This window comes from Ruegeria sp. CDSB029 (assembly GCF_059611125.1).
In genome coordinates this window covers 1-57,671 of the sequence record NZ_JBXWOX010000008.1, presented here as the reverse complement: position 1 = coordinate 57,671, position 57,671 = coordinate 1, and the positions used below count along the sequence as shown (strand labels likewise).

Here is a 57,671-nt window from a genome sequence, read left to right as displayed (position 1 = left end):
CGCTTGTCGTCGCGGTTTTCAACCTGACGCGAAAGCTGGGACAGGGCGATCACCGGAATTTGCAATTCCTTGGCGATGGCTTTCATGCCCATCGAAATTTCGGCAATTTCGTTGACGCGGTTTTCGGCCATTCCCCTGCACAGCTGCAGGTAGTCGATAACGAGCAGGTCCAAACCATGTGTCCGTTTCAAACGGCGTGCCCGAGCCGCCAACTGCGAAATCGGCAGGGCGGGCGTGTCGTCAATGAAAAGCGGGCAGGCTTCCAGTTCCTTGGCCGCGTCGACAAAGCGGCGGAACTCGGACTCGGTCATGTCACCCTGGCGGATCTTATGGGATGAGATTTCGGAGGCTTCGGCCAGAACCCGGCCGGCCAGCTGTTCCGCACTCATTTCCAATGAGAAAAAGCCAACGACACCGCCGTCAATCGCGCCCTCTGAGCCGTCTGGTTTCAGCCCACGTTTGTACGCCTTGGCCACATTGAATGCCACGTTGGTCGCCAAAGAGGTTTTCCCCATCGACGGACGACCGGCAAGAATGATCAGGTCAGACGGGTGCAATCCACCCAGTTGTTTGTCCAAGTCGGCCAGACCGGTGGAAATCCCTGCCATGCCACCACCGCGCTGGTACGCTTCGTTGGTGACGTTGACGGCTTCTGTGACCGCCTTGAGGAAGGATTGAAATCCCTGTTCGGTCTGGCCCTGCTCGGATAACTGATAAAGCTGTTGCTCGGCCTCGACGATTTGTTCTTTCGGCTCGCTTGAGACATCAACCCGCGCCGCCTTGTCCGAGATATCCCGACCCAGCCGGATCAGCTCGCGCCGGATTGCCAGATCATAAATCATCTGGGCATAGTCATGCACCGCAAAGGCGCTGATCGATGCGCCCGCCAGTTTGACCAGATAGGCCGGGCCACCCAGTTCCTGCAGGCCCTCATCTTCGGCCATGAAGGATTTCAGTGTCACCGGCGAGGCCAGCGCATTCTTGGCTATCCGGGTCGAGGCGACTTCATAAATCCGGGAGTGAACCGGGTCATAGAAATGCTCGGCCCCGATGATCGAGGCGACCCGATCATAAAGATCGTTATTGGTCAGGATCGCACCCAGAAGCTGCTGTTCGGCCTCAATGGAATGCGGCATGGTTTCGGCGTTCTGAATCCGAGCTGCTGCCTGCTCGATGCTACTGATCTCGTTCATTTTGTCCCCGCTGCCCTGCGGCGCTTTCTACACGCTATTTCGGCGTGTCGGCTATCTGGAAATACCTGTGGCTAACTATGGATAAAGCCTTGGGATAACTTTCCTGACAGTTTGGATACCTGTGTATGCGTAGCTTATTATGTAGGATTTGGGGCAAAAGTCACCAGATATCGTGGCCGGTCGACCGATTCTTCCGGGCTTATCCCCAATCTGTCCACAAGAGGTTTACGTGGATTTATTTGCTTCCTGCCAGCCACGCGGGTCTTTCAGGAAGGCTTCGACGCCGTCAAGTGTTTCCTGATCAAAGGCTTTCTGCGCTTTGGCCTCGGCCAGAACATCCCACCATGTGCAAAGGTGATGCAGTTGGATGCCGTGGTCGCCCAACGTTTTTTCAGTCTCGGGAAAGATGCCATAGTAGAAGATGACCGCCGTGTGCCCGCAAGTGGCACCTGTTTCGCGGATCGCATCCACGAAGGACAGCTTGGACCCGCCATCGGTGGTCAGATCCTCGACCAGCAGCACGCGCTCTCCTTCGCTCATCGCGCCTTCGATACGAGCGTTGCGGCCATAACCCTTTGGCTTTTTGCGCACGTAGGTCATCGGCAGCGCCATACGCTCAGCCACCATGGCGGCGAAGGGGATGCCCGCGGTCTCACCGCCGGCGATATTGTCGAATGCCTCAAACCCGGCATCCCGCATCACGGTGACGGTCAGGAAATCCATCAGGGTCGACCGAATGCGCGGGTACGAGATCAGCTTGCGGCAGTCGATATAGGTTGGGCTGGGCAAGCCGCTGGCCAGTGTGAACGGCTCACGCGAATTGAAATGGACGGCTTTGATCTCCAGCAACATCCGTGCGGTAAGGCGAGCGATTTCGGTGCTGTCGGGGAATGAACTGGGGATCATAACGGTACCTCTGGGCTGAATGGCATTGCGGGCTGATAGCCCGTCCCGCGGCCCAGAGTCGAGAGGGTGCAAGCAAAAGAAAAGCGGACCTCAAGAAGAGGCCCGCTTTGGCCCTTGCGGGCAAGAGGCAGCCAAGGTGGGCTTAGCTGCTCATGTCATAGGCACGCTCGCCGTGTACCGAAAGATCGAGCCCGTTTGTCTCGGTTTCTGCATCTACGCGAAGCGGGGTGATCAGCGCAACCACCTTGATCAACACAAATGTGACAACTGCCGTAAAGACACCCACGATGACCAGCCCGCCCAACTGCGCGGTCCAGGCACCCAGGCCGAACACTGCGATCATGATGGTACCAAAGATGCCACCTACGCCGTGTACCGCGAACACGTCCAGAGTGTCGTCGATGTTCAGCTTGTTACGGATGATATTTACGGCCTCCTGACACAGCACACCTGCTACGGCACCGATGATCAGCGCCTGAACCGGATCGACATAGCCTGAGGCCGGAGTGATCGAGGCCAGACCCGCAATGGTACCTGTAACCAGGCCCACCATCGAGGCTTTGCCGTATTTGATGCGTTCATACAGCGCCCACGTCAGCGATGCGGTTGCAGCCGAGATATGCGTAACAGTTATCGCCATTGCGGCACCGCCATCTGCCGCCAATTGTGAACCGCCGTTGAAGCCAAACCAGCCAACCCACAGCATCGCAGCACCGATCATGACATAGCCCGGATTGTGCGGCGGGGTCGTGCGGTTGCGGCGCGGGCCAAGCGCCACGGCGATGATCAGCGCGGCCAGACCTGCGGTTTCGTGCACCACGATGCCACCGGCAAAGTCACGCACGCCGATCTCGCCCAGAATGCCGCCATCGGTCAGAATGCCACCACCCCAGATCCAGTGAACGACGGGTGCGTAGCACAGCAGCATCCACAGGCCTGAGAAGATCATGACAAACCCGTAACCCACACGCTCGACATATGCGCCGATGATCAGGGCGGGGGTGATGATTGCGAATGTCATCTGGAAGGCAAAGAACAGTACCTCGGGCAGGGTGCCCGACAGGCTGTCGACGTCAACTCCGTTCAGGAAGGCTTTGCCGAGACCGCCCCACAGACCCGACCCGCCGTCACCAAATGCGATCGAGTATCCGGCGACCAACCAAAGGATGCTCATCAAACAGGCGATTGAGAAGCAGTGCATGAAAACGCTCAGCACGTTGCGGGCGCGCACGAGGCCGCCATAGAACAGGGCGAGGCCCGGCAATGTCATGAATAGGACCAGTGCAGTTGCAACTATGATCCAGGCGGTATCGGCTCCGTTCATCAGCCGGTCTCCTCTGTGGCGTCTTCAGCTTGCGTGGCTGGCGTTGAAGCGGAGAGAAGGCGGGGAAAAAAGAGGCAGAGGCGGTTTTGGGTGCCTGTTTTAAGGGCCTTTTATCAACCGATGATTAAATGGGCGTCAAAAGGTACAGAGTGCTTTATTTTTGGGCGAACAACGAAACGCCATGCGACAGCAGGTTCAGGGCATGATCGCGGGCCGCAATGCGGACCTTATCACGTCCCAACGGCCCAAATTCGACCGTTTCGGTCTTTGTCTTCTGTCCGTCGGCAGCGAGCCCAAAGCAAACGCGGCCTTCCGGCTTGAATTCTGATCCGCCAGGGCCTGCGATGCCGGTGATCGAAACGGTCAGTTGTGCTTGCGAGTTCTTCAATGCACCTTCTGCCATCTCCAGTGCGACTTCTTCGGACACAGCCCCATGGGTTTCCAGAGTCTGGGCATTTACGCCCAGCATCTGCTGCTTGGCGTCATTGGTGTAGGTGACAAACCCGCGATCCACCACGGCCGAGCTGCCCGGGATATCCGTCAGCGCAGCAGCGACCATGCCGCCGGTACAGCTTTCGGCTGTCGCGATCATCACGCCTTGCGCCTTGGCGCGGTCAAGCAAAGCGGCGACACTCATAGGCCCAGAACACCGTGCGAGATGCCGGCAAGAACCAGAACGCCGATCCCGGCAAAGACGCCGGCGATCACATCGTCCAGCATCACACCCATCGCGTCACCTTTGCGGTCAGCCCAACCCACCGGGCCGAGTTTCGTGATGTCGAACAGGCGAAACAGAAGGAAACCTGCGATCCAGCCGGGCCAAAGGGCTGTGATATCAATTCCATGCGCCCAAGATGGGTAGGAAATTGCCCAAAGCGCGATGAACTGCCCGGCTACTTCGTCGATGACGATTTCGGACGGGTCGTGATCTTCCTGCCCAGCAGTCATCACTTTGGTTGCCCACAGGCCACCGACAAAAACGGCCACAGTGGCGATGACCAACAAGGGAAAACCACCCAACGTATGCAGAACCCAGGCCAGGGGCAGGGCGGCCAGAGATCCCCATGTTCCGGGTGCAGGGCGCAAGTAACCCACGCCGCAAACAGTTCCGATCAAGCGCGCCGCGTTCATGATTTCACCAGACAAGCTGTGGCCAGCGAGGCGATGCCTTCGCTGCGCCCGGTAAAGCCCAGACGTTCAGACGTGGTCGCCTTCACCGAGACCTGATCTGCCCGCAACCCCATGAGCCGGGCCATTTCCGCGCGCATTGCAGGCGCGTGCGGTCCTATTTTGGGAAACTCGCAAACCAGTGTGCAATCCACATTCGAGATGCTGTACCCCATCTGCCCAGCCAGCTCGACCGCGTGGCGCAGGAAGATCTCGCTTGCCGCGCCTTTCCATTGCGGGTCCGTTGGCGGGAAGTGTTGACCGATATCGCCCTGCGCCAGCGCGCCATAGATTGCATCAGTAACCGCGTGCATGCTGACATCCGCATCCGAATGGCCCTGTAGCCCCCGGTCATGGGGAATTTTGACGCCGCACAGGATTACGTGATCCCCGTCGCCAAAGCGATGCACGTCATAGCCGCTGCCCAGTCTCACATCCATGTCTGTCCCCAATACGCGTTCCGCCCGGGCAAAATCCTCGGGTCTTGTGATTTTGATGTTATCGGCATCGCCTGGCACGATCACCACGTTCATGCCAGCGGCACGGGCGACCTCGACATCGTCCGCCGCGCCGCCAGAATGGGCCGCGTGCGCCGCGACAATCGCGTCATAGCGAAAACCCTGTGGGGTCTGCGCCGCAAAAAGACCCGTCCGGTCCTGCGTTCCGGTCACATCGGCTTCGTCACCGGTCCAGAGCGCATCTGTAACGGCCAGACCGGGTGCTGCAGCCTCATGCTTGGTCAGGGCGGTCAGGACGTCCGCAATAGTCTGGCTGCTTAAGCAGGGGCGGGCGACGTCGTGAATCAGGACATGTTCGATCCCCAGCCCATCTAATGCATCCAGCCCGTTCCGTACCGACCCGGCACGATCGCTGCCACCTTTTGCCAGCAGCAGATCAGAGCCTAAAAACTCATCCCAAGCGTTCTGATCATCCTCGGACAGCACCAGAACAATATGATCGACCTGATGGCGAAACCGGTCGATGGTCCAATCCGCAACTCTGCGTCCGGCCAATGGTCGCCATTGCTTGGGAATGCCGCCTCCGGCGCGCAATCCGCGTCCTGCGGCGACGATGATGGCGGCGGTGGTCATTGGGCGAATTCTCCGATGATTTGAGCGCAGTGTTTAAGCTGCGGTGAATGTAGAGGCAATCACCCGCGTCAAGTTGCTTAAAAAATAGGCAAGTGGTGATTTTGCAAGCTTGTTTCCTGCCGTTTTGTTGTTCATATGCGCCGAATTCGATATCTAAGACGCAACTGCCCAAGGATTAAGCACGTTGACCCTGCACCTCGCCGACAAAACCTTAAATCCGCCGGTCATGCTGGCCCCGATGGCCGGGATCACCGATCGACCGTTCCGCGATCTGGTGATGCGCTTTGGCGCGGGCATGGTCGTCAGCGAAATGGTCGCTAGTCAGGAAATGGTGCAGGCCAAACCGGGCGTGCGGGAACGGGCCGAGCTGTCTGCTGACGTTGAAAACACCGCTGTTCAACTTGCCGGGCGCGAGGCGCATTGGATGGCCGAGGCTGCGCGTCAGGTGGCCGATCGTGGCGCGCGGGTGATCGACATCAACATGGGCTGCCCGGCAAAGAAGGTGACGAATGGCTATTCCGGTTCGGCGCTGCTTAAGACGCCGGACCACGCGCTGACGCTGATTGAGGCCGTGGTCGAGGCTGTCGACATTCCGGTCACTCTGAAAACTCGTCTGGGTTGGGACGACAACCTGCTGAACGCACCGGATGTGGCGCGCCGGGCACAAGGTGCGGGCATCCAACTGGTCACAATCCACGGGCGTACGCGGTGCCAGTTCTACAAGGGACGCGCGGACTGGCAAGCGATCCGAGCGGTGAAAGAGTCGGTCTCGATCCCCGTCATCGCGAACGGGGATATCGTGAATTCTGACGCGGCACGCACTGCTTTGGATCAGTCAGGCGCCGACGGTGTGATGGTCGGGCGAGGGGCGCAGGGTAAGCCATGGCTGCTGGCCCAGATGTGCCACGACTTGTATGGCGCGCCGGCGCCGGTCATCCCCGCCAATGGCGACCTGATCGACATGGTGCGCGGTCATTATGAGGCGATGCTGGACTTTTACGGCACCGATCTGGGGCTGCGCGTGGCACGAAAACATCTCGGCTGGTACATGGATGAGGCCGCGACCCCGGCAACCTTGCGACGTGCGGTTTTGACCTCGCGGGATACCACCGAGGTGCTGCGTCTGTTGGGCGATGCCCTGCACAGCGACGCAGAGGCCGCAGCATGACCTCGGACCAAACCATCTGGACCTCGCTGCCGGTTCCGGCTTTCATCATTGATGCCGATGACCGGATCACAGATGTGAATTCCGCCGGGGAGGGGTTCCTGAATGCGTCCCGCAATGCAGTCATCGGTCACCCGGTCTGGGACCAGATCGCCGTGGATGCCCCACTGGAAGAAGCGTTTTTGCGCGCACGCCAACAGGGCACACCGCTTTTCGTGAACGATGTGGATGTGGGGTCAGGCAATCGGGCGCCGCTGCAATGCGCTTTGCAAATTGCGCCGCTGCTTGGGCATCCGGGGTCGATGATCATGACCATGTCCCCACGCGAACTGGCGGGGCGGATGACACGGGGCAACACGGTAAAATCTGCGGCGCAATCGGCGATTGGCATGGCGGAAATGCTGGCACATGAAATCAAGAACCCATTGGCGGGGATCACCGGGGCTGCGCAGCTTCTGAGCATGAATATCAGTCAGCAAGACCTTGAACTTACAGATCTTATCGTTGCTGAAAGCCGCCGAATAGTGAAGCTGTTAGAGCAAGTCGAGCAATTTGGGAACCTGACCCAGCCAGATTTCAAACCAGTCAATATCCACGACGTTCTGGACCGTGCGCGGCGCTCAGCGCTGTTGGGCTTTGGCGCGCATATGACGATTATCGAGGATTACGACCCCTCGTTGCCGCTGGCCTATGGTGACCCGGATCAACTTTTGCAGGTGGTGCTGAACCTGCTCAAAAATGCATCCGAGGCGTCCCCCAAAGGCGGGACAATCCGCCTGCGGACGTATTTCGAACATTCCTTCCGCCTGCGCCGCAGCGACGGTTCGGGGCATTCTTTGCCCCTGCAGATTGAAATCATCGATGACGGCCCGGGGCTACCGGACAAGATCCGCAGCGACATTTTCGATCCGTTTGTGTCGGGCAGGGAAAACGGCACCGGTCTTGGGCTGGCGCTGGTCAGCAAAATCATCTCGGACCACGACGGCTGGATCTTGGCTGAGTCGGTTCCGGGACACACCGTATTCCGACTGTCGCTCAGGCGCGCACCGCGCGACGCGACCTGAGATGGACAACCGGGCAGAGATAGTAAGGAGAGCACCTGATGGATGGCACAGTACTGGTCGCAGATGACGATCGCACAATCCGAACCGTACTGACTCAGGCCCTGACGCGGGCCGGGTGCAAGGTTCATGCGACATCCTCGCTGACCACCCTGATGCGCTGGGTCGGCGAGGGCAAAGGAGACGTTGTAATCTCGGACGTGGTTATGCCGGATGGCAACGGGCTGGAGATGTTGCCAAAAATCGCGCAGGATCGTCCGGGGCTGCCGGTCATCGTGATCTCGGCGCAGAACACGATTATGACCGCCATTCAAGCGGCCGAGGCGGATGCATATGACTATCTGCCCAAACCCTTTGATCTGCCAGACCTGATGAAGCGGACCGCACGGGCCTTGGAGCAAAAGCAACGCGTGCAGGCGGATGCGGTCGTACCTGCCGAAGACCGTCCTGAGGAGCTGCCGCTGGTCGGGCGCACTCCGGGGATGCAGGCGCTGTATCGCCTTGTGGCACGTGTGATGAATACCGATCTTTCTGTCATGATTTCCGGTGAAAGTGGCACCGGCAAGTCCTTGATAGCGCGAGCTATTCATGATTTTTCGGACCGGCGCACGCTGCCCTTCGTCACTGCGACCGCTGGTGATCTGCGTGACCTCGAGGGACCTGCGCGCATTATGGCCAGGGTACGGGGCGGCACCCTGTTGATCGACGAGATCGCTGATATCGAAGATGAGGTCCAGGCACGTATTGTCCGGATGATGGACACGCCCGGCGATCATCTTCCGCGTTTTATGGCGACCAGCCAATCGGACCTGACCGAAGCGATGGAAAGCGGGCGGGTGCGTCAGGATCTGTATTATCGACTGTGCGGTGCGACGATCCACGTGCCAGCGCTGCGCGAGCGGGTGGACGATATCACCCTGCTGGTTGACCACTTCCTTGCCCGCGAAGAACGGGAGCATGGTACAAAGCGCTGGCTCAGCCCAGAGGCCGTAGAACTGGTACGGCGGTATTCCTGGCCCGGTAATGTGCGACAGTTGGAAAACGCGATCCGACGTTTGAGCCTGACCAGCCGGGCCGAAGAAATATCGAAAGCCGAGGTTGAGATGGTTTTGGGCAGTCAGCCCGAAGCGGAACCGATTCTTGGTGACGGCGAAAGGGAGAAACTCTCGGCCTCTGTGGCCCGTCATTTGCGTCGCTATTTCGATCTGCACGGCAATTTGTTGCCACCTCCGGGCCTGTATCAGCGCATCCTGCGCGAGGTTGAGGGCCCCTTGATCGAGCAGGCACTGGACGCAACCGGCGGAAATCAGGCGAAATGTGCGGATTTGCTGGGGATCAACAGGAATACGCTGCGCAAAAAAATCACCGATCTCGATATTCAGGTGACACGCCGACGCAAACTGATGTAATATCGCCACACAAAGCGTGGCATCCGGGTACAAGCCCGGCAACGACCACGAGATATGGCGGTACGTCGCGTAAGCGGCACATCAGGATGAGGGCAGACGGTGGCAACCCGAGCACAGAGCGGGCTGATCCTATCGATTGATCGGTGGCGGAAATCCCGAAAGCTGCGCAATTTTAGCACCTTGGGGCTGGTCCTTCTGGGGCCAATTCTGGCGTTGGCCACGTATCTGGTCATCGGTCCGTTTGATTTGGGTTCGGCAGCGCCTACGCTGCGGCTGATTCTGCTGGCCGATCTGGTCTATGTGCTGGTCGTTGCAGCACTTGTTCTGGGGCAGGTGTTCAGCCTGATCGCTGCACGCCGTGCAAAATCTGCCGGATCTCGTCTGCACCTGCGGCTGATCGGTGCGTTCACCTTGCTGGCCCTGGTGCCGACAGTGACCGTCGCGATCTTTGCCGGCCTGACGGTAAATATCGGGCTTGAGGGATGGTTTTCGGATCGGGTCCGTCAGGTTGTCGGATCATCCCTGTCCGCCGCCGAGGCCTATGAGCTTGAGCACCGCAGCGGCCTGACACAGGACGCTATCGTTCTTTCCCGATTCCTCGACAATGCGCGAACGCTGGACTTCTACATCTCGGACGCAGAACTGCGCGAGGTTCTGGCACAGGGACAATCGCAGATTCAGCGGGGATTGCGCGAGGCCTATGTCATTGATGGCAGTGGAGAAATCAAATCCCGTGGCGACCGGTCCTACCTGTTCAATTATGAGCCGCCGACACCGGAGCAGATGGTTGAAGCAACCGACAGCGGCCTTCTGATCATTGCCGATTGGCAAAACAACGAGTTCCGCGCGCTGGCACCGTTGCAGGCCTATCTGGACCGGTATCTCTATGTTAGCCGCGAGGTGGATGGCGAACTGCTGAAATTACTGGATGACACCAAGGAAACGGTTCAGTTCTACCAACAGCTTGAAAGTGAAAGGGGCCGGGTTCTTTTCGAGTTCGGGCTCCTGTACCTGGGCTTTGCGGTCATCCTGATCCTTGCCGCGATGTCGTTGGGGATGTGGTTCGCTGAACGCCTGTCGCGCCCGGTTGGCCGTCTGACTACAGCCGCACAAAGGGTCGGCGCCGGGGATCTGAGCGTTCAGGTCATCGAAGAGGCCAGCGATGACGAAATCGCCATGTTAGGTCGTTATTTCAATCAGATGACACGGCAACTTAAAGGGCAGCGCGAAACGTTGTTGGAAAACACGCGTCAAATCGAACGCCGCCGCCGCCTGTTTGATTCCGTGCTCAGCTCGGTGACTTCGGGCGTGGTTGGCGTCGACTCGGATGGATGTGTCACTTTCGTAAACCGCTCGGCCGAGCGTCTTCTGGACTGGTCGCGTGGTGAAGAACAATTGGCTATCGGCATCGCGGTTCCCGAATTTCTTCCCTTGTTCGAAAATCTAAAAGCCAGCGGTCAAGAGGCCGTACAGGGTGAGGTTAAGGTCACGCGCAAGGGGCGGTTGGAAAACTTGCTCGTGCGCATGGCGATCCGGCGCGGTGAGGATGGCGGGCTTGAGGGCTACGTGGTGGCCTTTGATGACGTGACCGATCTGGTCAGTGCACAGCGCATGGCAGCCTGGGGCGATGTGGCCCGCCGTATTGCCCATGAGATCAAGAACCCGCTAACACCCATCCAGCTCAGCGCGGAACGGATCAAGCGCAAATTCTCGCGCAAACTGAACGAAGAGGATTGTGACAGCCTTGAATCCATGACCGATGTGATCGTGCGGCAGACCAACGATCTGCGGCGGATCGTGGACGAGTTTTCGAAATTCGCGCGGATGCCCGAACCGGTTCGGCGTGAGGAAGACGTTGTTAACTTGGTGCGCGAAGCCGTGTTGTTGCAGCAAGCCGGACAGCCGGACGTTCAGATCGACGCGACGTTGCCAGACAACCCCATCCTGGCAGATGTCGATGCGACGATGTTGAACCAGGCGTTGACGAACTTGATAAAGAACGCGGGTGAGGCCATTGAAACACTTAAGAAAAAAGGCCCGCCAGAAAATTTGAAGCCACAGATCAAAGTGGACATCTCCAACGATGATACGGGTACGATCATTACAATAGCGGACAATGGCATTGGGTTGCCCGAAGATCGGGCGCGGTTATTTGAACCCTATGTCACCACGCGCGACGAAGGCACGGGGCTGGGCCTGCCCATCGTCAAGAAAATCATAGAAGAACATGGCGGAGCGCTGACTTTGGAAGACGCGCCCGTTTTCGACGGACAGGACCATTTCGGTGCGATGGCCGTGATCCGTTTGCCAGGGGGCAATATTTCCCAGACCGCAGCGCCACAAAAGCAGGCAATTCATACTAACAAACTGAAAGCAGGCCAAAGATGAGCGACATTCTGATCGTAGATGACGAACGCGATATTCGCGAACTGGTGTCCGACATTCTGGAGGACGAAGGCTATTCCACCCGGCTGGCGGCAAACTCGGACGAGTGTATGTCGTCGATCAATTCTGAGCCGCCGGGTCTGTTGATCCTTGATATCTGGCTGAAAGACAGCCGCATGGACGGGATCGATATCCTGAAGTCGGTGAAACGCGACAACCCTGACGTGCCGGTGGTGATCATTTCCGGTCACGGAAATATCGAAATTGCTGTGGCGGCGATCAAGCAGGGCGCTTACGACTTTATCGAAAAGCCGTTCAACATAGACCAGTTGATGGTCGTGATCCGCCGCGCCATGGAGACCTCGCGCCTGCGTCGCGAAAATGCCTCGCTCAAGCGCCGCGAGGTCACAAACTCGGACATGATCGGCAAATCGGCCTCGTTCCGGGCGATGCAGAGCCAGCTGGACAAGGTCACCAAGTCGAACGGCCGCGTGATGTTGAGCGGGCCAGCCGGGTCGGGCAAAGAGATTGCCGCGCGTTATATCCACGCCCATTCCAACCGCGCCAACGCTCCTTTCGTCACCGTTAACTGCGCAGGGGTCGAACCTGAGCGCGTCGAAGAGGTGCTATTCGGGCGCGAGTCAACGGAACGCGGGATCGAATCCGGCTTGCTGGAAGAGGCCCACGGAGGCGTGATCTACTTTGACGAAGTGGCCGACATGCCCTTAGGGACGCAATCCAAGATTCTGCGGGTTCTGGTCGACCAGCAATTCCAGCGGGTAGGCGGGTCTGACAAGGTGCGAGTGGATCTGAGGGTCATCTCGTCGACAAATCGCGATCTTGATGCCGAAATCGAAGCTGACCGGTTCCGCGAAGAGCTGTATCACCGCCTGAACGTTGTGCCGATCGCCGTGCCTTCGATGGAGGACCGTCGCGAGGATATTCCGGTTCTGGCGCAGCATTTCATCGAAATGTGTAACGAAACCCAAGGCTTACCGATTCGCGAAATCTCGGAAGAGGCGGTGGCATTGTTGCAGACCATGACCTGGCCCGGCAATGTGCGTCAGCTGAAGAACCTGATCGAGCGTGTCCTGATCCTGGGCGATGGAACAGGCCCGATCGAAGCCCGCGAATTGCCAACCGAAGAAGAGAAGACCGACGACTCGGGCCGCGTGGTTTTGTCCGGTGCGCTGGCAACGCTGCCGCTGCGGGAAGCGCGCGAGGCGTTCGAACGTGAGTACCTGCTGACCCAGATCAACCGTTTCGGTGGCAATATCAGCCGAACTGCCAGCTTTGTGGGCATGGAACGCAGCGCGCTGCACCGCAAGCTGAAATCGCTTGGTGTTGTGACCTCGAACAAATCCGGGGCGCGGGTGGCGCAGATCGACGAACCAGAACCGGCGGAGTAATCCGCCGGGGCTTTACCCTGCCTGACCCGGGGTGATGATCTGAAACGAGCCGTCGTCGAATTTCACATAGCAGGATTGGGTTCCCAGCGGCGGCAGTTTCGTTGTGCGCGCAGGTGGAACCTGAGACTTTACGCTCTGTTTGCAGGGTGGCAGGCTGATCGGACGAAAGCCTTTTTTGGCCATGCATTGGGCCTCGACCTGATTGCGCAGACCGGCATTCACGTCGACCGTATACACGCGCCCGGGTTCCCACCAACCAGGCGAGCGATAGCAGTGCCCCCGGTTGTCGCAATAAGTGCGTCCCGGCCAGTATGTGGGCGGGCTTTGCCGCACCTGATTAGCCACGGGAACGTCATTTACCGCCTTAACCTGACATTGCGTGGTCTCGGACTGCGCGCGCGACACGCTTTCACCTTCGCGGTAGTACAGCGAAAGTGGGCCGCTGCATGCGGACAGGACGGTCAGAGGAATTAGTAAGTGAAGCACTGATTTCATAGAGTTATCTTGCCCCAGCTTCGCCCGAATGACAATTCAATTGACCGCTTTGGGGGCATCTGTCATTCAAGGATTTCAGGCAGAAGGGCCAGAAACATGAAGGTCATCATATGCGGTGCCGGTCAGGTCGGCTGGCAGATCGCACGGCACTTGTCGGGCGAACTGAATGACGTAACGGTGGTGGACAACAATCCCGATCTGGTGCGCCGGGCGACGGAAACGCTGGATGTTCAGGGGATTGCCGGATTTGCCAGCTATCCTGACGTGCTGGAACGCGCAGGCGCGCGGGATGCCGATATGATCATCGCGGCGACCCATTCGGACGAGGTGAATATGGTCACCTGCCAGATGGCGCATTCGATCTTTTCCATCCAGCGCAAGATCGCGCGGTTGCGGGCTAAATCGTATTTGCAGGCGATCCATTCGGATCTGTTCCGTCGTGACCACTTGCCCATCGACGTCGTGATCAGCCCTGAACGCGAAGTCGCAGCTGCTGCCATGCGCCGCCTTTCGGCCCCGTCCGCCTTTGATACTGAGATGTTCATGGATGGGCAGGCGCAGCTGTTGGGCATCCGTATTGACGAAGATTGCCCCATCGTGAACACGCCATTGCGGCAGCTCACGGACCTGTTTTCGACGCTCAGCTCAATCGTTGTCGGTGTTCGGCGGGATGGAACGCTGTTTGCGCCTGAATCCGAAGATCAGCTATTTGTCGGCGACGAATGCTATGTCTTTACCAATGTCAAAGACGTGGACCGCACAATGGAGGTTTTCGGCAAGACCCACAAAAAGCAGGACCGCGTCGTGATCGTTGGTGGCGGCAATGTCGGGTTGGAAGTGGCCCGGACGTTGGAAGAGCGTGAAAGCCGCGTGCGCGCCAAGGTGATCGAGCGTGATCGCCAAAGCGCTGAAATAGCCGCCGAAACACTGGAACGGACGATTGTCCTGAATGGCGACGGGCTGGATGCCGCTTTGTTGCGCGAGGCCGGGATCGAGCGCGCCGACGCGATGTTGGCGGTCACCGATGACGACCGTGCCAACATGCTGGCTGCGGTGCGGGCCAAGGCCGAAGGTTGTGCCTTGGCAATTGCCTTGATCAATGATCCCAGCATGGTTGCCCTGATGGGCCCACTGGGGATCGACGCCTATATCAACCCGCGTGCAACCACTGTCAGCTCGATCCTGCGCCATATTCGCCACGGGCGGGTGCGGCAGGTGTATTCTATCGGGGATGCCGAGGCGGAAGTGATCGAGGCCGAGGTGCTGTCGACCTCGCCCATGGCAGGACAGAAGCTGCGGGATATCGATTTTCCCGAAGGCGTTCTGGTGGGTGCTGTACGAAAAGGCGATGAGCTTTTGCGCCCGACAGGCAGCCTGCGGATCGACGAAAAGGACGTGGTGGCAATCTTTGCGATGGCCAAGGACGTGCCCGAGGTCGAGCGCCTGATGCAGGTTTCAATTGATTTCTTCTGATGGCGCGCGCTCTGAGACAACAGATCACTTTGATACAGCGATTGCCGCTGTTTCTGTTGATCTCGGGAATCGCTGCGTTGTCGATGTGGATTCCAGCGATTTACGCGCTGGCCTTGGATGATCACGACACGTCGCGATCCTTTTTCTATTCCGGCCTTCTGGGACTGTTCGTGGTATCCACGATCGCTGTGGCAGCATCAAATCGGGTGCCGCGACGTGGGACGCTTGGGCAACTGGCCGTGTTGCTGGGGTGTTTTACTGTTCTGCCGCTGTTTCTGGCGATTCCGCTGCATGATGCCTTGGGCAACACCACCTTTTTGAATGCGTATTTTGATATGGTCAGTGCTGTGACCACCACCGGTGCAGATCTGTTTCCGGACCCGGATCGCCTGACCGCACCTCTACACCTGTGGCGTGCTTTGGTCGGCTGGATGGGCGGCTTGCTGATGTGGATTGCTGCCGCTGCAATTCTGGCGCCCTTGTCGCTGGGCGGGTTCGAGATTACGGCGCGCGGCCAGCCCGGTCGCCCGGTGTCGGGCGTCGCACAAAGCGAAGAGGTCGACCCCCGCGGCCGTCTGATCCGTGTGACCCGGACCTTGACACCAGTCTATACCGGTCTGACCTCAACCATTTGGATATTGCTACTGATCGCTGGCGAAAACGGTTTGACTGCCGTGTGTCACGCCATGTCAACCATGGCCACGTCGGGGATATCTCCGGTCGGCGGGCTGGAGGGGGCGCAGGCAGGCATAACGGGCGAGGCGATCCTGTTTCTGTTCCTGTTCTTCGCTTTGTCGCGGCTGACGTTTTCGACCGATACGGCGACCACAGGTTATTCCCGGCTGGACCAAGACCCCGAATTCCGGATTGGCTTGATGATTGTGGTTGTCGTCGCGGCACTGTTGTTCGCGCGCGTCTGGGCCGGCGTTCTGGAAATCGGCAATCAGCTGGAACCGCTTCAGGCACTCAGCGTGATTTGGGGCATGATCTTTACGGCGTTGTCTTTCCTGACCACAGCCGGTTTCGAAAGCGCAAACTGGAATGATGCCCAGCAATTGTCCGGCCTTGGCACCCCCGGACTGATCCTGATGGGTCTCGCCCTGATCGGAGGTGGGGTGGCCACAACGGCGGGTGGGGTCAAACTGTTGCGGGTCTTTGCCCTGTACCTCAATGGTGCGCGCGAGATTGATCGGTTGATCTATCCCTCATCCGTTAGTGGCATTGGCGGCGGTAACCGTCGCATTCAAAGCGACGGAGCTTTTATCGCCTGGATATTCCTGATGATGTTCGCCTTGACCGCAGCACTGTTCAATCTGCTGCTGGCCGCGATGGGGTCGGGGTTTGAACAGGCGATGGTCCTCAGCGTTGCGGCACTCAGCACCACCGGGCCGCTGATCGAACTGGCCACCGATGTTCCCATCCGTCTGGTCGATTTGCCCTGGGGCGCAAAGCTGACCATGTGTGCGGCGATGGTGATCGGGCGATTGGAAACTTTGGCGATCATTGCGCTGATTACGCCAACCCTCTGGCGAGACTAAGAATCCTCACCTTTGCCGACACCTTATTTTTCATCTGGAATATCGGTTAACGACACTCCATACTCTGCCAGAGGGAGCGCGTTGGTCCGCAGCGCGTAGCAAGAACAATGGCGAGATTATAATAATATGGCTTCGGACAGACAGAATCTGCAGGACGCGTTCCTGAATAATGTACGGAAAGCAAAGGTCCCGGTCACAATTTTCCTGATCAACGGTGTGAAATTGCAGGGTGTCATCACCTGGTTCGACAATTTCTGCGTATTGTTGCGCCGCGACGGACAGTCGCAGCTGGTCTACAAACACGCAATTTCTACGATCATGCCGTCGCAGCCGATCAACCTTTATGAGGGCGAAGACGCCTCTTGATGGAACATGACAGGACGCGCACCCGGGCTTGGGTGCTGCATCCGGAAATCAAATCAGATGAACAGCGCCGTGTTCCTGGACCGGCGCTGGAAGAGGCGGTGGCACTGGCTGCCGCTTTGCCCGATCTGGATGTGATCGGGTCCGATATTGTGCGTCTGCCACGTGCCCAGCCAGGCCTGTTGTTCGGGACCGGCAAGATCGAGGAGCTGGGCGAACGGTTTCATGACGCCGAGGTCGTGCTGGTTCTGATCGATGGTCCCGTGACTCCAGTTCAGCAGCGCAATCTGGAAAAGGCTTGGGAGGTTAAAATCCTCGATCGGACCGGGTTGATTTTGGAGATTTTCAGCGACCGCGCTCGTACCCGTGAAGGTGTGCTGCAAGTCGAGATGGCCGCGCTCAGCTATCAGCGTACGCGTCTGGTTCGCGCCTGGACCCACCTTGAACGTCAGCGGGGTGGATTGGGGTTTGTCGGTGGTCCCGGTGAAACCCAGATCGAGGCTGATCGAAGGGCGATCGACGATCAGCTTGTGCGCCTGCGCCGTCAATTGCAGAAGGTAATCAAGACCCGGACCTTGCACCGTGCTGCTCGGGCAAAGGTGCCGTATCCGATTGTTGCGCTGGTGGGCTATACGAACGCCGGTAAATCAACTTTGTTCAATCGCCTCACCGGGGCCGAGGTAATGGCAAAGGACATGCTGTTTGCCACGCTGGATCCGACCATGCGGCGGGTTGAACTGCCCGATGGTCCCGAGGTGATTCTGTCGGACACGGTGGGGTTCATTTCGAACTTGCCGACCGAACTGGTCGCGGCCTTCCGCGCCACACTTGAAGAGGTTTTGGGCGCAGATATCGTCGTGCATGTGCGCGACATCAGCCATGAAGACACCGAGGCACAAGCCCGGGATGTCGAGACCATTTTGACCTCGTTGGGCGTAGATGACGAACGCCCCCGGCTTGAGGTCTGGAACAAGATCGACCTGTTGAACGAAGATGAGCGCGAGGCCACGTTTGCTCGGGCCGACCGCGACCCGTCGATCTTTGCCATTTCTGCCGTGACGGGCGAAGGCATCGAACCTTTGTTGGCCGAGATCGCGGTTAATTTGCAAGGGGTTCGGCACGAAACGGTACTGACGCTGGCATTTGCCGAAGGCAACAAGCGTGCATGGCTGTTCCGTCAGGACGTTGTTCAATCCGAAGAGCAGACGGATGACGGATTTCAGATCACCGTATTGTGGACCGACAAACAGGCGGCGCAGTTCGCCGCGCTTTGATCGATAAGTGAGGTCACGATGGTAGAATCTAAGGTGGTTCTGCATGGTCATATTTCCGTGCCTGTCGACCGGATCACGCAGGTGCGGGAGGCTTTGCCGGACCACATCGCCCAGACGCGGGCCGAGCCGGGGTGCATCTCATTCGATGTGACAGAAGACGCGGATATTCCCGGTCGCTTCAACGTGCGTGAAATTTTTGAGAACCAAGCGGCCTTTGACGCGCATCAGGCGCGCACCAAAGCCTCGATCTGGTTCCCGGTGACAGAAGGCATTTCGCGCGACTATCAGATCACGCGCGTTTAGGCGGGGCGTCCGCTACTGCCCGTCTATCTGGCGCTGATAGTCGTCTGCATCGAACCAGAAAAGCGAAGATTGGACTTCGTTGTCTTCGGTCAGCTCCCATTCTTCCCAACCACGTGTGACCACGTGGTTGCCGGTCTCGGAATGATGACCTTCCAGTGTCCAGACAAAAATGGCGTGTGGCCCGGCCCAACGCAACATGTCGCAACGCACTTCCAGATCAGGGAAGTTGATGTGGAATCCGCGCGCCATGTCTGCGACGGCGGCACGGCCGACAGTTGGTTCACCCCGGTTAATTGTGATCTGTCCGTCGGGCGCAAAAAAGCTGGCAACTGCCTCTGGGTCGCCCGAACTCCATGCGATTGCGTAATCGCGCGCGAGATTGTTCATCATATCCCGAAAACTGGCCATCTTTACCCCCGGTTCCGAATGGTCGGTCAACAGATCGTAGGCGAAAACACCGGTACGCGTCCACGGCGGGGTAGAAAAGGGGCAAGGTCCTGCCGAAGTGGTGGAAGTCAGCGCGGGATCAGATTGGTCACACCGACCGCTGCCGCGCGGGCCAGATCCATGTCCAGTGACATGGGGATATACTCACCTCGCCGCCAAAGCTGGGCCTGATCGTCGTAGTAGCGCGACAGGAAATGCCCCGACTGACCCGTTGCCGTGATAAATACCGAGCTGTTGGGATCGGCAAAATCATAGACACCGCGATATCCCGCGCCGTGGACGTTTTGGAAAGGGTTGGGCCCTTCGCCCGATGTCCGCCCGCGCAGCAGGGTGTTGTCGCCGCCGCTGGTGGATTGGCGGATGTTGACGAAGAACCGCAGAACGGGAACCGTGCCCAGAACCGGGTGGTCATGCGTGGCCTGATGGGCATCTCCCCAGCGCAGCGATTCCAGCGAACCACCGTATTTCTCGCTGATCCAGATCAGCGCATCATCCAGCGCCAACCGCGCCATGTCAGTGCATGTTTCTACCGGCGCGCTCTGGCGCACGTCGCACCAGACCGAGGCGCCGTCGATATCGCGGTAGACCCGTTCGATAAACAGCGGTTCAACATGTTTGTATTCGGCCGCCAGCGGCCCCAGCTCGTCCGAGATCAGTCGGATTTGCAGCGCACGCAACCATGCGGCATAGATTAGTGGCTCGGGCAAATGTTCGTTCATCTCACCGTTCCACTCGGCCAGCAGGGCCAGCGCGACCTGACGACGGCGTTCCGGTGTGCCCTCGGGGGCGGATGCTCCGGTAAACCAAAGATCGGCGCCGATTAGCGGCAGAAGCGAACGGGCGGTAAAGCTGACGGTATCAAGCTGCGCCTCGATAAAGCTGTCCCGGGTGTGAACCTCGCGCGATTGCATCAGGCGTTCCCAACGGTGCACGCGCTGCGTATCACCCCATTCATACGAGACATGGTTGGGAAAAGGGCGGTCGATGATCTTGTTGTTTGTATTGCCCAGAATCCCGCCTGCTGGTGTCACGAATTCGGGGTTGTTTGCATAAGGCAAGCGTCCTTGCCACAGGTTTTCAGCCAACCAACCGGGCGTTGGGATACGGCCGCGGCTTTGGTTGCGAAGATCTCGGTCAGGCATTGCGCCGATCAGCTTCATGCCGATTGTGTCCTTGTCGACCAGCGACAGATTTTGCGACGGCGCAATGAACAGCTCGGCCACATCGATAGCTTCGCGCACATTGTCTGAATTCATTAATGCCATCGAAGCCGTCATCGACGTGTCGCGCGGGCTAAGTGCGGTCCAGGCCAATGAGGCAACGTGCCCGGGCGGGGTGATCGTTTCCAGATCGTAATGGCTACCGGGCAAGACGGGTCCGTTCTCGGTCCAGCGCAGAGTCAGGGTGATGGGGGCTTCGTCCTTGATCTCGATGATCGAGGGGCGAGAGCGGAACCGTTTGAAACCATCAGGCGACAGGTATTCTTCTGAGTTTTCAGGGTTCAGCTGTTCGATGTGAACATCCTGATCGTCCAGGTAAGACGACGTCAGACCCCAGCCTAGCCGGTCACTGCGGCCCGTCATGATCGCGGGAACGCCCGGAATGGTCGCGCCGATGACGCCGCCTTTGGCAAGCTCAAGCCGTGCCAGGTACCAAATGCCGGGTGCAGTCAGGCCCAGATGCGGGTCATTGGCCAGCAGGGTGCCCCCGATCGCGGAACGCGAAGGCGCGGCCGACCACGCGTTAGACGCCCCGGCCAAGCCGCGTTTAGGGAATGGTGACAGCGGCGTGTCGGGCATTGGCGTGCCTTCGGCATAGCGCGGCAGTTCTGGGAACAAAGACGCATATTCCGGTAGCGCCGCGATGCCCGCGCCCGGTACGTCTGGCAGGATATCGGCCAGCCGCTGCGGATCGTTCAGCATCAGGGATGTGCGAGCGCGCAGGACCTCATCTTTCAAATGGCCAGACAGTTGCAGGCTCATCAGTTTGATAATCGCAATGCTGTCGCCGGGCTGCCACGGCGAAACAGATGCGTTGAACAGAAACATCTCGGGCGCGCCGCGACCCAATGCGTTCTCATTGATCTCATCCAGCCGGGCATTGACGCCGGCAGAATAAGCGCGCAGCGCAGCTTTGGTGTAATCGTCCTGCACCTCGACCGAGCGGTGGGCAAGACTGTACAGGTCAAAACGGCGCAAGAGCTTGTCGATGGTGACTGTGCGCTTACCAAACACTTCGGATAAACGGCCCTGCGCCGTGCGACGCATCACGGTCATCTGCCACAAACGATCCTGCGCATGGGCATAGCCCAGGCCAAAGAATACGTCCGGGTCGCTTTCGGCAAGGATATGCGGAACATTGGCGGTGTCGCGCACGATCTCGACCGGCGAACGCAGCCCGCTGACTTCGACGGTCTGGTCATAATCCGGCAGGGACTGGCTGGCCAGGAAGTAGACAAGGCCCACAGCCGCGACGGCCAACAGGATCAGGCCCGTAGCAATCCGAACCAGCCAGCGAAAGACAAGACCCATGAACGCCCCATATCCCCATAAGAAATTATTGGCTGAACTCTACTGGAAGGACCAGGCAACCGAAAGAGGAACGCCGCGCGAACGTTGAGTTAACATGTTGAGATGAAAAACCCCGCCACATGGTTTTGAACATGTGGCGGGGTCCGTGGCAAAGGGGGGGTGGTATTCGATATCAGGGGATGATGCGCGTGTACTTGGTGCCTTCGACGGTCGCGCCGAATTTCAGACCAGCCTGTCCGAAAACGGCGGCCAACACTGGCTTGCGCAATTGGGTTGTGTCGGTTGAGAGTGAGTCGCCGGTGGCGTCGACGACATAGCCGATATCCGCCCCTGCGGTCCAACCGCTGGAACGGCGGAAGTCATCCAGCGCGTCCTGCGTCATGAAGAACAGGACATGCGCATATTGTTGCGCGCCGATCTGCAGACCAGCACTGCCGGATATGGCCGAGTAGTAGTCGACCGTTGCACCGTTAATGCGCAGCGCGCCCTGGCCATAGGCACCGCCAAAGATGAACCCGGCCTCGGTGATCAGGGGCATCACCAGCATGCCGTCGGCTTTGTTGGCGATCTCGACGGTGTTGGGGTACTTGCTGAACATTTCGTTCAACGTCACGTTCACACGGGCGTCGATCTGGGCCGCATTGGAATTGCCTACACCGTTTCCGCATGCTGCGGTCAGTGTGAGCCCGGCCATGCCAAGCGCAAAGCCACGACGGTTTAGTCGGGGAGAGTTGGAACTGCTCATGTTTTTTTCTCTGTATAAACTGCCTGAAGTGTCGGGTGTTCCCGATCTTGTGTGCAAGAATACGCCGATTGCGTCCGTGTGTCACGGGAAAGCTGGTCCAACAGCGTTCACAATCGGCGAAAAGTCGCGACCGTCCGGGGTTTTAGCCCTGAAGGATGCGTGCGACCTGCGGTGCAAAGTAGGTCAGGATTCCATCGCAGCCTGCACGTTTGAAGGCCAGCAGGCTTTCCAGCATGACCTTCTCACCATCAATCCAGCTGTTCTGCGCAGCTGCCTGTATCATGGCGTATTCACCGGACACCTGATAGGCATAGGTTGGCGCGCCAAACGTGTCTTTCACGCGGCGACAGATATCCAGATAGGGCATGCCTGGTTTGATCATCACCATGTCTGCGCCTTCTGTCAGGTCACGTTCGATCAGGCGCAGGGCCTCGTTCGAATTGGCCGGGTCCATCTGGTAGGTCTTCTTGTCTCCGGTCAGCGCACCGGACGCGCCCACTGCATCGCGGAAGGGGCCGTAGAATGCGCTGGCATATTTAGCGGCATAGCTGAGGATCATCACGTTGTGGTGCCCGGCACCCTCAAGCGCGCGGCGCATTGCGCCGATGCGGCCATCCATCATGTCTGAGGGTCCAATGATGTCGGCCCCGGCCTCAGCCTGCGCCAGTGTCATTTTGACCAGCGCCTCGACGGTCTGATCGTTCACGATCTCGCCATCCACGACATAGCCGTCATGGCCATTGATGTTATAGGGATCCAACGCCACGTCGGTCATCACGGCAATATCAGGGGCTGCAGATTTGATTGCCCGAATGGCCCGGTTTGACAGGTTGTCGGGGTTCCACGCCTCGGCGCAATCTTCGGTTTTTAGATTGGGATCGGTGTAGGGAAAGATGCAGATCGCCGGGATGCCCATAGCCTGCGCCTCGACTGCGGCCTTTGCGATCAGATCGACCGAGCGCCGCACAACGCCGGGCATCGAAGGTACGGGTTCTTCAATGCCTTCACCATCGCGCACAAAAACCGGCCAGATCAGATCATCTGTCGTCAGCGCGTTTTCTCGCACCAACCCACGAATGGCGCCGGATTGGCGCGCCCGGCGAAATCGCGTAAGGGGGTAGGGGGCGATGGTCGGTTTCATGTCGCGCTCTCCTTGAATAATCGTGCATTGGGTGGCATGAATTCCCGATGGTCTCAAGGGTAACATTGGACGCGCCTGCGCGAAGAACGCCTCAAGGACAATGAACAAAGGGCTGATGCGTGGATTTGCACTCTTCGATTTTCGAACTCATCGACATGCGCAGCTTTTCGAATCTGTGGTACTGGATCGTGCTGGCGGTGCTCTGGTCGTCGGCCAGCCACTGGGCGATGGGGGTTCCCTACGATCTGCTTGTACGTGCCCGTCGTGTTGGCGGACAGTCCGAGCAGGACCTGCTGGATATCGTTCGGATCAATGGGAACAGGCTGCTTTACATCGTTGATATGTCAGGCCTGGTTATTCTTGCTTTATGCTGTTTCTTTTTTACCGGGCTTGCGATGTTGGGTTTCTACTATGGCGTTGAATTTGCACAGGCCGTGTTTTTGTTGCTGTTCCCCGTGAGTTTGGTGATGCTGATCAACATTCGCGCCGCGCGCAAGTTGCAAGGCATCGAGCCGGTGCTCGGAAGCGTGTCAAAGATCCTTGTACGCTGCAGGATTTACACCCAGATCATTGGCATGATCTCAATTGTCATCACGTCACTTTGGGGTATGTACCAGAACGTCTCGATCGGCGTTCTCGGGGGATGAAAACCAGAAAGGCAAAGCGATGACAGCTCCGAACCATGTGACGGTTGGCGGCGCTCCCGAAGGGTTTGACGCACAGCTTGTTCTGAATGAGATCGCGCGCGTTGGCGGGCCGGTCTGCCACGTCGCGCGTGATGACAAACGGATGGAGGCGATGCGCGCCGCACTGGCTTTCTTTGCCCCCGATATGCCGGTCTTTGTGTTTCCGGGGTGGGATTGTCTGCCATATGACCGGGTATCGCCCAACGCCGACATAGCGGCGGCCCGTGTGGCGACTTTGGCGGCACTGGTTCATCAGATGCCGAATCGGTTTGTCCTGCTGACCACGCTGAATGCCGCGACCCAGCGGGTGCCTGCGCGTGATGTGCTGCGCGAGGCTGCTTTTACCGCCCGCGTGAACCATCGCGTCGACGAAACGGCGCTGCGGAACTTCCTTGTACGCATGGGGTTCACGCAAAGTCCGACAGTGATGGAGCCGGGCGACTATGCCGTTCGCGGCGGTATCATCGACATTTTTCCCCCGGGCGAATCCGGTCCCGTACGTCTGGATCTGTTCGGAGACGTGCTGGACGGCGCGCGCCTGTTCGATCCGGTTTCGCAACGCACGACCGAAAAGCTGGATGTTGTCGAATTGGCTCCGGTTTCCGAGGTCATTCTGGACGACGCCGCCATCACGCGGTTCCGCCAAAACTATCGCATCGAATTTGGCGCGGCGGGCACCGATGATCCGCTGTATGAGGCGATCAGCGCGGGCCGCAAGCATCAGGGCATCGAACACTGGCTGCCGTTCTTCCACGAAAAGCTGGAAACCCTGTTTGATTATCTGCCGGATGCGACGATCACTGTGGATGATCAGGTGACACCCACGCGGCTTGCCCGCTGGGATACAATAGCCGATCAGTATGAAACGCGGCGTCTGGCGCTGGAAAACCGTTCGCGCATGGATACGGTGTATAAGCCTACACCTCCCGGATTGCTCTATCTGGACGATGCCGCGTGGGAGCAGGCGGTCGGGGACCGGCGGGTGATGCAGTTCAGCCCGCTGCCTCAGGCCAGCGGTCCCGGTGTGATTGATGCAGGCGGGCGGATTGGCCGCAATTTCGCACCAGAGCGGCAGCAGGAAAACATTAGCCTGTTTGGTGCTTTGGCAAGCCATATCACCGACAAGATGGCCAAGGGGCCCGTCTTGATTGCGTCGTATTCTGAAGGGGCGCGAGAGCGTCTAACAGGCTTGATCGAGGATGAAGGCCTGGCCGAAGCCGTCCCTGTCACCGATGGCACCCGGATTGGCAAACGCGGATTGCATCTGGCTGTCTGGGCGCTTGAGCACGGGTTTGAAACGCCCGGTCTGACCGTGATCGCCGAACAGGACGTGCTGGGTGACCGCCTCATCCGCCAGCCCAAGAAGCGCCGCAAGGCCGAGAATTTCCTGACCGAAACCCAATCGCTTAGCCCGGGCGATCTGGTGGTGCATGTCGACCACGGGATCGGGCGATACATAGGGATGGAAGTGGTCACGGCGGCCGGTGCTGCGCATGAATGCCTGCTGCTGGAATATGCCGAACAGTCCAAGCTGTATCTGCCGGTTGAGAACATCGAGCTGCTGTCGAAATACGGCCATGATGAAGGTCTGCTGGACCGCTTGGGTGGAGGTGCGTGGCAGGCTAAGAAAGCCAAGCTGAAAGAACGCATCCGCGAGATGGCGGACAAGCTGATCCGTATCGCCGCGGAACGCGCTTTGCGCAAAGCTCCGGTCATGGATCCGCCGCCCCACGCGTGGGAGGAGTTCAGCGCGCGCTTTCCATATCAGGAAACCGATGATCAGTTGCGCGCGATTTCCGAGGTGATGGAGGACATGCATTCCGGCGCGCCGATGGATCGGTTGATCTGTGGTGACGTGGGCTTTGGCAAAACCGAGGTTGCCATGCGCGCGGCCTTTGTCGCCGCGATGTCCGGTGTTCAGGTGGCCGTGATCGCACCGACCACCTTGCTGGCCCGACAGCATGCAGCCAGCTTCAAGGAACGGTTCCGTGGCTTTCCGTTGGAGGTGCGGCAGCTGTCGCGGTTTGTGTCCGCGAAAGATGCACAGCAGACCCGTGATGGTATGGCGCGCGGGACCGTCGACATCGTGATCGGCACCCATGCGTTGCTGGCCAAGGGTATCCGGTTCAACAATCTGGGCCTGTTGATCATCGACGAAGAACAGCATTTTGGCGTCGGTCACAAGGAACGCCTGAAACAGCTGCGCAGCGACATTCACGTGCTGACCTTGACCGCCACGCCGATCCCACGGACGCTGCAGCTGTCGCTGACCGGCGTGCGCGACCTGTCGATTATCGGCACGCCGCCTATCGATCGTCTTGCCATTCGCACGTATGTCAGCGAATTCGACGCCGTGACCATACGCGAAGCCCTGCTGCGCGAACACTATCGAGGCGGGCAGAGCTTCTACGTTGTTCCCCGCATCTCGGACCTGCCAGAGATCGAAGAATTCCTAAAGGAACAACTGCCCGAGCTGACTTATATGGTGGCGCATGGGCAAATGGCGGCGGGTGAACTCGACGACCGAATGAACGCTTTTTATGACGGCAAGTACGACGTGCTTCTGGCGACCACGATTGTGGAAAGCGGGCTGGATATTCCAACCGCCAACACGATGGTCGTGCACCGGGCAGATATGTTCGGGCTGGCTCAGCTTTATCAGATCCGAGGCCGGGTGGGTCGCTCCAAAACCCGTGCCTATGCGTACCTGACCACCAAACCGCGTCAGAAACTGACGGCGACAGCCGAAAAGCGCCTGCGGGTTTTGGGCTCGCTGGATACTCTGGGGGCCGGGTTCACGCTCGCATCGCAGGACCTGGACATTCGTGGTGCGGGCAACCTGCTGGGTGAGGAACAGTCCGGCCAGATGCGCGATGTTGGCTATGAGCTCTATCAATCGATGCTGGAAGAGGCGATTGCCAAGATCAAAGCCGGTGAAATGGAAGGGCTGTCTGAAGCCGACGATCAATGGGCGCCACAGATCAATCTGGGCGTGCCGGTTCTGATCCCCGAAGATTACGTGCCCGATCTGGATGTGCGCCTTGGGCTTTATCGTCGCTTGTCGTCGCTTTCGACCAAGGTCGAGCTGGAAGGTTTTGCCGCAGAACTGATCGACCGGTTCGGCACGCTGCCGAAAGAGGTAAACACCCTGATGCTGGTCGTGCGCATCAAGGCGATGTGCAAACGCGCAGGGATTGCAAAACTGGATGGCGGGCCGAAGGGCGCGACAATCCAGTTTCACAACGACAAGTTCGCCTCGCCGGAGGGTTTGGTAGAGTTCATTCAGAACCAGCGCGGTTTGGCCAAGGTCAAGGACAACAAGATCGTCGTCAGACGCGATTGGAAGAAGGACAGCGACAAGATCAAAGGCGCATTTGCCATCGCCCGCGATCTGGCGGAAAAGGTCATGGCAGCGAAGAAGAAAAAGGCGAAAGCCTAGTCTCCGCTGACGAAAGTGCACAATTGCCATTCGCCCGCGTCCGATTTCACAAGCGCGGCGCGGTGACCTGTCATGGGCCATAGAAAGTCGCCGTGCATGAATCCCCGCGTGCCGTCAGTCAGCATCACCGGTTGATAGTCGGCACCGTCTCGATGGGTCGGGACGATGACGATCTCGTAGCTGATGAGGCTCAGCGCTGGGGAGCCTGGTTCGGCGGCTTGCCGAAGACTGACGTTCTCACCGGTGACAAAGTAGGCCACGTAAGGGTCCAATGAGGCAGGCAAGGTGATCTGCCATTGATGCGGCATCCAAAACTCGCCCTCGTCGTCGAAATAGCCCGGTTGGGACAGGGTGGTTTCCAGATCGCTCCAATAGGCTTCGCGGCTCTGGTCTTCTAGAGAGCTGTTTTCCGGGCCGAGGTATTCAAGGAATTCCCCGGGCCCACCGCTTCCGCCATGGCTGAGGTAGATGTCCGGGCAAGCAGCTGCGATAACGGTGTCGGTATCACGTGCGGCCACGCTCGCCAACAAACTCTCCCGAAAGGCCACAAGGGTAGGATCGCGTTCTGCTTCATCGACCGGCGGAAATGACTGCCGGTCAGCCAGGGCTGGGCCACAAAAAAGCAGCGACAACATAACTGCGCGGATCATTCTGCGGCCTTCATTGCTGCCTGAGCGCAAAAACACGAGGCCCCAACGGCCCGGTCAGCGCGGGCAAGCGCCAGATCAAGACGTTGTTTGATCAGTTTGATCTCGACTGTCTCACCGCGTGCTTTCAGACAATCATGCAGGCCCTTTAAACTCCAGACATTGTCGGGGTGGATTGAGGCGCGGCTCAGAGTGCCGCCAAGCCCAAGATCTTCGCGATACACTGCTTCGGCCTCGGGCACTTGGCCCTGTTCGTACAACAACGCACCAAGCGCGTGGCGCGCGGGTTGCATCCAACCCCAAGGCTCGTCGTAGGGCAGCGTGTCGTCCAATTCGACAGAGCGCCTAAGATGCGCGAATGCAGCGCCATAGTTGCCTTTGCGATACTCAATCTCGCCCCGCAGCATTTCGCGGGCGATGTCCAACAAGTCGATCACGCGGTTGTTGTGCAGCAGGCGAGTTTTCGGCACTCGATCTTTGGCGGCGCGGAACAGCTTCTCTTCGGCTTCGGCCTCGGCGACCTGATCTGTGGCGGCAAAAGCGATTGCACGGGCGTAATGGGTGGTCGCGGTGACGGTGCGGTAGAGATCCTGATCATCGGGCAAGGGCAGGGCCTTTGCTTCTTCCCACCGGCCAAACCGGATCAGGATATGCGGCCCCATCGACATGTAGCTTTCGAAGAAATCCGCCATGGGCGGGCTTTCCGTGCGCAGCATCTCTTCGGGGGTGGTGTCCCAGATGCCCTGATTGGCGCGCACGGCAGGTTCCATCTGGCCAAGGAACAGCGCGCCGTAGATGGCAAAATGATAGTCGTGCTGGCGATAGCCTGTGTAGATGTTGAACGCTCCTTCGCGCTCATAATACTTCAAGTCAGCCTCGGTCGCCTTTTCATTCCAGTGAACGACGTTCTGATAGTGCCCGCACAACACGTCGATATGGGTTGGCATATGCACCAAATGCCCTGCATCGGGAACCAGAGTGCGCAGGATATCCCCGGCCTTCAGCGCCTTTTCCGGTGTGGGCGACATTTCCATCAAGTGGACATAGAGGTGCAACAGACCCGGATGCGACATCGCCGCCGGATCGTCTGCCATCGCGTCTTCCAGGGCTTTTTGTGCTTCCAGAGTCGCGGCGCCCTCAGCGGGTTTACCGGTTTTCAGGTCCCACATCTGCCAGGGGGTCAGGTTGAGCAGAGACTCGACATAGATGGTGCGCAGATCGAGGTAACCCGACTGCTCTGCAAAGGCGACGCGCATCGCGGCGGCAAAATCGTGATCCCAGCTATGCATGTCGTCGACAGGATCGCGCTGTGGATACCGCGCGGGCAGGGCGCGGATCAGCGCCTGTTCCGTCGGGCTGCACCCTTCGGCCAAAGCCACGGCTTTCTGCGTGGCATCATAGGCCAGTGCCAGCGCCTTTCGTTGCCCGCGGTCATCCAGCAAGTTCCAAGGAAGGTTGTAGTTTGGCCCTGCAGCATAAGCCTCACCCCAGTGGGCCATCGCGCAGTCTGGGTCGAATTCAAGCGCGCGCTGAAAGCACACCACTGCTTCGTCGTGGTTATAGCCGTAGGTCCAATTCAGCCCTCGGTCGAACCAGAGCTGTGCGTCTGTTGAAGCCGTCGTTATCGGACAGGAATATGCGCCAAGATCGTAGTAGTCGCTCACTGAAAAACTCCACTCATATTGAGCAGATGTTAGCCTGATTCACCGTTCCTGCACAGATCAGGCTGGCAGCCTGTTTTCGATCCGCCCCATATGCAGCATCAGGCCGAAGCCCGCGGCGCTCATGGCCAGGATGCCAACAGCCAGCGGGGTGATAGACCCGTCGAACATCTGCCCGATGGGGGCCGCAATCGCGGCTGCAAACACGGTCGAGATCGCCCCGATCACCGAAGCCGCCATGCCTGCGATATGGCCCATTGGCTCCATCGCGATGGCGTTCAGGTTGCCCATAGTCATGCCTGCCATAAAGAAGACTGCCGTTTGCCAGCTTACGAAAACGGCGAAAGACATGGTGGGCGAAAGGTCTGCCGCATTCAGGGCGATGACAGCTGTTGTAAAGAGGACCTGCGCGCCCAACGCCCATGTCACGATCCGGCGCATGCCCAATTTGATAACGAGTGCGGCGTTTAACAGGCTGGCTGAGCCCGCCATCAACGCCACGAACCCGAACCAGAACGGAAAACTGTCGGCACTGTCGTGGATGACATCGTAGACCGGTTGAACCATCGTCAGCATGGTGAACAACATGCCCAGACACAATGTCTGAACCAAGATCGACAGTCGGACAGTTGGATGTGTGAACATCTGGCGTGCGGCGTCCAGTATAAGGGGCAGGCGCAGCGGGCGACGGTTCTCGACCGACAGGGGTTCCGGAAGGCGCAGGCCCATCCAGACGATGGTGATTAGTGAGAACAGGATGAATGAGGCAAAGATACCCCGCCATCCGGTCAGTGCGATCACTCCGGCACCAAGCATTGGCGCGATCGCCGGTACCAGGGTGAAGATCATCATCGCAATCGATACAATCCGCGCCATCTCGCGGCCCGAATACAGATCGCGAATAATCGCCATGGCCACCACGCGCGGGGCCGCACATCCGATCCCCTGGAAGATACGGGCGACCAATAGCATTTCGAGTGATGAACTGGCCCAGGCAGCCGCCGCTGCAATGATATACAGTGCCGATCCGACATAGATCACTGGTTTGCGGCCAAAGGCGTCCGACAGCGGCCCGGTAAAAAACGTGCCAATCCCCATGCCCAACACAAACGAGGTTAGGATCAGCTGGGCTTTGTTGACGTCGTCGGGGCTGAGTTGCGCGCCGATATTTGGCAGCGCAGGCAACATGGAATCGATCGAAAACGCGATCGTCGCAAACATCATTGCGACAAGTGCTATGAACTCACCCCGTGACATGCGATTGGCCATAACGCCCTCCTGATCTGTTCGCGCTATCACGGCAAATCAGTTGACGCTAGGTGTCAAATTGCACAGAGGTCTGTGCTAATTTGCAGGGGAAGCCTCAAGTTGAGACATGATTTCAGCAATCACTTTTTCCCACATTTCAGGGGGTTGCGCCCCGGGGACGGCATGTTGATTGGCAACGATGAACGTCGGGACAGAGCTGACGCCCATTTGCCTGGAATGGCTGTCACGGTTGCTGATATCCTCGCGATCGGCATCGGATTTCAGCAGTTTTAGAACGACTGCGGCGTCCATGCCCGCATTGTCGGCAATATCGGCCAGAACCTCATGATCGCCGATATCGCGGGCCTGCACGAAATAGGCATCGAACAACGCATCGACTACGGCATTCTGTTTGCCTTCAATCCCGGCCCAATGGATCAGGCGGTGCGCGTCCAGTGTGTTGGGCGTGCGCTCCATGCCTTCGAAGTCGATCTTAAGGCCTGCGTTCTCGGCATGATCAACAACCGGTGCATAGGCCCGCACAGCACCGTCCTTGCCCCCGAACTTGCGTTCGAGATATTCGCGGCGATCCATCCCGGCATCCGGCATGTCGGGGTTTAATTGGAATGGATGCCATTCGATCACAAACGGATGGTCCGGGATCGCCGCCAGCGCCTTGTCCAGATGGGTTTTGCCGATATAGCACCAAGGGCAGATCGGGTCGGACATGATATCAAGCTTGACGGTCTCGGTCATGGGTTGGTCGCCTTGAAATAGGCCGGCAGCGCCCGGCGCAGAAGTTTCCCGTTCCCGCCGGTGGGCAGTTCAGGCAGATGGATAAAGGCGCGCGGTTGCTTATAGCGCGCCAGATTTGCCTCGACATAGGTGCGCAGGGCGTCGTCGTCCAGCTTTTCTGGTCCTGTATAGAAGGCTGCTATCACAAATGTGTCCTGTTTGACCTCGACTGCCGCAGCCCCGACCTGCGCGATGCCGGGATATCGGGACAGCGCCGCCTCGACCTCAACCGGTGACACCCTATAGCCGCCCGCATTCATCATATCGTCATCGCGGCCCAGATAGGTGATCTGGCCATCCACGGCCATGGCCCCTTGATCGCCGGTTACGAACCAGTCGTCCTGCATCCGGGCTTCGGCCTCGTCCGGGGCGTTGAGATAGGTCAGCATCAAGCCGGGGTCGGACCGGTGTATGGAAATGGTGCCTTCCTGACCCTGAGGTACGGGACCGTCGGGTCCCAGGATGGCCACACGGCGGCCGGGCTGCGGTTGGCCCAATGCATCGGACCGCGCTGGATGCGCCGGGCTGGACGAAATGAAAGTCGAACACTCGGACATGCCATAGGCCTCGTAGAGTTCAGTGCCGGTCGCTTGCGTCCACTGTTCGTGCAGATGCCGCGACAGCTTTTCTCCGGCGCATAACCCATGCCGCAATTCCGGCAAGTCGAGGTCGTCTGTTGAGCTCACCACCTTACGGAATACGCCTGGTGCCGCGGCGAAGATGGTGGCCTGATGATGGCGCAGCAGGGCGGGTAGGGCACCCAGATCGGTGCCCGGCGCGGGGATAAGGGCTGTTGCGCCAATGGTCCAGGGATCCATCAGACCGGTGCCTAGGGTATAGGTCCAGTTGAACGCGCCCGCGTGACACAGGCGATCGTTTTCACGCAGCCCGTACCAGCCATCCACCATCATCTGACGCGCCCAGATGGCGCGATGGGCATGGGCTACAGCCCTCGGTTTTCCCGACGTGCCCGAAGTATATACGACATAGGCCATCCGTTCCGGGTCACCCATTTGATACTCAGCAGCAGGCAGATCACGCATTCCGGCCAAATCGGACAGGTCAATCTGAACCGGGTGCGCGGCGCACGCAACCTGTGGGTCGCGCAGAATGGCGGCAGGCCTGAGGTCCTTGATCATGCGCTCTGTTTCCGGTTCGGTCAGCTGCGATGATGTTGGGACCGGGACGATGCCGACGGCAATCGCTCCGAGATAGGCAATCGGGAAATCGACCGTGTTTCCAAGCCGCATCAACGCGATATCGCCGGGCTTCAAACCAGCTTTCAACAACCCTGTGCCAGTGCCCAGAATGGCCTGCTGCAACTCGCTATACGTCAAATGCTCGGCATCCGAAGACCCTAGAACAGACAGGGCGGTCTTGTCCGAAAGCTTGGCGGCACAGCGCAGCACATGCGCTGCCAGATTGAATGGAGAGGGGCAGGCGGGCGGCGGTCCCTGATCAAAAATAGAAAGCATGGCAACTGGCTAGCGCGACCACTGCTGCGTTGCAAGCGCGACAGGCTGCGCCTATAGAATGACGCATGAGCACCCAAGACCAGACATCTTTGATCCGCATTGCCCGGGACTCGGGCGAACATACGGAAGTTGAACCACTGGACCTCGGCGCGCGTGTGCGCGAGCTGCGGAAAGCGCGGAAATGGACGCTTGAACAGGCGGCCACGCAGGCTGGTCTGGCACGTTCTACGCTCAGCAAGATCGAAAATGGTCAGATGTCGCCCACCTATGACGCGCTGAAAAAGCTTGCGACCGGTCTTGAGATCTCCGTGCCGCAGCTGTTTACGGCGCCACAGCGGGACCAGGTGATCGGTCGGATGGCCGTGACGCGCATGGGCGAAGGGTCTGCCCATCCCACAACCACCTATGAACATGAACTGCTTGCCGAAACGCTGACCAAAAAGCAGATGTTGCCTTATCGGGCCCGTGTCCGCGCGCGGTCAATGGATGAGTTCGACGGCTGGGTCCGCCACGACGGCGAAGAGTTCTTGTATGTCTTGACGGGTGTTGTGCGCCTTTACACCGAGTTTTATGAACCAGTCGAAATGCGCCGCGGCGACAGCGCCTATTACGACGGGAGCATGGGGCACAATGTAATCTCGGTCAGCGACGAAGATGCAATGATCCTGTGGGTGACATCACTTACTTAACGACCGGCTGAATTCGCGATTCAAACCTTCCGTGAACAAAAAATCTTCAAGCTCTTCGTGGGCTTCGTTCATAGTCAGTTGATGGCGTTCGGCCAGATACGCTTCGAAACATTTGCGGTCTTGGCTTAACCGCACCATGTCCTGATCCCGCAGGTTCGGAAATCTCCGTTTGGCGCGCGTATACATTGCGTCCAGGTCTTGCGTCAGATCGGTCCATTTCAACATTAGACAGCTTTCCGTTTTCATGGTTTCAAACCGCTCGTCCCAAGAACCAGCGTACGAAGGTGGTGGGGGCGTTCGGGCATGACAAAATGTCGCACCCGAGGTCGGGAGGCGGTTTGATTTTTGTCGGGGTCGAAAGTGCCCGTTGCAGCCTATCCGCAACGGGCAGACGGACCTGATTTTGAGTGAGTGGAGGCCGGTCCGTAAATTCGATGTGCTGCGCACCGGACGAAGAGTTACGTTTTGAAATTCAAAGCAATAATCAATTCGTGCAGCGTACTGCAGCTTATGCACAAGCTATATCGCTAAACCCAGTTCAGTAAAGCTTTTTGTGTGAGTTTTTTAGGGGAGCACTTGACGTTGGGGCAATTGCAACATGTTGGCGCACCAAAAACTCGACCCGCAATATGCGGTGCCAATAGGCTGTGCGCCGATTTCCGCCCACGTCCCTTTGGTGCTGCGCGTGACCCGTTACTGTTCGTACCACCAAACCTGCGGCATGTATTCTGGCCCATCGCCATAGATCGGCAAGTTTTCCGGCTGCTTGAGTTCCTTGGCGTGGGCGATCCTGCCTACATCAAAGTTCCAGATCGGAATGACATAGCGCCCGGCGGTCAATACACGATCAAGCGCGCGCGTTGCAGCAACGAAATCCTCATGACTTTCCGAGGCCAGCATGGCGTCAATCATTCCGTCCACAGCGGGTGAAGCCACCCCCATCAAATTGCGCGTGCCCGGAGTATTCGCGTTTTCGCTGCCCCAGTAGAGGCGCTGCTCGTTGCCGGGTGACAGGGACAACGCACGACGGAAATAGGTCATGTCGAAATCCAACTCGGATGTACGGCTGGTGAACTGGGCGCTGTCGACCTGCTCGGTGCTCACCGCGATGCCAAGACGTTCCAGTGCGCGCGTGTAGATCTCGATTGCCGTTTCGCTTTCGGTGTCGCCCTGTTGCAGCAACACGGTCACGGTAAAGGCATCGCCGTTTTCGTTACGCAGCACGCCGTCCTGGATGGTCCAGCCAGCCTCGGCCAACAGTTTGGTGGCGGCGCGGATGTTCGAACGATTGCGGGCCGATCCGTCACTTTCCGGCAATGTATAGCCTTCAAGCGTTCCCGGGGGCAGGTCGTCCTTGAATTCCATCAGCAGCTCTTCGACGCGACCACTTGCCGGACGGGGCTGCATCGCAAGGTCCGAGCCCGAGAAATAGGATGAGATACGCGGCTGCGCGTTGCCGGTAATCGTGTCGTTGATGAATTCGAAATTGAACGCCAGCGTCAGCGCCTCGCGGACACGCCAGTCGTCAAACGGTGCTTTGCGGGTGTTCATGACAAACCCGGTCATGCCCGAGGGCTTGCCGTGCGGGATCTCGGTCTTGACCACATCACCACGCTGGACGGCCGGGAAATTGTATTGGTTGGCCCATTTGTCGGCATTGAATTCACGTACCGCGGTCAGTTCTCCGGCTTTGAAGGCCTCGAACAGAACAGTGCCGTCGCCGTAGAACTCGATCCGCATTTCGTCCAAATTCATGGTGCCTTTACGGAAGGGGATGTCAGTGCCCCAATAATCCGGGTTCCGCTTAAGGTTCACGTATCTACCGGCCTCATAGCTGTCGACGACGTAGGGCCCGGTTCCGACCGGAATGTCATGCAACCCGGCATTGGCAAAATCTTTACCTTCCCACTGGGCTTTCTGCAGGATCGGGCGCAGGCCGGCGATCAGGGCAAGCTCGCGGTCGGGTTCGTTAAAGGTGATGCGCACCGAGCGGGGACCGGTCTGTTCGATACTGTCAATCTTACTCCACAGCCCGCGATAACGCAGGTGGCCTTCGGTTCCCAAAGTCTCATACGACCAGATGACATCATCCACTGTGACTGGTGTACCATCCGAGAATTCTGCGTTCTCACGCAGGGTGAATTCGACCCAGGACCGGTCCGGCGCTGTCTCAACTGATTCGGCTAACAGCCCGTAAAGAGTGAAAGGTTCGTCCCAGGATCGGCCCATCAGGCCCTCGTGGGTCCAAAATCGCAATTGCCAGGGCGAGCTGCCTTTTTGCACGAACGGGTTCAAACTGTTATAGCCGCCCGTATTTCCGAACACGACTTTCCCGCCTTTTGGCGCGTCCGGATTTGCGTAGGGCAGGGACACAAAATCCGGTGGTAAGGCGGGGTCACCATACATAGCTATGCCATGGGTCGATTCTGCATAAGCAATTGACGTGCTCAAAAGTGCAGTGATTCCCGCGATCAATGGGCGAACGGGGCGTAGAAAATCGGGGCTCATTTTGGAAACAATCCTGCTCTGGCCTTATTTTGTTGGGATTCATCGTAGCTATGATTTTTCTTGTTTTCAAACTTTTAGCTTGGACGAACACAAGAAATTGCTTATAAAGGATGCACTGCTCGATAGGTTTCTTGCCTGTATGAAACCTGCCTCAATAACTTAACGCCCGCTTCGTGCGGGCGTTTTTTTTGTCCGGATCTGACGTAGGATGCGTCGCCCGAATGTTTCCCCGTTTTCTTTGCAGCTGCAGCATGGCACTGTGTCGCCAAAGTTGACTTTGTGGGAGTTCGGCCATGAGCCTTTCGGGAAAAACAGCCATTATCACCGGATCGAATTCAGGGATCGGATTAGGCGTCGCGCGCGAGCTGGCGAAGGCCGGGGCTAACGTGGTGCTGAATTCATTTACCGACCGCGACGAAGATCATGCGCTGGCCGCTGAGATTTCGAAAGAGACCGGGACCAGCGCACGCTATATCAAGGCGGACATGTCTAAGGGTGAAGAATGCCGCGCGCTGATCGAAAAGGCGGGGGCATGTGATATTCTGGTGAACAACGCGGGCATTCAGCATGTCGCGCCGGTTGATCAGTTTCCGGTCGAAAAGTGGGATGCGATCATCGCAATCAACATGAACTCGACTTTTCATACGATGGCCGCCGCGCTGCCAATGATGCGGAAGGCCGGGTGGGGACGTATTGTGAATATCGCCTCGGCTCATGGGTTAACGGCGTCTCCGTTCAAGGCTGCGTATGTCGCGGCAAAGCACGGCGTGGTTGGTATGACCAAAACCGTGGCGCTGGAAACCGCGCAGGAGCCAATCACATGCAACGCGATCTGCCCGGGATACGTCCTGACACCATTGGTCGAGGCACAGATCCCAGGCACCATGAAGGAATACGGCATGAGCCGTGAGGACGTGATCAAGAACGTGATGCTTGAACGGCAACCTTCGAAAGAATTCGCCACGGTCGAGCAATTGGGTGGCACCGCGATCTTCCTGTGCTCGGATGCGGCAGCGCAGATCACCGGGACCACGATCTCGGTCGATGGCGGTTGGACAGCGTTGTGAGGTTTCACGGGGGCGCTGCCCCAGCACCCCCGGAGTATTTTGGAAAAGATGAAGGGGCAGGACGGTGAAACGGATCAATCTGGCTTTGCAGGGTGGCGGCGCGCACGGTGCCTTCACCTGGGGCGTTCTGGACCGAATTCTGGACGAAGAAGATATCGAGGTTGCGGCGATCACAGGGACCTCGGCCGGGGCGCTGAATGGCGCTGCCTTCAAGTCAGGAATGGTCCACAACGGGCGCGACGGCGCACGGGCTTGTCTGGACGGGCTATGGGCACGGATGGGTGCGGTGGGGGATATGCGCCTTGCCAACTGGATGCAGGCGCTGGAGCCCGCACAAATTGCCCAGTCGATGGAGTATTCACTGCCATTCTCGATTGGTGATGCCTGGTCGCGAATGGTGTCGCCTTATGCTTATGGTCCGTTTTACCGCAATCCCCTGGAACCGGTTGTGGATCGGTTCAACTTTGATGAGATTTGCACGGATCAGGGACCCCAGTTGTTTGTCTGCGCGACCTGTGTGCGCAGCGGCAAGATCCGGGTGTTCACCGGGGAAGAGATTTCAACGGATGCCATTTTGGCCTCGGCCTGCCTGCCGAGCCTGTTTCAGGCCGTCGAGATATTTGACCCCAGCTCGGGCCGGACCGAGGCATATTGGGATGGTGGTTACACTGGAAACCCGGCGCTTTATCCCCTGTTTAACAATGATTTGCCTGAAGATGTCGTGGTCGTGAACATCAACCCGCTTGAGCGTGATGAGGTGCCGAAAACTCCGCAGCAGATCCAGAATCGGATCAACGAGATCAGCTTTAACTCATCCCTGTTTCGCGAGCTGCGGGCGATCAATTTTGTTCAGCGTCTGTTGGCGGACGGCAAGCTGACGGCCGGAGAGATGAGCCGCGTTTTTGTTCACATGATCGCGGATGACGAATTGATGAACGATTTGTCCGTGGCAACCAAGACGGTTCCCAACCCTGTGATACTGCATAAACTGAAGGACGCCGGGCGCGCCGCGGCACAACGGTTCATTGGCGATCACAAAGCTGATCTTGGCGCACGCAGCACCGTCGACCTGCCCGAGATGTTTGGCTGATCACTCCGGTGGCTGCGTCGGGTCTTTTTCGTTGGGGTAAACAAGGCCTGCGGAAATCACCAGTTTCGCGGCGTCCTCGATAGTCATATCCAGCAGGATCACGTCCTCGGCTGGGAAGAACAGCAGGAAGCCCGAGGTCGGGTTGGGCGTGGTCGGAACAAAAACGCCCAGCAGTTCGCCCCCGGTTTCAGCCCGCTCGCTGACTTCGCCTTTTGCCGCGGTAGAGACGAAACCGATCGCCCAGATGCCGCGGCGGGGGTATTGGATCAGGCATGCTTTTTCGAATGACCGTTCAGTCTGGGCAAACACCGTTTCCGAGATCTGTTTGATCCCGGAATAGACGGATCGAACAACGGGCATCCGGCTGACAAGGCTTTCGGCAATTTGGATCAGGGACCGGCCCAGAATACCTTTGGCGATCCATCCAACCAGAACTGTGAAGATCAGAAAAATGACAACGCCGACGCCGCGCAGGTTGATGCCCACGTATTCCTGCGGCTGGAACCGCTGTGGAATTATGGGCAGCACCGCGCTGTCGATCCAGCCGACTACGGACCAGATCAGCCAGATGGTCAGCCAAACCGGCGCAATCACAACGATGCCCGTCAGGAAAGACGCGCGCAGTCGCGAAAACAGGCCCGGGCGGCGATGTGGTTCTTCGTCAAATGGCGTGTTCATTGCGGTCCTGAGCGGTTTTCTGCCGAGTTAGTTAAGCAGTCGGGTGCCTTGGTACAATAGGCTTAAGTCAATCGGTCTTCGCGGCCAGAGCACGGGCAATCCCGGCTGCCAGTCGCGCGTTGTTGCGGACCAGAGCGATATTGGCGGTCAGCGAACGCCCTTCGGTCTGTTCGTAGATCCGCTGCAGCAGGTACGGCGTGACACCCTTGCCGCTGATCCGGTGCGTATCTGCGTCGGCCTGTGCCGAGGCAATGATAGGTGCCAGTTCTTCGGCTGGGATCTGATCGTCGGCGGGGATCGGGTTGGCGACCAACTGACCGCCGGGCAAGCCAAGCGCGCGGCGCGTGGCGTGGGCCGTGGCGATGTCTTCGGCGCTGTCCATACGCAGGGGCGCGGCATACGGGGATTTGGCGGACCAGAAGGCCGGGAATTCGTCCTGCCCGTAGGCGATGACAGGAACGCCCAGCGTTTCCAGAACCTCGAGCGTTTTTGCCAGATCGAGGATAGCCTTTGCGCCCGCGGCTACAACTGTAACCGGAGATTGGGCCAGCTCATGCAGATCGGCTGAGATATCAAAGGTCGTCTCGGCACCCTGATGCACGCCGCCGATGCCACCGGTGGCAAACACTTCGATCCCGGCATAATGGGCGGCGATCATCGTGGCGGCGACCGTGGTCGCTCCGGTTCCGCCAGTTGCCATGCAGGCGGCCATGTCTGCGCGTGACAGCTTGGCGACGCCCTGCGCCTGACCCAACGCTTTCAGCTCATCAGCCTCAAGGCCCACATGCAGTTTGCCATTGATCACGGCCATTGTGGCCGGAACCGCGCCCGCGTCGCGGATGTCCTGTTCGACCTGCGCCGCAACCTCGATATTCTGAGGGTAGGGCATCCCGTGGGTAATGATTGTGCTTTCCAGCGCAACGATGGGTCTGCCTGCGTCCTTGGCGGCGCGGACCTCGGCGGAATATTGAATGTCTATCACAGTGGGGTCTCTCCGGATACGTAAGTTGCGGCGGCGTTCAGGGCGCGGGTCAGGGCCTCGGCACTGGATGCTCCACCGGATTCTGAGGCGATGTGGGCCGCCATGAATGTGTCGCCTGCGCCGGTTACGCGGGTAACCAGAACAGACGGGGGTGTTTGGGTCAGGATTTCGTCCGCATTACCAACCGTGGCCGCGCTTCCGCCGTCGGTGACCAACACGCGCAGCGCGCCGCGATCCAGCAGGCCTTTGGCGGCGCTTTCGGAATCCTTGAATTCGCGCTGGCACAGGATGCCGGCTTCTTCGAGGTTCACATACAGCGTGGCCCTCGCATGCTTCAGGAACGGCAGCAAGCGTTCGGCTTTACCGGGCGAGGCCGGTGCCACACGCAGATCGGCGCGCGCAAAGGCGGGGCTTTGCGCGATTTCCTCAAGCAAGTTCAGTGTCAGATTGCCGTCCAGTGCGATAGGTCCTTCAAACGGCTCGTTTTCGTACCCTAGCGGCCCGTGCATTAGCGGGCGCAGGATTTTGGCACCCGCGGTCTCAAGCGAATGCGCATCGGCAATGGCTGCGATCAGGCCGTTGGCCCCTTCGACTGCCATGTACCGGTCGGTCGGCAAATCCTGCGAACGGTAAATGTGATCCGTCACCATGCCCAATCGGGAACAGGCGTTTGCCAGCTCATCACCCTCAGGATCGCGCCCGATGGCAGTCAGCAGAGTGGGGGTCATGCCAAAGCGCACAAGCGTCATGGCGATGTTCATGGCCACGCCGCCGGGCAGGCGGGTGATCCGCCCCGGAACGTCCGAGCCCTGCCGCATGGCGCTGGCGGACCGGCCAATCACGTCCCAAAGAACCGAGCCGATACAAAGGATGTCGCTGTTCTGAGTCATGTCGTCGTCATGCCGCAGCCCCGGCGAAGGTGCAAGCGTTAACGCTCGCACTGATCAGCGCATCGCGTCAGTCAGATCCTTCAGCGCGGCCAGAGGGTCATCTTGTGACCAGATCTCGTCCCCGATTCCGAAAAAATCGGTGCAGGGGGCTAGGTCGCGAACCAAGTCGGGATTCAGGCCACCCTCGGCAACGACTGGAACTTCAATCGTCTCAGACCACCATTGGAACAGATCCATTTCGGCCATGGTGCCATCACCCAGAGTTGACGCGCCCACCGGTCCAAAGGCGACATAGTCCGCACCCGCCTCACCCGCGGTCATCCCATCGTGGCTGGACGCACCGCAAAAGCTGCCAACGATGGCGTCCGCACCCAATTCCTTTCGTGCAAACCGAACCGAGCGCGCGGCGTCATCCAGATGCACCCCGTCCAACCCCAATCGCTGCGCCAGCAGAACATGGTTTGAGATAACCAGCGCCACATCGCGCGCATGGGCAACCTCACGGCAGGCGTCCGCCGCGCGGGCGATGGTGTCTTCATCGCCACCAGCCAATGCCAATCGGATACAGGCGATCTCTGCCCCGTCCAACACGCTGGCCAAGCGGTCGGGAAAGCTGCTCAGTTCGATGGTCGGTGGCGTAATCAGGTAAATCTGCGGCTGCTCGGGGGTGTCCATTGGCGCGTCCTTCGCTTTCAGTCTTTTGCGCGGTTTAGCGGATTGCGGCGGGGAAGCAAACTTTTATGCTGGTTTCCGGCCCAAATGAAGGCGCGGATGGCTTGCCCTGCCTTTGCGCGCAGATTAGAGCAGGCGGAACCTTCGGAGACAGCCATGCCCAGCGATAAATCTCAGCCCTCATTCGTGCTTGTGCGCCCGCAGATGGGTGAAAACATCGGTGCCGCCGCGCGGGCGATGTGGAATTTCGGGCTGGATCGGATGCGGATCGTGGCACCTCGGGACGGATGGCCGAACCCCAAGGCTGTGGCGATGTCCAGCGGCGCCGGGCGTCTGTTGGATGAGGCGCAGCTGTATGACGATCTGACCGGTGCGCTATCCGACAGCACTTTTGTTTTTGCGACCACGGCGCGGCAGCGTGGATTGACAAAGCCGGTCTACAGCCCGGAACGCGCAATGCAACTGGCTGCCGAAAAGGTTGCTGCTGGTGAAAAGGTCTGTGTTCTGTTTGGCCCGGAACGCGCAGGGCTCGAAAACGAAGACATCGCTAAGGCAAACGCGATCATCTCGGTTCCGGTAAACCCGGAATACGCCTCGCTGAATCTTGGCCAATGCGTGCTTCTGACCGCCTATGAGTGGATGCGCCAGACCGGCGATGTGATTCATGAGGCCACTGATCTGGGCAAAGGCGACTGGGCCACAGGCATCGAGGTCGAGAAACTGGTCGAACATTACGAGGACCGGCTGGAAGAGGCGGGGTTCTTTTATCCACCCGAAAAGGCTGAGGGTATGAAGACCAACCTGCGCAACCTGTGGTCGCGGATGCGCATGACGCGGGCGGATGTGCAGATGCTGCATGGGGTCATGCGGCAGATGGTCCGCTGGAAAGACAAAGGCTGAGGCTGGACCTATGGTCCGCTTCACCCTAGCTTGCGACGAAATCCAAGGCACAAGAGGACAGCATGAGCGGTAAGCGCAGCATCTTCGAAGACGTCTCAGACACTGAAAAACAACAAGCCGTTCAACCGGGTATGATCGATCGTGGCCGCGGCGGTGCGCGCAGGGCCATTCGCGCCTGGCTGATGATCCTGTTTGCGCTGGTGGTCGTCATGATCGCTGTGGGCGGGCTGACCCGCCTGACCGACAGCGGGTTGTCGATCACCGAGTGGCGGCCGATTACCGGGGCCATCCCGCCGATGAATGAGGCGGACTGGCAAGCCGAGTTCGACAAATACAAGCAAATCGACCAGTGGCGCATTCAGAACCAATGGATGGAGCTGGGCGATTTCAAATCCATCTACTGGTGGGAATGGGGCCACCGTCAGCTGGGGCGTGTGATTGGACTGGTCTGGGCACTTGGTTTCTTTGGCTTCCTTATCGCGCGGAAAATACCAACCGGGTGGACCGGGAAACTGCTAATCCCTGGCCTTTTGGGCGGTGTTCAGGGCGCGGTCGGCTGGTGGATGGTTGCCTCGGGCGTGACGCAGGGCGAGGGGATGATTGCTGTGGCCAGCTATCGTCTGGCGATTCATCTGGGGCTGGCTTTTGTAATTCTCGGATTCCTTGCATGGTACATCTTTGAGCTGGGCCGCGAGGAGCGCGACCTGATGCAGGCCCGCCGCGCGAAAGAGGCGAAACTGTTCTCGCTATCCACCGGGTTGATGCATTTCGCCTTTTTACAGATACTCATTGGTGCGCTTGTCGCCGGGATCGACGCCGGACGGTCTTATACCGACTGGCCGCTGATCGGCGGGCAGTTACTGCCGCCTGATATGACGATGCTCGAACCGATGTGGCGCAACTTTTTCGAAAGCCCCGGTCTGGTTCAATTCATCCACCGGTGCGCTGGCTATCTGCTGTTCATCTTCGGCATCGTCGTTTGGCGGCGCGGAAGCACCAGTGCTCATCCGCAAACTCGCTTTGCCTTCAACGCGGCCTTCGCAGCGCTGTCGCTGCAGGTGGTGATTGGGATCGCGACCGTGATCTACGCAGCCCCGTGGCAGATCGCCATCTTCCACCAGTTCATGGCCGTTGTCGTCTGGACCCTGATCCTACGGGCGCGGTTCCTGACCGCTTACCCAATAGCTACCTCTCTGCGCGGAGCCTGATTTCCATGAGTGCTTATGACGATTTGATGGCCTTCCAGCGCGAAACATCGGCCTTGGGCGAAATTGCCGGACGCTTGGGCTGGGATCAGGAAACAGTGATGCCCCGCGGAGCCGCACCGCAACGGGCCGAGGAGATGGCCGCGATTGAGGCTGTTTTACATGCTCGCCGATCTGACCCGCGCGTGGCTGAATGGCTGGATCAAGCCGATCCTCAGGATCAGGTCGGGCAGGCGCAATTGCGAGAAATCCGCCGGTCCTATGAACGGACGGTCAAGGTGCCTGCCGACCTGGCAACGGCCATTGCACGCGTGACGTCAGCAGCACAGGGAACCTGGGCGCAGGCCCGCGCAGACGAAGATGTCGCCGCTTTCTTGCCCGTGCTGGATGAGGTCGTGGCGCTAAAGCGTGAAGAAGGTGCCGCACTGGCGCAGGGTGGCAATATCTACGACGCGATGGTTGAGGATTATGAGCCTTACACGACCGGGTCGCAGGTTGCCGAAATCTTTGACCAGATGCGCCCGCGTCTGGTGGCGCTGCGCGCCGCCGTTCTGGATGAACCTGAACCTCAGGCTTTGACGGGGAGTTTCGATGAGCTGAAACAGATGCAATTGTCGGAAAAACTGGCAACTACTTTCGGGTATGACCTGAATACAGGCCGCATCGACAAGGCTGTTCACCCGTTCAGCTCGGGCAGTGGATCGGATGTTCGGATCACCACCCGGACCAGTAAAACCGATCCGTTCAATTGTTTCTATTCGACGATTCACGAGGTCGGCCATGCCGCCTATGAACAAGGGATTGATCCAGCCTACGCCCTGACGCCTTTGGGGCGGGGTGTGTCGATGGGTGTGCATGAAAGCCAAAGCCGGATTTACGAGAACCAACTGGGCCGATCCCGAGCCTTTACCGGTTGGTTGTTTGGCCAAATGAAAGACGCGTTTTGCGATTTTGGCATCACCGACGCGGATACGTTCTATGCAACGGTCAACGGTGTTCACAACGGTTATATCCGCACCGAGGCGGATGAGGTGCAATACAACCTCCACATCATGCTGCGCTTTGATCTGGAACGCGCGCTGATGGCCGGTGACCTCCAAGTGGATGATCTTGAGGCCGCGTGGAACGACCGTTTCAAGGCGGATTTCGGATATGCGGTCGACAAACCTTCGAACGGATGTCTGCAGGATGTGCACTGGTCAGTGGGTCTGTTTGGTTATTTCCCAACCTATTCGCTGGGCAATGTCTATGCAGGATGCCTTTACCAAGCGTTGCGGAACGCTGTGCCGGAACTGGATGCGCAACTGGCAGCAGGTGACACGTCAGGCGCAACCGATTGGCTGCACGAGAATGTGCAGCAACATGGCGGGCTTTACGCTCCACGCGAGACCATTCAGCGTGCAAGCGGTATGGAACCCGGACCTGACCCGTTACTCGGGTATCTGGAACAGAAATTTGGCGGGTTATACGGGCTCTGAGGTCAGAAAACGTTTCGTCAAGTTGCCGTGTAGGTGCATTGGTTTTGACCTGAATGAGGGTAGGGTGGTTCGAACGGTTTTACCAAAGGAACCACCTTGTTCTTTGCAACACATGTCAAACCACACTTAGCGTCAATTCTGACCAGCAACACGCGCCTGGTGGCGCGTAGGCGCGTGTTGGAGGCAAAGCATCAGGTGCTGAACCGGCCGCGCGTTGTCCAATATTTCCATGATGTTTCCGACCCATACTGTCACCTCACCGCACAGGTCTTACAGCAGTTTCGAGACACCTATGATATCGAGCTACGCCCACATCTGATTTCGGGCCCTCCGGCCGAGGCTTTGCCGGACCCGGCAGCACATCGGCAAAATGCTATCAAAGATGCGGCAAGGCTGGCCCGAAGGCTTGGTCTCAGCCCTCCTGAAGGCGCAGTTCCTGACGAGGCTTTCATTGCAATTGCGGAAAAACAGATGGCAGCCGAACTGACGAATGAGAGCTTTGTTAAAAATGTCCGAGGTATCAGCGAAGATCTTTGGTCGGGAAAGGGCTTTTCGTCGTCTGATCACCCCTTACCGGCTGCGCTGATCGAGGATGGTGACCAGCAACTTTCAGCTTTGGGTCACTATCTCGGCGGAACGTTTCACAACGATGGTGAATGGTATTGGGGCGTTGATCGTCTTCATTACCTCGAAAATCGGTTGCTGCACGTGGGTCTGGGAAGCGGATCGTCACCGATAGTGCCTTTGCCTTCAGTGCAACTGGACCAAGAGAAGTCTAAAGATCAGGAGATTGAGTTCTTCTTTTCTTTCCGCAGCCCTTATTCGTATCTGGCATTTGACCGGGCCGTCGACTTGGCACGCCATTACAACGCACGGCTGGTTCTGAGGCCGGTTTTGCCAATGTTGATGCGAGGCTTACCCGTCCCTCCACCCAAGTCCTCCTACATCCTTTATGATTGCGTGCGCGAAGCGCGGCGGTTGGGGATCCCGTTTGGGCGAATCTGTGATCCTTTGGGCAAAGGAGTCGAGCGTGGCTATGCCTTACTGGATTATGCCGAAGCGCAGGAAAAACTGCCTGAGTTCTGTTCCGCCTTCCTGCGCGGCGTCTGGTCAAAGGGTCTAAATGCTGCAACCGATCGTGGGCTTCGGATTATCGTCGAAAACGCGGGGTTGGATTGGCAGAGTGCGAAACCGCACGTTAGCTCGGATCATTGGAGAGATCGGGTAGCGGTCAATCAGGACCGCCTGCAAGAGATCGGGCTATGGGGTGTCCCAAGTTTCCGTGTCGCCGGGGAAAGTGTCTGGGGACAGGATCGCCTTTGGGCGGTCGAAGACCTTTTGATAAATAAAAAGGCGCCACACCCGAAAGTGTAGCGCCTGAATAATGTTATGGATCTGTCGGTTACTCTTCCGCTTCGTCCTCGTCGCCTTGATCGGCGATCCAGGCAACACTGACGACCACTTCGCCTTTGCCGGTGTTGAAGACCTTCACGCCACCGGCCGAGCGGGAGCGGAACGAAATCCCATCAACCGGCACCCGGATCGATTGGCCTTTGGACGTCGCCAGCATGATTTGATCTTCCATATCGACCGGGAACGAGGCGACGAGTTCGCCACCACGCATCGCCTTGTCCATGGCGGCCACACCCATCCCGCCGCGTCCGCGGACTGGGTAGTCGTGGCTAGAGCTCAGCTTGCCCGCGCCGCCTGCTGTGATTGTCAGGATCAGGTTTTCGGCTGCCGACATCTCGGCATACTTTTCCTGGTTGAAATCACTGCTTGCCGCGGCTTCCTCTTCGTCACCAGCGTCATCTTCGGTAAGCCCTGCAACCGCACGGCGCATTTTGAGGTAAGCCACACGATCTTCGGGGGTCGCTTCGAAATGGCGGATCACCGACATCGAAACCACGCGGTCTCCATTGGACAGCCTGATACCGCGCACACCGGTGGATTCGCGCGAGTTGAACACTCGTACATCGGTGGTGCGGAAGCGGATTGCACGACCCGAATTGGTGACCAGCATCACATCTTCATCCTCGGAACAGATGCGGGCGTTCACTAGCTCAACATCTTCGGGCAGCTTCATTGCGATCTTGCCGTTGCGCCGGACATTGGTGAAATCCGACAGACGGTTACGACGCACGTCGCCCGCGCTGGTGGCAAAGATGATCTGCAGGTTTTCCCATTCTTCATCGGGTACATCCACCGGCATGATCGCGGCGATGGAAACACCGGTCGGGATTGGCAGGATGTTGACAATTGCCTTGCCCTTACCGGTACGTCCCGATTGCGGCAGACGCCAGGTCTTGAGTTTGTAGACCATGCCATCCGTCGTGAAGAACAGCAGCTGCGTGTGGGTATTGGCAACGAAGAGGTTAGTGACAACATCCTCTTCCTTGGTCTGCATCCCCGACAGGCCCTTGCCGCCCCGCTTTTGCGCGCGGAAATCGGCCAGCGGAGTACGCTTGATGTATCCGCCCGACGTGACGGTCACGACCATATCCTCACGTTCGATCAGATCCTCGTCTTCCATGTCGCCGGACCAATCAACGATCTCGGTGCGACGGGGCACGGCAAACTGTTCACGAACGCTGCGCAGCTCATCTCCGATGATCGACATGATGCGCTCTCGCGAGGACAGAATATCGAGGTATTCCTGGATCTTACCTGCCAGTTCTTCCAGCTCGTCCGTGACCTCTTTGACACCGATCTGAGTCAGTCGCTGCAGACGTAGGTCAAGGATGGCGCGGGCCTGAACTTCGGTCAGGTTATAGGTGCCGTCGTCATTCATCTTGGACAGAGGATCGTCGATCAGGCGCAGATAACTTTCGATCTCAGCCGCGGGCCAGCGACGGGTCATCAGCTTTTCACGCGCTTGCGCGGCGTCAGCGGATGACCGGATTGTGGCGACCACCTCATCAACGTTCGACACGGCCACGGCCAGGCCACACAGGATGTGGCTGCGTTCGCGGGCTTTGCGCAGGTCATACGCGGTGCGACGGGCGACGACATCTTCACGGAAGTCGATGAAAGAGGTCAGGAACCGGCGCAGGGTCAACTGCTCGGGCCGGCCTCCATTCAGCGCCAGCATGTTGCAACCAAAAGAGGTCTGCATCGGCGAGAAACGGAATAGCTGGTTCAGAACAACTTCGGGCGTCGCATCGCGCTTGAGTTCGACCACGACACGCACACCATTGCGGTCGGATTCGTCCTGAACGTGGCTGACGCCTTCGATGCGTTTTTCGCGAACGGCTTCGGCGATCTTTTCGATCATCGAGGCCTTGTTCACCTGATAGGGAATCTCGTCCACGACGATGGCATAGCGGTCCTTGCGGATTTCCTCGACGCGGGTCTTGGAGCGGATTATGACGCTGCCGCGCCCTTCCAGATAGGCTTTGCGCGCGCCGGAACGGCCCAACATCACACCACCGGTTGGGAAATCAGGGCCGGGGATATATTCGATCAGCTGTTCGGATGTCAGATCCGGTTCATCGATCAGCGCCAGCGTTGCGTCGATGACTTCGCCAAGGTTGTGCGGCGGGATGTTGGTTGCCATGCCGACGGCGATACCACCGGCACCGTTGACAAGCATGTTCGGGAAACGGGCGGGAAGAACCGTTGGTTCACGGTCCTTGCCGTCATAGTTGTCCTGAAAATCGACCGTCTCTTTTTCAATATCGGCCAGCAGAGATGCGGCGGGCTTGTCCATCCGCACTTCGGTATAGCGCATGGCCGCCGGGTTATCGCCGTCCATCGAGCCAAAGTTGCCCTGACCATCCAGCAGCGGCAGCGACATCGAGAAATCCTGCGCCATCCGCACCAGCGCGTCATAGATCGCGCTGTCACCATGCGGGTGGTACTTACCCATGACATCGCCAACCGGACGGGCCGATTTGCGGTATGACTTGTCGTGGGTATTGCCCGTCTCGTGCATGGCATAGAGGATGCGCCGGTGCACCGGTTTCAGGCCATCGCGCAGATCGGGGATCGCGCGGGACACGATGACCGACATCGCATAGTCCAGATAGGACGTGCGCATCTCGGATTCGATGGATACCGTCGGGCCGTCATATACGGGACGCTGGGGCGGTGTTTCATCCATGTTTTCTGGGGTTTCTGGCGTATCGCTCACGTAACCTGCCCGTTTATTGTGCTGGGTCTATATCTTGTGGATGTACCTTATCAGACCCGGCACATAAGGTGCAAGCAAGCAGCGCATTCTGTGCAAAAAACACCCGTAACACTGGGGTAACATATTGTTAACTAAGGGTTAGGTGGTTTCTGTGTTATGCTGAAGAGACCTTGCAACAATTTTGGAGGTCTGCATGGAGCAAAGCGAAACAGAACTGATGCTCAAGGGGTATGGGCTGACGACGGCCGAATTTTTTTATCACATGCCCGACTATATTCACGTGCTCAATACATTTATCTGGCAGGAATACGACCTTGCGCCGGATCATCCCAAACTATTCGATTTTATTGAATTCTGGCAGCGAGAGATTGAAGGACCGCTGCATTCCGTGCGGTTTACACATCGAAAAATGATCGCGCCCGGGGAATGGCGCAACGTGGTAGGCGAATTCCGAGTGAATTGACGCCCGGGCGCATCAGGCCCAAACCCATATACATTTCCGGTGCATCCGGTATCGTGGCGGCGAAGTCATTGGCCACAAGCGGAAACACGGAATGCCCAGAGTTTTATTGATTGCAGTTGCCATCTGCCTAGCCGGGCCAGTGTCGGCCGAAGGTGTCCTTGATAAAATCAAGAAGGGCGCTGAAAATACGGCTAATGCTGTCGGACGCGGGGCAGAAACCGTCGGGCAGACACTCGAAAAAGGGGCGAACGCGGTTGACGAAACCATCACGTCCACCTCTGATTTGCTGTCCAACGAGGCGACGCCCCAAGAGACCCGCGCCAAGCTGGATGTTATGGCCGTCGATGTGTTGGCGCAGTTGCTTGCCGAAAACCCCGAAGCACAAACGCTATATGATGTCAGTGCGGGATATGCTGCGTTCGATTCCCGCAAAGTGACGGTGTTCCCGGTGTCCGCAGGGTACGGGCGCGGTGTCGCCGTGAACAAAGAGACTGGTCAGCACACCTATATGAATATGGGAACCGGCGGCGTGGGCGCGGCGATCGGTATCGGCGGGTTCGAAACCAAATTCGTGATCCTGTTTGAAACCCAAGCAGATTTGGACAGTTTTATCACGCAAGGTTACGACGCGACTGCGGAATCCGGAGCGATGTATGGAGATGAGCGCACCGATGAGACGCTCAGGTTCACAGACGGGCGGTCGTTTTTTGTGCTCAGCAAAAAGGGCTGGCGTGTTTCGGCTGGGGCGTCAGGCACAAAATACTGGAAATCGCCCGAGTTGAACTGATCAGCCCGAGCAGCTGGCGCCGCCCAGAACGCAGAACTTTGCGCAATGTGGGTGGTTGAGGTGCACGTCGGCCTCGGCCTCGGCCAGTGTGGTGCCCATTTCAAACTCAGGCTCGTACGGCAGTAGGGTACAGGCCAGAACGGCAGGCCGTTCTGCGCCTTTGCGTTTGACCACCATGCGGGCATTCGAACACATTACAGCCTCGGGTGGTTTATCCAGAATGCCCCAGCAAGCGGTTGTGATTTCGGGGACTTCGACAGTTTCGTCCATCTCGGGGAACAAAACGGTCTGGCCAGGATTCTGTGCGTCGATGTCAAAGCTGTGCTGCTTGAAGAACGCCTCATACCCGGCGCGGCTGTCGGCGTCGCTGTCACCCCAGACCGTGCGGCCTGCGATAGCGATATTGAACCCGTTGTCGCGCAACCACTCCATTCCAGTGATCGTCTTGTCAAAGCTGCCTTTTCCGCGTTCCTCGTCATGCAGTTCGGGGCGATAGTGGTCCACGGAAACTCGAAGTGTCAGCTTGTTTCCATAGTTGCGTTTCAGATCCAGCAACCCCTCGCGCATCTTGCGGCGCATCATCGGCAGCATTGCATTCGTCAGGATCAAAACATCATAGCCGCGTTCCAACGCGACACGAGTCATGTCGATCATTTCCGGGTTCATAAAGGGCTCGCCCCCAGTGAACCCAATCTCACGCACCGGCCAGTTGCGTTCTTCGATCTGGTCCAAGTAGTCGCGCACCTCTTCGGTGGTGATATAGACCAGCGCGTCGTTGGTTGGACTGCTGGCGATGTAGCAGTTGACGCATTCGATGTTGCAAAGAGTGCCGGTATTGAACCACAACGTCTCGGGGTTTTTCAACGCTACGGAAGCGCGGGTCTGCCCATCTGCTGTCACCAATTTGTTCTGAAATTTGCCGATATTGGCGGTCTGAGGCGCGTTGTCTTTCATTCCGGTATCCGGTTCTTTGAAGTTACTTCTGATGTAGCTGCTCGACTCGGATTAGTTAAGTCAGGCAAGTGCGACCTGACAGAGTTTTGATGATGGGGGATTTACGCTGACCGATTGCGCTAACATTGGACATGCCCGGCGGGGCAAGATAAGGAAAAACCATGGTTTCTCGCGTCATACCAGTTGATCCGTTCGATCTCGTCATTTTTGGCGGGACCGGCGACTTGGCGCAACGTAAGATTCTACCGGCCCTGTTTCGGCGCTTTTGTTCAGGGCAGTGGGCCGAAGGCGTCCAAATCATTGGCGCGGCGCGCACGGTCCACGACCGCGCGGGGTTTCAGGCATTGGTCGCCGAATCGCTGCGAACCCATGCGGCTGCGCAATGCCAGGACGAGGGCGCATTCCGCGCGTTTCTGGACCGCGTCGACTATGTAACTCTGGACGGATACTCGAATGAAGGATGGGATCAGCTTTCTGACAAGCTGAACCAAGATCGGGTGCGCGCGTTCTACTTCTCGGTCGGTCCGCGCCTGTTTGGGCCTTTGGCCGAGCGGATCAAGGCGCATGATCTTGCGACGCCAAGCACGCGGATTGTCGTTGAAAAACCCTTTGGCCACGATCTGGAAAGCGCACGGGCGTTAAACGCGACCTTGGCTGAGCATTTTCGGGAAAGCCAGATTTACCGGATCGACCACTATCTGGGTAAGGAAACCGTCCAGAACCTGATGGCCGTTCGTTTTGGCAATATGCTGTTCGAACCGCTGTGGAACAGCCAGTATGTCGATCACATCCAGATCACGGTGGCCGAATCCGTAGGTATCGACGGGCGGGAAGAGTATTATGAGCGCGCAGGTGCCATGCGCGACATGATGCAGAATCACCTGATGCAGTTACTGTGCCTAATCGCGATGGAGCCGCCGGCGAAGTTTGATCCGGATGCCGTGCGGGACGAAAAGCTCAAGGTTATTCGTGCCCTTGATCAAGTTGAACCGCACCACATCGTGCGTGGACAGTTCGATGGCCGCGGCGGCCGAAAAGGATACCGCGAAATTGTGGGCAACCCACGTTCGACCACCGAAAGCTATGTGGCGCTGCGGGCGCATATCAGCAATTGGCGTTGGGCGGGCACGCCGTTCTATCTACGCACGGGCAAACGTCTGGTTGCGCGGTCATCGGTGATCAATGTGATGTTTAAAGACGCGCCGCATTCAATTTTCGGCGAAGAGGCTGGACGCCACGCGAATGTCCTGTCGATCCGGCTGCAGCCGAACGAAGGAATAACGCTGAAGGTGACGATCAAGGAACCGGGCCCGGGTGGTATGCGTCTGGTCGATGTGCCCTTGGACATGAGTTTTGCCGAGGCGCTAGGGTCAGGAAATCAAGACCCCCCGGATGCATATGAACGGCTGGTCATGGACGTGATCCGGGGCAACCAGACACTGTTCATGCGCGGGGATGAGGTCGAGGCCGCATGGGCCTGGACCGACCCGATCATTGCCGGCTGGCACGCGCGCGGTGACGTACCAAAACCATACGAAAGCGGCAGCACAGGTCCGGGCGACGCCGAGCTGTTGATGAAACGAGATGGTCGCCGTTGGCAAGGAATAAACCCATGAAGATTCAGGAATATGCCGATCGCGACATGCTGGCGATTGACGTGGCAAACGCCTTGGCCGGAGAGTTGGAGGCTGCCTTGCTGCATCACGACATGGTTTCGTTGGCCGTGCCGGGCGGCACGACCCCCGGGCCGGTATTCGATGGCCTGTGCGCGGCTGATCTGGAATGGGACCGTGTGCGGGTTTTACCCACGGACGAACGCTGTGTTCCGGGTGATAGCGACCGTTCGAACGAACGGCTGATCCGGCAGCGCTTGCTGACAAACCGTGCTTCGGCTGCTCAATACGTGCCGCTGTATGTTGAAGGTAAAGAACCGGACGATGTCCTGCCGGAAATCGAATCCTTGATTACACCAGTCTTGCCGCTTTCGGTTCTGGTTCTTGGAATGGGCGAGGATATGCACACAGCTTCTCTGTTTCCGGGGATGGAGGGGCTTGAAGACGCGCTGGATAGTCACGCGCCACCGCTTGCAGTCGCCCGTCCCGAAACCCAGCCAGAGGCGCGGATCACGCTGACTGGCCCCGTGTTGGATGGAGCGCTATCCAAACACCTGATTATCTTTGGCGCCACCAAGCGCGATGCGTTGGATAAGGCCATGTCTCTGCCTCCGGAAGAGGCCCCGATCGCTGCCGCGCTGACCGGCATGACGGTTCATTGGGCGGAGTGACACAGATGCAGTTGGACCCGCTCAAAAATCTAGCGTCCGAAGTGCAGGACGAGGCCATCCTCGGGCTGTTTGAAAGCGATCCGAACCGGGCTCAGACTTTTTCCGCGTCCACCGGAGATCTGCTGTTTGATTATTCCAAAACCCAGATCACAGATGACGTCCGAAAGGCCTTGATCGCGTTGTGTGATGAGGCTGGCCTGGCTTCGCGCCGCGCGGCGATGTTCGATGGTGAAAAGATCAACGAAACCGAAGGCCGTGCCGTTCTACACACAGCGCTGCGTAATCTGGATGGTGGCCCGGTTGAGGTCGATGGTCTGGACGTCATGCCTGATGTTCTGGACACTCTGCAACGGATGCGTGTCTTCGCAGAAGAGGTGCGCGGCGGGGCGGTCACCGGGGCAGGGGGCGCCTTTACCGATGTGGTCAATATCGGGATCGGTGGTTCGGATTTGGGCCCAGTGATGGCGACGCATGCGCTGTCCCCGTATCATGATGGACCAAGACTGCACTATGTCTCGAATGTGGACGGCGCACATATCGCCGATACGCTGCGCCAGCTTGATCCAACGCGGACACTGGTGATTGTTGCCTCCAAAACTTTCACGACCATCGAGACGATGACCAATGCCCGAACCGCGCGAGCTTGGATGGAAGATGGCGGCGGCGATCCGGGCAAGCAGTTTGCCGCCGTGTCCAGTGCGCTGGACAAAACCCAAGCCTTTGGTATTCCCCAAGAGCGCGTTTTCGGTTTTGCCGATTGGGTTGGCGGGCGCTATTCGGTCTGGGGCCCAGTGGGCCTGCCGGTAATGATCGCCGTAGGGTCAAATGCTTTTGACGCATTCTTGCGCGGCGGGCAGGCGATGGATGTACATTTCCGCGCCGCCGACTGGGTCGAAAATATGCCCGTTATGCTGGCTTTGGTCGGCATTTGGCATCGTCAGGTTCTGGGCCACGCTAGCCGGGCCGTGCTGCCGTACGATCAAAGACTGCTGCGTCTACCCGCGTATTTTCAACAGCTCGAGATGGAATCGAACGGCAAATCTGTTGCCATGGACGGCAACACTCTGACCATTCCCTCGGGTCCCGTCGTTTGGGGTGAGCCGGGCACCAATGGGCAGCATGCATTTTATCAGTTGATCCACCAAGGCACCGACGTGATCCCCTGTGAGTTCATGGTTGCGGCCGAAGGGCACGAACCGGAATTGACCCACCATCACCGCCTGTTGCTGGTCAATTGCCTTGCGCAGTCCGAAGCTCTGATGCGCGGACGGTCGCTGGGTGAAGCACGGCAACGGATGGCGGAGAAGGGGCTGGAAGGGGACGAGCTGGAACGGCAAGCCCGTCACCGTGTTTTTCCGGGCAACCGTCCTTCGACAACGTTGATGTATCCAATGCTCACGCCGTTTGTTCTGGGCCAGATCATCGCGCTTTACGAACATCGTGTGTTTGTCGAGGGCGTCCTATTGGACATCAACTCGTTCGACCAGTGGGGCGTTGAGCTGGGCAAGGAACTTGCGACATCTCTCGGCCCGATCGTCGACGGAGAAGAAAGCGCGACTGGCAAGGACGGCTCGACCGCTGCCCTGGTTGCCTATGCAATGCGCCACCGCGATTATTAACGCGGTTTTTTGCAGTCTGCCGTGAAGGCAGGCTGCATTCTTTTATTGTCAGACAATTAAATGATTGGCAGGGTCTGTTCTTAGGGAACGCCCTGAACACTTTGCTTTGCGCACGCTGGCGAGTGGCATCAGGCAAGCAGACAGCACTGCCCAATAGAGGCGACGCTGATAATGGGAGGATGTCCATGCTGGGACAGATGATGACGCAGCCTTTGCTGATTTCGTCGCTGATTGATCACGCCGAACGCTATCATGGCCAGACCGAGATCTACTCGGTCGAAACCGATGGATCGGTCACCGAAACCACATGGGAGCAAGTGGCGCAAAACGCGCGAAAACTGGGATCAGCGCTGACCAAGCTGCGGTTGGAGCCGCAGGATCGAATTGGCACGTTGGCCTGGAACAACCGGCGACATCTGGAGATCTACTATGCCACGTCCGGTGCGGGATATGTGTGCCACACGGTGAACCCCCGGTTGTTCCCTGAACAACTGACTTACATCATCAACCACGCAAAAGACCGGGTTCTGTTCTTTGATGCGACATTCATTCCTTTGGTCGCGGCCCTGCACGAACACCTGACCGAAGTGCGCCATTTCGTTTTGATGGGCCCACGGAATGAAGACGCCGTTGCCCAAATCCCTGGCGTCGCGTTCTATGATGACCTGATCGAAACTGGCGATGGCGATTTTCAGTGGCCGAGTTTCGATGAAAACACAGCGTCCAGCCTGTGTTACACCTCGGGCACGACGGGCAATCCCAAAGGCGTTCTGTATTCCCATCGTTCCACAGTTCTGCACAGTTTCGGATCGAACACGCGAGATGTCATCGGCTTTTCAGCTATGGATGTCGTGATGCCAGTGGTTCCGATGTTCCACGTCAACGCATGGGGGTCGCCCTATGCCTGCGCCATGTCCGGTTCGCGCATGGTGCTGCCAGGGCCGGGCCTGCATGGCGAAGCCTTGGTGAATTTGGTCGATAAATATGGCGTGACGCTTGCAATGGGCGTTCCGACGATCTGGCAGGGCTTGCTGGCACATGCCGAAAAATCAGGAAGCAAACTGGCCAGCTTGAACCGCACCGTGATTGGTGGTGCTGCGTGTCCGCCCTCGATGATTGAGACCTTCCGCGAAACTTATGGCGTTGATACGGTTCACGCGTGGGGTATGAGTGAGATGAGCCCGTTGGGTACAACGAACAATCCGTTGGCCAAGCATTTTGACCTGCCGCTTGAAGAACAACACAAGCTGCGCGAAAGCCAGGGCAGACCGCCTTATGGCGTCGAGTTGAAGATCGTCGATGATGACGGCAAGGATCTGCCTCAAGATGGCGTCACGCAGGGCGATCTGCTGGTGCGCGGGCATTGGGTGTTGGACAGCTATTTCCAGATGCAGGATGAAGACCTGCTGCAGGACGGATGGTTCGCGACCGGAGATGTCGCAACGTTGGACCCGGACGGATACATGACAATCCGGGACCGGTCCAAGGACATCATCAAATCCGGGGGTGAATGGATCAGCTCGGTTGAGCTTGAAAACATCGCTGTTGCCCATCCGCAGCTTGCCACGGCAGCCGTTGTTGGCGTGCCTCATCCCAAATGGGACGAACGCCCCTTGTTGGTGGCCGTCAAAGCCGAAGGTTCCGACCCCAGCGAAGAAGAGTTGCTGGCCTTCTTTGACGGCAAGATTGCCAAATGGCAGGTTCCCGACAAGGTTGTCTTTGTGGACGCGCTTCCATTGAACGCGACCGGCAAGGTCCTAAAGCGCAACCTGCGCGCGGACTTCGAGGATGCCTTGATGGGCTAAGCGCCTGATATTTTTGGAAATGGCTCCGGCGGTAGGGATCGAACCTACGACCAATTGATTAACAGTCAACTGCTCTACCGCTGAGCTACGCCGGAAC

The 57,671-nt window shown here is 58.3% G+C and carries 49 protein-coding genes and 1 tRNA gene (1 of these 50 running past the window's edge); 25 read left to right on the top strand and 25 right to left on the bottom strand.

All coding sequences use genetic code 11. The features are described 5' to 3' along the window. The 6 genes from AC2FI8_RS11510 to AC2FI8_RS11485 all read right to left on the bottom strand — a co-directional run. A protein-coding gene (locus AC2FI8_RS11510) for a replicative DNA helicase (protein WP_496723064.1) crosses the window boundary here: on the bottom strand, positions 1-1,193 show its 5' portion. Its footprint begins 298 nt before the window's first position; 1,193 of the gene's 1,491 nt are visible here — the first part of the coding sequence; the start codon lies at positions 1,191-1,193; its stop codon lies off the left edge, out of view. A 225-nt stretch (positions 1,194-1,418) separates the two neighbouring features. After that, entirely contained in the window at positions 1,419-2,099 is a 681-nt protein-coding gene (locus tag AC2FI8_RS11505) for an orotate phosphoribosyltransferase (protein WP_108858457.1), read from the bottom strand. Between the two features lie 142 nt (positions 2,100-2,241). Next, on the bottom strand, positions 2,242-3,423 hold the full coding sequence (locus tag AC2FI8_RS11500; RefSeq protein ID WP_496764591.1) for an ammonium transporter: 1,182 nt from the start codon (positions 3,421-3,423) through the stop codon (positions 2,242-2,244). 154 nt (positions 3,424-3,577) lie between these two features. Then, the gene (locus AC2FI8_RS11495; RefSeq protein ID WP_496779117.1) at positions 3,578-4,060 is read right to left on the bottom strand and encodes a CinA family protein; all 483 of its coding nucleotides are present in this window, start codon (positions 4,058-4,060) and stop codon (positions 3,578-3,580) included. Next, positions 4,057-4,554 carry a phosphatidylglycerophosphatase A family protein gene (locus AC2FI8_RS11490; RefSeq protein ID WP_472723883.1) on the bottom strand — a complete coding sequence of 166 codons (498 nt, stop codon included), beginning with the start codon at positions 4,552-4,554 and terminating at the stop codon, positions 4,057-4,059. Before AC2FI8_RS11490 ends, AC2FI8_RS11495 begins: the two co-directional genes overlap by 4 nt. Then, positions 4,551-5,681, bottom strand: a complete 1,131-nt coding sequence (locus tag AC2FI8_RS11485) for a bifunctional 2-C-methyl-D-erythritol 4-phosphate cytidylyltransferase/2-C-methyl-D-erythritol 2,4-cyclodiphosphate synthase (protein ID WP_496779115.1) — start codon at positions 5,679-5,681, stop codon at positions 4,551-4,553. Before AC2FI8_RS11485 ends, AC2FI8_RS11490 begins: the two co-directional genes overlap by 4 nt. A 184-nt stretch (positions 5,682-5,865) precedes the next feature. On the opposite strand from AC2FI8_RS11485, the gene dusB reads away from it, so the two are divergent. From dusB to ntrX, 5 genes are all read left to right on the top strand, one after another. After that, on the top strand, positions 5,866-6,849 hold the full coding sequence (dusB, locus tag AC2FI8_RS11480; RefSeq protein ID WP_496764599.1) for a tRNA dihydrouridine synthase DusB: 984 nt from the start codon (positions 5,866-5,868) through the stop codon (positions 6,847-6,849). Continuing rightward, positions 6,846-7,910, top strand: coding sequence for a two-component system sensor histidine kinase NtrB (locus AC2FI8_RS11475; protein WP_496779113.1), 1,065 nt, complete (start codon positions 6,846-6,848; stop codon positions 7,908-7,910). The genes dusB and AC2FI8_RS11475 overlap by 4 nt, the downstream gene beginning before the upstream one ends. Positions 7,911-7,948: 38 nt before the next feature. Next, positions 7,949-9,316 (top strand): response regulator, encoded by a 1,368-nt coding sequence (locus AC2FI8_RS11470; protein WP_113790137.1) that lies wholly within the window; start codon positions 7,949-7,951, stop codon positions 9,314-9,316. Positions 9,317-9,415: 99 nt separating this feature from the next. Further along, a complete protein-coding gene (locus AC2FI8_RS11465; protein ID WP_496779111.1) occupies positions 9,416-11,704 on the top strand; it encodes a sensor histidine kinase NtrY-like in 2,289 nt (762 codons plus the stop codon). Further along, the gene (gene ntrX, locus AC2FI8_RS11460) at positions 11,701-13,110 is read left to right on the top strand and encodes a nitrogen assimilation response regulator NtrX (protein ID WP_496779109.1); all 1,410 of its coding nucleotides are present in this window, start codon (positions 11,701-11,703) and stop codon (positions 13,108-13,110) included. Before AC2FI8_RS11465 ends, ntrX begins: the two co-directional genes overlap by 4 nt. 12 nt (positions 13,111-13,122) lie before the next feature. Here the strand turns inward: ntrX and AC2FI8_RS11455 are convergent, their stop codons facing one another. After that, positions 13,123-13,605 (bottom strand): hypothetical protein, encoded by a 483-nt coding sequence (locus tag AC2FI8_RS11455; RefSeq protein ID WP_496721695.1) that lies wholly within the window; start codon positions 13,603-13,605, stop codon positions 13,123-13,125. 96 nt (positions 13,606-13,701) lie between these two features. Here AC2FI8_RS11455 and trkA point away from each other — a divergent pair, with 96 nt between their 5' ends. The 5 genes from trkA (at position 13,702) to AC2FI8_RS11430 (ending at position 18,556) form a co-directional block, all read left to right on the top strand. After that, positions 13,702-15,078 carry a Trk system potassium transporter TrkA gene (gene trkA, locus AC2FI8_RS11450; protein WP_109311769.1) on the top strand — a complete coding sequence of 459 codons (1,377 nt, stop codon included), beginning with the start codon at positions 13,702-13,704 and terminating at the stop codon, positions 15,076-15,078. Then, positions 15,078-16,616 carry a TrkH family potassium uptake protein gene (locus AC2FI8_RS11445; protein ID WP_496723048.1) on the top strand — a complete coding sequence of 513 codons (1,539 nt, stop codon included), beginning with the start codon at positions 15,078-15,080 and terminating at the stop codon, positions 16,614-16,616. The genes trkA and AC2FI8_RS11445 overlap by 1 nt, the downstream gene beginning before the upstream one ends. A gap of 126 nt (positions 16,617-16,742) precedes the next feature. Continuing rightward, the gene (gene hfq / locus AC2FI8_RS11440) at positions 16,743-16,982 is read left to right on the top strand and encodes an RNA chaperone Hfq (RefSeq protein WP_005982826.1); all 240 of its coding nucleotides are present in this window, start codon (positions 16,743-16,745) and stop codon (positions 16,980-16,982) included. Beyond that, entirely contained in the window at positions 16,982-18,253 is a 1,272-nt protein-coding gene (gene hflX, locus AC2FI8_RS11435) for a GTPase HflX (protein WP_496779107.1), read from the top strand. The genes hfq and hflX overlap by 1 nt, the downstream gene beginning before the upstream one ends. Before the next feature lie 18 nt (positions 18,254-18,271). Then, positions 18,272-18,556, top strand: coding sequence for a putative quinol monooxygenase (locus AC2FI8_RS11430; protein ID WP_496723046.1), 285 nt, complete (start codon positions 18,272-18,274; stop codon positions 18,554-18,556). Between the two features lie 12 nt (positions 18,557-18,568). Here AC2FI8_RS11430 and AC2FI8_RS11425 read toward each other — a convergent pair whose 3' ends face one another. The 4 genes from AC2FI8_RS11425 to hemB form a co-directional block, all read right to left on the bottom strand. Continuing rightward, positions 18,569-18,964 (bottom strand): SgcJ/EcaC family oxidoreductase, encoded by a 396-nt coding sequence (locus tag AC2FI8_RS11425; RefSeq protein ID WP_496723044.1) that lies wholly within the window; start codon positions 18,962-18,964, stop codon positions 18,569-18,571. Positions 18,965-19,071: 107 nt separating this feature from the next. Beyond that, on the bottom strand, positions 19,072-21,534 hold the full coding sequence (locus AC2FI8_RS11420) for a penicillin acylase family protein (protein ID WP_496779105.1): 2,463 nt from the start codon (positions 21,532-21,534) through the stop codon (positions 19,072-19,074). Between the two features lie 172 nt (positions 21,535-21,706). Next, on the bottom strand, positions 21,707-22,279 hold the full coding sequence (locus AC2FI8_RS11415) for a lipid-binding SYLF domain-containing protein (protein WP_496764615.1): 573 nt from the start codon (positions 22,277-22,279) through the stop codon (positions 21,707-21,709). 142 nt (positions 22,280-22,421) lie between these two features. Further along, complete coding sequence (gene hemB / locus AC2FI8_RS11410; RefSeq protein WP_496779103.1) at positions 22,422-23,420, bottom strand: porphobilinogen synthase; 999 nt, start codon at positions 23,418-23,420, stop codon at positions 22,422-22,424. 119 nt (positions 23,421-23,539) lie between these two features. Between hemB and AC2FI8_RS11405 the strand changes: the two genes are divergently transcribed. Together AC2FI8_RS11405 and mfd are read left to right on the top strand one after the other, a co-directional pair. After that, positions 23,540-24,067 carry a component of SufBCD complex gene (locus AC2FI8_RS11405; protein WP_496723037.1) on the top strand — a complete coding sequence of 176 codons (528 nt, stop codon included), beginning with the start codon at positions 23,540-23,542 and terminating at the stop codon, positions 24,065-24,067. A 19-nt stretch (positions 24,068-24,086) separates the two neighbouring features. Beyond that, positions 24,087-27,545 carry a transcription-repair coupling factor gene (gene mfd, locus AC2FI8_RS11400; protein WP_496779101.1) on the top strand — a complete coding sequence of 1,153 codons (3,459 nt, stop codon included), beginning with the start codon at positions 24,087-24,089 and terminating at the stop codon, positions 27,543-27,545. Here the strand turns inward: mfd and AC2FI8_RS11395 are convergent. The 5 genes from AC2FI8_RS11395 to AC2FI8_RS11375 form a co-directional block, all read right to left on the bottom strand. Further along, the gene (locus AC2FI8_RS11395) at positions 27,542-28,195 is read right to left on the bottom strand and encodes an SH3 domain-containing protein (RefSeq protein ID WP_496779099.1); all 654 of its coding nucleotides are present in this window, start codon (positions 28,193-28,195) and stop codon (positions 27,542-27,544) included. The genes mfd and AC2FI8_RS11395 overlap by 4 nt on opposite strands. After that, entirely contained in the window at positions 28,192-29,856 is a 1,665-nt protein-coding gene (locus AC2FI8_RS11390) for a tetratricopeptide repeat protein (protein WP_496779097.1), read from the bottom strand. Before AC2FI8_RS11390 ends, AC2FI8_RS11395 begins: the two co-directional genes overlap by 4 nt. A gap of 57 nt (positions 29,857-29,913) precedes the next feature. Next, positions 29,914-31,122: an MFS transporter gene (locus AC2FI8_RS11385; RefSeq protein ID WP_496723847.1), complete on the bottom strand. Its 1,209-nt coding sequence runs from the start codon at positions 31,120-31,122 to the stop codon at positions 29,914-29,916. Between the two features lie 75 nt (positions 31,123-31,197). Then, positions 31,198-31,857 carry a DsbA family oxidoreductase gene (locus AC2FI8_RS11380; RefSeq protein ID WP_496779095.1) on the bottom strand — a complete coding sequence of 220 codons (660 nt, stop codon included), beginning with the start codon at positions 31,855-31,857 and terminating at the stop codon, positions 31,198-31,200. After that, positions 31,854-33,371, bottom strand: coding sequence for a class I adenylate-forming enzyme family protein (locus tag AC2FI8_RS11375; protein WP_496779092.1), 1,518 nt, complete (start codon positions 33,369-33,371; stop codon positions 31,854-31,856). Before AC2FI8_RS11375 ends, AC2FI8_RS11380 begins: the two co-directional genes overlap by 4 nt. A 65-nt stretch (positions 33,372-33,436) precedes the next feature. On the opposite strand from AC2FI8_RS11375, the gene AC2FI8_RS11370 reads away from it, so the two are divergent. Continuing rightward, entirely contained in the window at positions 33,437-34,060 is a 624-nt protein-coding gene (locus tag AC2FI8_RS11370) for a helix-turn-helix domain-containing protein (RefSeq protein ID WP_058271780.1), read from the top strand. Here the strand turns inward: AC2FI8_RS11370 and AC2FI8_RS11365 are convergent. After that, positions 34,049-34,285 carry a hypothetical protein gene (locus AC2FI8_RS11365; protein WP_496723024.1) on the bottom strand — a complete coding sequence of 79 codons (237 nt, stop codon included), beginning with the start codon at positions 34,283-34,285 and terminating at the stop codon, positions 34,049-34,051. The genes AC2FI8_RS11370 and AC2FI8_RS11365 overlap by 12 nt on opposite strands. A gap of 468 nt (positions 34,286-34,753) precedes the next feature. Beyond that, complete coding sequence (locus AC2FI8_RS11360; RefSeq protein ID WP_496764633.1) at positions 34,754-36,568, bottom strand: extracellular solute-binding protein; 1,815 nt, start codon at positions 36,566-36,568, stop codon at positions 34,754-34,756. 293 nt (positions 36,569-36,861) lie between these two features. Here AC2FI8_RS11360 and AC2FI8_RS11355 point away from each other — a divergent pair, with 293 nt between their 5' ends. Together AC2FI8_RS11355 and AC2FI8_RS11350 are read left to right on the top strand one after the other, a co-directional pair. Then, entirely contained in the window at positions 36,862-37,635 is a 774-nt protein-coding gene (locus AC2FI8_RS11355) for a 3-hydroxybutyrate dehydrogenase (RefSeq protein WP_282118313.1), read from the top strand. Between the two features lie 64 nt (positions 37,636-37,699). Beyond that, positions 37,700-38,725, top strand: coding sequence for a patatin-like phospholipase family protein (locus AC2FI8_RS11350; protein ID WP_496779090.1), 1,026 nt, complete (start codon positions 37,700-37,702; stop codon positions 38,723-38,725). Here AC2FI8_RS11350 and AC2FI8_RS11345 read toward each other — a convergent pair whose 3' ends face one another. The 4 genes from AC2FI8_RS11345 to AC2FI8_RS11330 form a co-directional block, all read right to left on the bottom strand. After that, positions 38,726-39,403 carry a DUF502 domain-containing protein gene (locus tag AC2FI8_RS11345; RefSeq protein ID WP_058278068.1) on the bottom strand — a complete coding sequence of 226 codons (678 nt, stop codon included), beginning with the start codon at positions 39,401-39,403 and terminating at the stop codon, positions 38,726-38,728. A 67-nt stretch (positions 39,404-39,470) separates the two neighbouring features. Then, a complete protein-coding gene (locus AC2FI8_RS11340) occupies positions 39,471-40,385 on the bottom strand; it encodes a pseudouridine-5'-phosphate glycosidase (RefSeq protein WP_496779088.1) in 915 nt (304 codons plus the stop codon). Continuing rightward, positions 40,382-41,275 carry a PfkB family carbohydrate kinase gene (locus tag AC2FI8_RS11335; RefSeq protein ID WP_496779086.1) on the bottom strand — a complete coding sequence of 298 codons (894 nt, stop codon included), beginning with the start codon at positions 41,273-41,275 and terminating at the stop codon, positions 40,382-40,384. Before AC2FI8_RS11335 ends, AC2FI8_RS11340 begins: the two co-directional genes overlap by 4 nt. 54 nt (positions 41,276-41,329) lie before the next feature. Beyond that, entirely contained in the window at positions 41,330-41,950 is a 621-nt protein-coding gene (locus tag AC2FI8_RS11330; RefSeq protein ID WP_496723010.1) for a thiamine phosphate synthase, read from the bottom strand. A 153-nt stretch (positions 41,951-42,103) separates the two neighbouring features. Between AC2FI8_RS11330 and AC2FI8_RS11325 the strand changes: the two genes are divergently transcribed. The 4 genes from AC2FI8_RS11325 (at position 42,104) to AC2FI8_RS11310 (ending at position 46,904) form a co-directional block, all read left to right on the top strand. Next, on the top strand, positions 42,104-42,847 hold the full coding sequence (locus AC2FI8_RS11325; RefSeq protein WP_496779084.1) for an RNA methyltransferase: 744 nt from the start codon (positions 42,104-42,106) through the stop codon (positions 42,845-42,847). Positions 42,848-42,909: 62 nt separating this feature from the next. Next, on the top strand, positions 42,910-44,055 hold the full coding sequence (gene ctaA, locus AC2FI8_RS11320) for a heme A synthase (RefSeq protein ID WP_496779082.1): 1,146 nt from the start codon (positions 42,910-42,912) through the stop codon (positions 44,053-44,055). 5 nt (positions 44,056-44,060) lie between these two features. Then, on the top strand, positions 44,061-45,530 hold the full coding sequence (locus AC2FI8_RS11315; protein ID WP_496779079.1) for a carboxypeptidase M32: 1,470 nt from the start codon (positions 44,061-44,063) through the stop codon (positions 45,528-45,530). 96 nt (positions 45,531-45,626) lie between these two features. After that, positions 45,627-46,904: a DsbA family protein gene (locus AC2FI8_RS11310; protein ID WP_496779077.1), complete on the top strand. Its 1,278-nt coding sequence runs from the start codon at positions 45,627-45,629 to the stop codon at positions 46,902-46,904. A 28-nt stretch (positions 46,905-46,932) separates the two neighbouring features. Here the strand turns inward: AC2FI8_RS11310 and gyrA are convergent, their stop codons facing one another. Beyond that, the gene (gene gyrA / locus AC2FI8_RS11305) at positions 46,933-49,662 is read right to left on the bottom strand and encodes a DNA gyrase subunit A (protein WP_496705394.1); all 2,730 of its coding nucleotides are present in this window, start codon (positions 49,660-49,662) and stop codon (positions 46,933-46,935) included. A 193-nt stretch (positions 49,663-49,855) separates the two neighbouring features. Between gyrA and AC2FI8_RS11300 the strand changes: the two genes are divergently transcribed. Both AC2FI8_RS11300 and AC2FI8_RS11295 read left to right on the top strand, forming a co-directional pair. Continuing rightward, positions 49,856-50,125, top strand: coding sequence for an usg protein (locus tag AC2FI8_RS11300; protein ID WP_058271768.1), 270 nt, complete (start codon positions 49,856-49,858; stop codon positions 50,123-50,125). Between the two features lie 91 nt (positions 50,126-50,216). Then, positions 50,217-50,912, top strand: a complete 696-nt coding sequence (locus AC2FI8_RS11295) for a lipid-binding SYLF domain-containing protein (RefSeq protein WP_496779075.1) — start codon at positions 50,217-50,219, stop codon at positions 50,910-50,912. Here the strand turns inward: AC2FI8_RS11295 and AC2FI8_RS11290 are convergent, their stop codons facing one another. Then, positions 50,913-51,866: a radical SAM protein gene (locus AC2FI8_RS11290; protein WP_496696538.1), complete on the bottom strand. Its 954-nt coding sequence runs from the start codon at positions 51,864-51,866 to the stop codon at positions 50,913-50,915. Between the two features lie 161 nt (positions 51,867-52,027). Between AC2FI8_RS11290 and zwf the strand changes: the two genes are divergently transcribed. From zwf to AC2FI8_RS11270, 4 genes are all read left to right on the top strand, one after another. Further along, the gene (zwf, locus tag AC2FI8_RS11285) at positions 52,028-53,482 is read left to right on the top strand and encodes a glucose-6-phosphate dehydrogenase (protein WP_496779073.1); all 1,455 of its coding nucleotides are present in this window, start codon (positions 52,028-52,030) and stop codon (positions 53,480-53,482) included. Then, positions 53,479-54,150, top strand: coding sequence for a 6-phosphogluconolactonase (pgl, locus tag AC2FI8_RS11280; RefSeq protein WP_496696534.1), 672 nt, complete (start codon positions 53,479-53,481; stop codon positions 54,148-54,150). The genes zwf and pgl overlap by 4 nt, the downstream gene beginning before the upstream one ends. Before the next feature lie 5 nt (positions 54,151-54,155). Beyond that, positions 54,156-55,769, top strand: coding sequence for a glucose-6-phosphate isomerase (pgi, locus tag AC2FI8_RS11275; protein WP_496779071.1), 1,614 nt, complete (start codon positions 54,156-54,158; stop codon positions 55,767-55,769). Positions 55,770-55,954: 185 nt separating this feature from the next. Further along, positions 55,955-57,574 carry a long-chain-fatty-acid--CoA ligase gene (locus AC2FI8_RS11270; RefSeq protein ID WP_496779069.1) on the top strand — a complete coding sequence of 540 codons (1,620 nt, stop codon included), beginning with the start codon at positions 55,955-55,957 and terminating at the stop codon, positions 57,572-57,574. 20 nt (positions 57,575-57,594) lie between these two features. Here the strand turns inward: AC2FI8_RS11270 and AC2FI8_RS11265 are convergent. Further along, positions 57,595-57,669: transfer RNA gene (locus tag AC2FI8_RS11265), tRNA-Asn, on the bottom strand. Between the last annotated feature and the right edge of the window lie 2 nt (positions 57,670-57,671).

Coding starts and splice junctions, on each gene's coding strand:
- AC2FI8_RS11505 (WP_108858457.1), bottom strand. CDS start 2,099: ATGATCCCCAGTTCATTCCCCGACAGCACCGAAATCGCTCGCCTTACC.
- AC2FI8_RS11500 (WP_496764591.1), bottom strand. CDS start 3,423: ATGAACGGAGCCGATACCGCCTGGATCATAGTTGCAACTGCACTGGTC.
- AC2FI8_RS11495 (WP_496779117.1), bottom strand. CDS start 4,060: ATGAGTGTCGCCGCTTTGCTTGACCGCGCCAAGGCGCAAGGCGTGATG.
- AC2FI8_RS11490 (WP_472723883.1), bottom strand. CDS start 4,554: ATGAACGCGGCGCGCTTGATCGGAACTGTTTGCGGCGTGGGTTACTTG.
- AC2FI8_RS11485 (WP_496779115.1), bottom strand. CDS start 5,681: ATGACCACCGCCGCCATCATCGTCGCCGCAGGACGCGGATTGCGCGCC.
- AC2FI8_RS11475 (WP_496779113.1), top strand. CDS start 6,846: ATGACCTCGGACCAAACCATCTGGACCTCGCTGCCGGTTCCGGCTTTC.
- AC2FI8_RS11470 (WP_113790137.1), top strand. CDS start 7,949: ATGGATGGCACAGTACTGGTCGCAGATGACGATCGCACAATCCGAACC.
- ntrX (WP_496779109.1), top strand. CDS start 11,701: ATGAGCGACATTCTGATCGTAGATGACGAACGCGATATTCGCGAACTG.
- AC2FI8_RS11455 (WP_496721695.1), bottom strand. CDS start 13,605: ATGAAATCAGTGCTTCACTTACTAATTCCTCTGACCGTCCTGTCCGCA.
- trkA (WP_109311769.1), top strand. CDS start 13,702: ATGAAGGTCATCATATGCGGTGCCGGTCAGGTCGGCTGGCAGATCGCA.
- AC2FI8_RS11445 (WP_496723048.1), top strand. CDS start 15,078: ATGGCGCGCGCTCTGAGACAACAGATCACTTTGATACAGCGATTGCCG.
- hfq (WP_005982826.1), top strand. CDS start 16,743: ATGGCTTCGGACAGACAGAATCTGCAGGACGCGTTCCTGAATAATGTA.
- hflX (WP_496779107.1), top strand. CDS start 16,982: ATGGAACATGACAGGACGCGCACCCGGGCTTGGGTGCTGCATCCGGAA.
- AC2FI8_RS11430 (WP_496723046.1), top strand. CDS start 18,272: ATGGTAGAATCTAAGGTGGTTCTGCATGGTCATATTTCCGTGCCTGTC.
- AC2FI8_RS11425 (WP_496723044.1), bottom strand. CDS start 18,964: ATGGCCAGTTTTCGGGATATGATGAACAATCTCGCGCGCGATTACGCA.
- AC2FI8_RS11420 (WP_496779105.1), bottom strand. CDS start 21,534: ATGGGTCTTGTCTTTCGCTGGCTGGTTCGGATTGCTACGGGCCTGATC.
- AC2FI8_RS11415 (WP_496764615.1), bottom strand. CDS start 22,279: ATGAGCAGTTCCAACTCTCCCCGACTAAACCGTCGTGGCTTTGCGCTT.
- hemB (WP_496779103.1), bottom strand. CDS start 23,420: ATGAAACCGACCATCGCCCCCTACCCCCTTACGCGATTTCGCCGGGCG.
- mfd (WP_496779101.1), top strand. CDS start 24,087: ATGACAGCTCCGAACCATGTGACGGTTGGCGGCGCTCCCGAAGGGTTT.
- AC2FI8_RS11395 (WP_496779099.1), bottom strand. CDS start 28,195: ATGATCCGCGCAGTTATGTTGTCGCTGCTTTTTTGTGGCCCAGCCCTG.
- AC2FI8_RS11385 (WP_496723847.1), bottom strand. CDS start 31,122: ATGGCCAATCGCATGTCACGGGGTGAGTTCATAGCACTTGTCGCAATG.
- AC2FI8_RS11380 (WP_496779095.1), bottom strand. CDS start 31,857: ATGACCGAGACCGTCAAGCTTGATATCATGTCCGACCCGATCTGCCCT.
- AC2FI8_RS11375 (WP_496779092.1), bottom strand. CDS start 33,371: ATGCTTTCTATTTTTGATCAGGGACCGCCGCCCGCCTGCCCCTCTCCA.
- AC2FI8_RS11370 (WP_058271780.1), top strand. CDS start 33,437: ATGAGCACCCAAGACCAGACATCTTTGATCCGCATTGCCCGGGACTCG.
- AC2FI8_RS11365 (WP_496723024.1), bottom strand. CDS start 34,285: ATGTTGAAATGGACCGATCTGACGCAAGACCTGGACGCAATGTATACG.
- AC2FI8_RS11360 (WP_496764633.1), bottom strand. CDS start 36,568: ATGAGCCCCGATTTTCTACGCCCCGTTCGCCCATTGATCGCGGGAATC.
- AC2FI8_RS11355 (WP_282118313.1), top strand. CDS start 36,862: ATGAGCCTTTCGGGAAAAACAGCCATTATCACCGGATCGAATTCAGGG.
- AC2FI8_RS11345 (WP_058278068.1), bottom strand. CDS start 39,403: ATGAACACGCCATTTGACGAAGAACCACATCGCCGCCCGGGCCTGTTT.
- AC2FI8_RS11335 (WP_496779086.1), bottom strand. CDS start 41,275: ATGACTCAGAACAGCGACATCCTTTGTATCGGCTCGGTTCTTTGGGAC.
- AC2FI8_RS11330 (WP_496723010.1), bottom strand. CDS start 41,950: ATGGACACCCCCGAGCAGCCGCAGATTTACCTGATTACGCCACCGACC.
- AC2FI8_RS11325 (WP_496779084.1), top strand. CDS start 42,104: ATGCCCAGCGATAAATCTCAGCCCTCATTCGTGCTTGTGCGCCCGCAG.
- ctaA (WP_496779082.1), top strand. CDS start 42,910: ATGAGCGGTAAGCGCAGCATCTTCGAAGACGTCTCAGACACTGAAAAA.
- AC2FI8_RS11315 (WP_496779079.1), top strand. CDS start 44,061: ATGAGTGCTTATGACGATTTGATGGCCTTCCAGCGCGAAACATCGGCC.
- AC2FI8_RS11300 (WP_058271768.1), top strand. CDS start 49,856: ATGGAGCAAAGCGAAACAGAACTGATGCTCAAGGGGTATGGGCTGACG.
- AC2FI8_RS11295 (WP_496779075.1), top strand. CDS start 50,217: ATGCCCAGAGTTTTATTGATTGCAGTTGCCATCTGCCTAGCCGGGCCA.
- AC2FI8_RS11290 (WP_496696538.1), bottom strand. CDS start 51,866: ATGAAAGACAACGCGCCTCAGACCGCCAATATCGGCAAATTTCAGAAC.
- zwf (WP_496779073.1), top strand. CDS start 52,028: ATGGTTTCTCGCGTCATACCAGTTGATCCGTTCGATCTCGTCATTTTT.
- pgl (WP_496696534.1), top strand. CDS start 53,479: ATGAAGATTCAGGAATATGCCGATCGCGACATGCTGGCGATTGACGTG.
- pgi (WP_496779071.1), top strand. CDS start 54,156: ATGCAGTTGGACCCGCTCAAAAATCTAGCGTCCGAAGTGCAGGACGAG.
- AC2FI8_RS11270 (WP_496779069.1), top strand. CDS start 55,955: ATGCTGGGACAGATGATGACGCAGCCTTTGCTGATTTCGTCGCTGATT.